Annotated in this window: 53 protein-coding genes and 7 tRNA genes (2 of these 60 only partly in view); 22 read left to right on the forward strand and 38 right to left on the reverse strand. The window is 71.4% G+C overall.

Annotation, left to right across the window (positions count from 1 at the left end; translation table 11 throughout):
- Both MKW14_RS16585 and MKW14_RS16590 read right to left on the reverse strand, forming a co-directional pair.
- Window positions 1–50, reverse strand: partial view of a hypothetical protein gene (locus tag MKW14_RS16585; RefSeq protein WP_240863317.1) — the beginning only. The gene continues 1,150 nt to the left of window position 1, outside the view; only the first 50 of its 1,200 coding nucleotides appear in the window; it begins with the start codon at window positions 48–50; the stop codon falls past the left edge of the window.
- Window positions 51–82: 32 nt separating this feature from the next.
- A complete protein-coding gene (locus tag MKW14_RS16590; protein WP_240863318.1) occupies window positions 83–649 on the reverse strand; it encodes a DUF4365 domain-containing protein in 567 nt (188 codons plus the stop codon).
- A gap of 169 nt (window positions 650–818) precedes the next feature.
- Between MKW14_RS16590 and MKW14_RS16595 the strand changes: the two genes are divergently transcribed.
- On the forward strand, window positions 819–1,547 hold the full coding sequence (locus MKW14_RS16595; RefSeq protein WP_240863319.1) for a 3'-5' exonuclease: 729 nt from the start codon (window positions 819–821) through the stop codon (window positions 1,545–1,547).
- A 155-nt stretch (window positions 1,548–1,702) separates the two neighbouring features.
- Here the strand turns inward: MKW14_RS16595 and MKW14_RS16600 are convergent.
- Window positions 1,703–1,774: transfer RNA gene (locus MKW14_RS16600), tRNA-Val, on the reverse strand.
- Window positions 1,775–1,813: 39 nt separating this feature from the next.
- Window positions 1,814–2,260, reverse strand: coding sequence for an SRPBCC family protein (locus MKW14_RS16605; protein WP_240863320.1), 447 nt, complete (start codon window positions 2,258–2,260; stop codon window positions 1,814–1,816).
- Window positions 2,261–2,337: 77 nt separating this feature from the next.
- Here MKW14_RS16605 and MKW14_RS16610 point away from each other — a divergent pair, with 77 nt between their 5' ends.
- On the forward strand, window positions 2,338–4,758 hold the full coding sequence (locus MKW14_RS16610; protein ID WP_240863321.1) for an SCO7613 C-terminal domain-containing membrane protein: 2,421 nt from the start codon (window positions 2,338–2,340) through the stop codon (window positions 4,756–4,758).
- A 98-nt stretch (window positions 4,759–4,856) separates the two neighbouring features.
- Here MKW14_RS16610 and MKW14_RS16615 read toward each other — a convergent pair whose 3' ends face one another.
- The 7 genes from MKW14_RS16615 to MKW14_RS16645 all read right to left on the reverse strand — a co-directional run bounded on the left by MKW14_RS16615 (window position 4,857) and on the right by MKW14_RS16645 (window position 12,565).
- Window positions 4,857–7,592, reverse strand: a complete 2,736-nt coding sequence (locus MKW14_RS16615; RefSeq protein WP_240863322.1) for an exo-rhamnogalacturonan lyase family protein — start codon at window positions 7,590–7,592, stop codon at window positions 4,857–4,859.
- A 147-nt stretch (window positions 7,593–7,739) separates the two neighbouring features.
- Window positions 7,740–8,330 carry a hypothetical protein gene (locus tag MKW14_RS16620; RefSeq protein ID WP_240863323.1) on the reverse strand — a complete coding sequence of 197 codons (591 nt, stop codon included), beginning with the start codon at window positions 8,328–8,330 and terminating at the stop codon, window positions 7,740–7,742.
- Between the two features lie 10 nt (window positions 8,331–8,340).
- Window positions 8,341–9,228, reverse strand: a complete 888-nt coding sequence (locus tag MKW14_RS16625) for a carbohydrate ABC transporter permease (protein WP_240863324.1) — start codon at window positions 9,226–9,228, stop codon at window positions 8,341–8,343.
- Window positions 9,225–10,181, reverse strand: a complete 957-nt coding sequence (locus MKW14_RS16630; RefSeq protein WP_240863325.1) for a carbohydrate ABC transporter permease — start codon at window positions 10,179–10,181, stop codon at window positions 9,225–9,227. Before MKW14_RS16630 ends, MKW14_RS16625 begins: the two co-directional genes overlap by 4 nt.
- Before the next feature lie 23 nt (window positions 10,182–10,204).
- Window positions 10,205–11,494: an ABC transporter substrate-binding protein gene (locus tag MKW14_RS16635; protein WP_240863326.1), complete on the reverse strand. Its 1,290-nt coding sequence runs from the start codon at window positions 11,492–11,494 to the stop codon at window positions 10,205–10,207.
- Window positions 11,495–11,846: 352 nt separating this feature from the next.
- Window positions 11,847–11,918 (reverse strand) — tRNA-Val (locus MKW14_RS16640).
- 188 nt (window positions 11,919–12,106) lie between these two features.
- Complete coding sequence (locus MKW14_RS16645; RefSeq protein ID WP_240863327.1) at window positions 12,107–12,565, reverse strand: TIGR02611 family protein; 459 nt, start codon at window positions 12,563–12,565, stop codon at window positions 12,107–12,109.
- Window positions 12,566–12,766: 201 nt separating this feature from the next.
- Here MKW14_RS16645 and MKW14_RS16650 point away from each other — a divergent pair, with 201 nt between their 5' ends.
- Together MKW14_RS16650 and MKW14_RS16655 are read left to right on the forward strand one after the other, a co-directional pair.
- Window positions 12,767–13,180, forward strand: a complete 414-nt coding sequence (locus MKW14_RS16650) for an SsgA family sporulation/cell division regulator (protein ID WP_004002642.1) — start codon at window positions 12,767–12,769, stop codon at window positions 13,178–13,180.
- A gap of 335 nt (window positions 13,181–13,515) precedes the next feature.
- Window positions 13,516–14,076 carry a CGNR zinc finger domain-containing protein gene (locus MKW14_RS16655; protein WP_240863328.1) on the forward strand — a complete coding sequence of 187 codons (561 nt, stop codon included), beginning with the start codon at window positions 13,516–13,518 and terminating at the stop codon, window positions 14,074–14,076.
- Between the two features lie 296 nt (window positions 14,077–14,372).
- Here the strand turns inward: MKW14_RS16655 and MKW14_RS16660 are convergent, their stop codons facing one another.
- Both MKW14_RS16660 and MKW14_RS16665 read right to left on the reverse strand, forming a co-directional pair.
- A complete protein-coding gene (locus MKW14_RS16660) occupies window positions 14,373–14,525 on the reverse strand; it encodes a hypothetical protein (RefSeq protein WP_208784159.1) in 153 nt (50 codons plus the stop codon).
- A gap of 154 nt (window positions 14,526–14,679) precedes the next feature.
- Window positions 14,680–15,123 (reverse strand): hypothetical protein, encoded by a 444-nt coding sequence (locus MKW14_RS16665; protein ID WP_240863329.1) that lies wholly within the window; start codon window positions 15,121–15,123, stop codon window positions 14,680–14,682.
- Between the two features lie 233 nt (window positions 15,124–15,356).
- On the opposite strand from MKW14_RS16665, the gene MKW14_RS16670 reads away from it, so the two are divergent.
- Window positions 15,357–15,872 carry a DsbA family protein gene (locus tag MKW14_RS16670; protein WP_240863330.1) on the forward strand — a complete coding sequence of 172 codons (516 nt, stop codon included), beginning with the start codon at window positions 15,357–15,359 and terminating at the stop codon, window positions 15,870–15,872.
- Window positions 15,873–15,899: 27 nt separating this feature from the next.
- Here MKW14_RS16670 and MKW14_RS16675 read toward each other — a convergent pair whose 3' ends face one another.
- The 3 genes from MKW14_RS16675 to MKW14_RS16685 are packed head-to-tail and all read right to left on the reverse strand — an operon-like array spanning window position 15,900 to window position 18,638.
- Entirely contained in the window at window positions 15,900–16,724 is an 825-nt protein-coding gene (locus MKW14_RS16675; protein WP_240863331.1) for a GNAT family N-acetyltransferase, read from the reverse strand.
- A gap of 52 nt (window positions 16,725–16,776) precedes the next feature.
- Window positions 16,777–17,598, reverse strand: coding sequence for an aminotransferase class IV (locus MKW14_RS16680; protein ID WP_240863332.1), 822 nt, complete (start codon window positions 17,596–17,598; stop codon window positions 16,777–16,779).
- A complete protein-coding gene (locus tag MKW14_RS16685; RefSeq protein WP_240863333.1) occupies window positions 17,595–18,638 on the reverse strand; it encodes a chorismate-binding protein in 1,044 nt (347 codons plus the stop codon). Before MKW14_RS16685 ends, MKW14_RS16680 begins: the two co-directional genes overlap by 4 nt.
- Window positions 18,639–18,816: 178 nt before the next feature.
- On the opposite strand from MKW14_RS16685, the gene MKW14_RS16690 reads away from it, so the two are divergent.
- The 5 genes from MKW14_RS16690 to MKW14_RS16710 all read left to right on the forward strand — a co-directional run bounded on the left by MKW14_RS16690 (window position 18,817) and on the right by MKW14_RS16710 (window position 19,305).
- A tRNA-Gly gene (locus tag MKW14_RS16690) sits at window positions 18,817–18,889 on the forward strand.
- Between the two features lie 39 nt (window positions 18,890–18,928).
- A tRNA-Cys gene (locus MKW14_RS16695) sits at window positions 18,929–19,002 on the forward strand.
- A gap of 1 nt (window position 19,003) precedes the next feature.
- Window positions 19,004–19,075: transfer RNA gene (locus MKW14_RS16700), tRNA-Val, on the forward strand.
- Window positions 19,076–19,098: 23 nt separating this feature from the next.
- Window positions 19,099–19,170 (forward strand) — tRNA-Val (locus MKW14_RS16705).
- A 63-nt stretch (window positions 19,171–19,233) separates the two neighbouring features.
- Window positions 19,234–19,305 (forward strand) — tRNA-Val (locus MKW14_RS16710).
- Window positions 19,306–19,361: 56 nt separating this feature from the next.
- Here MKW14_RS16710 and MKW14_RS16715 read toward each other — a convergent pair.
- The 4 genes from MKW14_RS16715 to MKW14_RS16730 form a co-directional block, all read right to left on the reverse strand.
- A complete protein-coding gene (locus tag MKW14_RS16715) occupies window positions 19,362–19,664 on the reverse strand; it encodes a TFIIB-type zinc ribbon-containing protein (protein WP_133044921.1) in 303 nt (100 codons plus the stop codon).
- A gap of 80 nt (window positions 19,665–19,744) precedes the next feature.
- On the reverse strand, window positions 19,745–20,707 hold the full coding sequence (locus MKW14_RS16720; protein ID WP_240863334.1) for an aminoglycoside phosphotransferase family protein: 963 nt from the start codon (window positions 20,705–20,707) through the stop codon (window positions 19,745–19,747).
- A 773-nt stretch (window positions 20,708–21,480) separates the two neighbouring features.
- Window positions 21,481–21,678: a hypothetical protein gene (locus tag MKW14_RS16725; protein WP_240863335.1), complete on the reverse strand. Its 198-nt coding sequence runs from the start codon at window positions 21,676–21,678 to the stop codon at window positions 21,481–21,483.
- 197 nt (window positions 21,679–21,875) lie between these two features.
- Window positions 21,876–22,151, reverse strand: a complete 276-nt coding sequence (locus MKW14_RS16730; protein WP_133044924.1) for a DUF8836 family protein — start codon at window positions 22,149–22,151, stop codon at window positions 21,876–21,878.
- Between the two features lie 196 nt (window positions 22,152–22,347).
- On the opposite strand from MKW14_RS16730, the gene MKW14_RS16735 reads away from it, so the two are divergent.
- On the forward strand, window positions 22,348–23,784 hold the full coding sequence (locus MKW14_RS16735) for a serine/threonine-protein kinase (protein ID WP_240863415.1): 1,437 nt from the start codon (window positions 22,348–22,350) through the stop codon (window positions 23,782–23,784).
- 40 nt (window positions 23,785–23,824) lie between these two features.
- Here the strand turns inward: MKW14_RS16735 and MKW14_RS16740 are convergent, their stop codons facing one another.
- The 9 genes from MKW14_RS16740 to MKW14_RS16780 all read right to left on the reverse strand — a co-directional run bounded on the left by MKW14_RS16740 (window position 23,825) and on the right by MKW14_RS16780 (window position 36,154).
- The gene (locus tag MKW14_RS16740) at window positions 23,825–24,217 is read right to left on the reverse strand and encodes an NUDIX domain-containing protein (RefSeq protein WP_240863336.1); all 393 of its coding nucleotides are present in this window, start codon (window positions 24,215–24,217) and stop codon (window positions 23,825–23,827) included.
- Window positions 24,217–25,035 (reverse strand): TrmH family RNA methyltransferase, encoded by an 819-nt coding sequence (locus tag MKW14_RS16745; RefSeq protein ID WP_240863337.1) that lies wholly within the window; start codon window positions 25,033–25,035, stop codon window positions 24,217–24,219. The genes MKW14_RS16740 and MKW14_RS16745 overlap by 1 nt, the downstream gene beginning before the upstream one ends.
- Before the next feature lie 64 nt (window positions 25,036–25,099).
- Window positions 25,100–26,332 (reverse strand): uroporphyrinogen-III C-methyltransferase, encoded by a 1,233-nt coding sequence (cobA, locus tag MKW14_RS16750; protein WP_240863338.1) that lies wholly within the window; start codon window positions 26,330–26,332, stop codon window positions 25,100–25,102.
- A 144-nt stretch (window positions 26,333–26,476) separates the two neighbouring features.
- The gene (gene cobT, locus MKW14_RS16755) at window positions 26,477–31,000 is read right to left on the reverse strand and encodes a nicotinate-nucleotide--dimethylbenzimidazole phosphoribosyltransferase (RefSeq protein WP_240863339.1); all 4,524 of its coding nucleotides are present in this window, start codon (window positions 30,998–31,000) and stop codon (window positions 26,477–26,479) included.
- A gap of 390 nt (window positions 31,001–31,390) precedes the next feature.
- Complete coding sequence (gene cbiE / locus MKW14_RS16760) at window positions 31,391–32,602, reverse strand: precorrin-6y C5,15-methyltransferase (decarboxylating) subunit CbiE (protein ID WP_240863340.1); 1,212 nt, start codon at window positions 32,600–32,602, stop codon at window positions 31,391–31,393.
- 68 nt (window positions 32,603–32,670) lie between these two features.
- The gene (locus MKW14_RS16765; protein WP_240863341.1) at window positions 32,671–33,309 is read right to left on the reverse strand and encodes a GNAT family N-acetyltransferase; all 639 of its coding nucleotides are present in this window, start codon (window positions 33,307–33,309) and stop codon (window positions 32,671–32,673) included.
- A 165-nt stretch (window positions 33,310–33,474) separates the two neighbouring features.
- A complete protein-coding gene (locus MKW14_RS16770) occupies window positions 33,475–34,311 on the reverse strand; it encodes a MetQ/NlpA family ABC transporter substrate-binding protein (protein ID WP_240863342.1) in 837 nt (278 codons plus the stop codon).
- 77 nt (window positions 34,312–34,388) lie between these two features.
- Window positions 34,389–35,126, reverse strand: coding sequence for a methionine ABC transporter permease (locus MKW14_RS16775; RefSeq protein ID WP_240863343.1), 738 nt, complete (start codon window positions 35,124–35,126; stop codon window positions 34,389–34,391).
- Window positions 35,123–36,154, reverse strand: a complete 1,032-nt coding sequence (locus MKW14_RS16780) for a methionine ABC transporter ATP-binding protein (protein ID WP_240863344.1) — start codon at window positions 36,152–36,154, stop codon at window positions 35,123–35,125. The genes MKW14_RS16775 and MKW14_RS16780 overlap by 4 nt, the downstream gene beginning before the upstream one ends.
- Before the next feature lie 362 nt (window positions 36,155–36,516).
- Between MKW14_RS16780 and MKW14_RS16785 the strand changes: the two genes are divergently transcribed.
- Together MKW14_RS16785 and MKW14_RS16790 are read left to right on the forward strand one after the other, a co-directional pair.
- On the forward strand, window positions 36,517–36,876 hold the full coding sequence (locus MKW14_RS16785; protein WP_133044934.1) for a hypothetical protein: 360 nt from the start codon (window positions 36,517–36,519) through the stop codon (window positions 36,874–36,876).
- Complete coding sequence (locus MKW14_RS16790) at window positions 36,857–37,300, forward strand: hypothetical protein (protein ID WP_240863345.1); 444 nt, start codon at window positions 36,857–36,859, stop codon at window positions 37,298–37,300. The genes MKW14_RS16785 and MKW14_RS16790 overlap by 20 nt, the downstream gene beginning before the upstream one ends.
- Here MKW14_RS16790 and MKW14_RS16795 read toward each other — a convergent pair.
- The 3 genes from MKW14_RS16795 to MKW14_RS16805 all read right to left on the reverse strand — a co-directional run bounded on the left by MKW14_RS16795 (window position 37,290) and on the right by MKW14_RS16805 (window position 39,579).
- Entirely contained in the window at window positions 37,290–37,787 is a 498-nt protein-coding gene (locus MKW14_RS16795) for a GNAT family N-acetyltransferase (protein ID WP_240863346.1), read from the reverse strand. The genes MKW14_RS16790 and MKW14_RS16795 overlap by 11 nt on opposite strands.
- A 58-nt stretch (window positions 37,788–37,845) precedes the next feature.
- Window positions 37,846–38,340, reverse strand: a complete 495-nt coding sequence (locus tag MKW14_RS16800; protein WP_240863347.1) for an RNA polymerase sigma factor — start codon at window positions 38,338–38,340, stop codon at window positions 37,846–37,848.
- A gap of 75 nt (window positions 38,341–38,415) precedes the next feature.
- A complete protein-coding gene (locus tag MKW14_RS16805) occupies window positions 38,416–39,579 on the reverse strand; it encodes a glycerophosphodiester phosphodiesterase (RefSeq protein ID WP_240863348.1) in 1,164 nt (387 codons plus the stop codon).
- A gap of 427 nt (window positions 39,580–40,006) precedes the next feature.
- Here MKW14_RS16805 and MKW14_RS16810 point away from each other — a divergent pair, with 427 nt between their 5' ends.
- A complete protein-coding gene (locus MKW14_RS16810) occupies window positions 40,007–40,678 on the forward strand; it encodes a lysophospholipid acyltransferase family protein (protein WP_133045042.1) in 672 nt (223 codons plus the stop codon).
- Between the two features lie 98 nt (window positions 40,679–40,776).
- Here MKW14_RS16810 and MKW14_RS16815 read toward each other — a convergent pair whose 3' ends face one another.
- From MKW14_RS16815 to argH, 4 genes are all read right to left on the reverse strand, one after another.
- Window positions 40,777–42,300, reverse strand: a complete 1,524-nt coding sequence (locus MKW14_RS16815; RefSeq protein ID WP_240863349.1) for an MFS transporter — start codon at window positions 42,298–42,300, stop codon at window positions 40,777–40,779.
- Complete coding sequence (locus tag MKW14_RS16820; protein WP_240863350.1) at window positions 42,297–42,848, reverse strand: TetR/AcrR family transcriptional regulator; 552 nt, start codon at window positions 42,846–42,848, stop codon at window positions 42,297–42,299. The genes MKW14_RS16815 and MKW14_RS16820 overlap by 4 nt, the downstream gene beginning before the upstream one ends.
- An 85-nt stretch (window positions 42,849–42,933) precedes the next feature.
- Complete coding sequence (locus MKW14_RS16825; RefSeq protein ID WP_240863351.1) at window positions 42,934–43,911, reverse strand: aldo/keto reductase; 978 nt, start codon at window positions 43,909–43,911, stop codon at window positions 42,934–42,936.
- 81 nt (window positions 43,912–43,992) lie between these two features.
- Complete coding sequence (argH, locus tag MKW14_RS16830; protein ID WP_240863352.1) at window positions 43,993–45,417, reverse strand: argininosuccinate lyase; 1,425 nt, start codon at window positions 45,415–45,417, stop codon at window positions 43,993–43,995.
- Window positions 45,418–45,653: 236 nt separating this feature from the next.
- On the opposite strand from argH, the gene MKW14_RS16835 reads away from it, so the two are divergent.
- From MKW14_RS16835 to MKW14_RS16845, 3 genes are all read left to right on the forward strand, one after another.
- Window positions 45,654–46,583: a hypothetical protein gene (locus tag MKW14_RS16835; RefSeq protein ID WP_240863353.1), complete on the forward strand. Its 930-nt coding sequence runs from the start codon at window positions 45,654–45,656 to the stop codon at window positions 46,581–46,583.
- 120 nt (window positions 46,584–46,703) lie between these two features.
- Window positions 46,704–47,291 (forward strand): pyridoxamine 5'-phosphate oxidase family protein, encoded by a 588-nt coding sequence (locus tag MKW14_RS16840; RefSeq protein ID WP_240863354.1) that lies wholly within the window; start codon window positions 46,704–46,706, stop codon window positions 47,289–47,291.
- Between the two features lie 3 nt (window positions 47,292–47,294).
- Window positions 47,295–47,999: a L,D-transpeptidase family protein gene (locus tag MKW14_RS16845; RefSeq protein ID WP_240863355.1), complete on the forward strand. Its 705-nt coding sequence runs from the start codon at window positions 47,295–47,297 to the stop codon at window positions 47,997–47,999.
- Here MKW14_RS16845 and MKW14_RS16850 read toward each other — a convergent pair.
- Window positions 47,986–49,443, reverse strand: a complete 1,458-nt coding sequence (locus tag MKW14_RS16850) for a sensor histidine kinase (protein ID WP_240863356.1) — start codon at window positions 49,441–49,443, stop codon at window positions 47,986–47,988. The genes MKW14_RS16845 and MKW14_RS16850 overlap by 14 nt on opposite strands.
- The gene (locus tag MKW14_RS16855) at window positions 49,440–50,180 is read right to left on the reverse strand and encodes a response regulator transcription factor (protein ID WP_240863357.1); all 741 of its coding nucleotides are present in this window, start codon (window positions 50,178–50,180) and stop codon (window positions 49,440–49,442) included. Before MKW14_RS16855 ends, MKW14_RS16850 begins: the two co-directional genes overlap by 4 nt.
- 150 nt (window positions 50,181–50,330) lie before the next feature.
- Here MKW14_RS16855 and MKW14_RS16860 point away from each other — a divergent pair, with 150 nt between their 5' ends.
- From MKW14_RS16860 to MKW14_RS16880, 5 genes are all read left to right on the forward strand, one after another.
- Window positions 50,331–51,683 (forward strand): ferredoxin reductase family protein, encoded by a 1,353-nt coding sequence (locus MKW14_RS16860; protein ID WP_240863358.1) that lies wholly within the window; start codon window positions 50,331–50,333, stop codon window positions 51,681–51,683.
- Window positions 51,684–51,702: 19 nt separating this feature from the next.
- Window positions 51,703–52,200, forward strand: coding sequence for an FMN-binding protein (locus MKW14_RS16865; RefSeq protein ID WP_240863359.1), 498 nt, complete (start codon window positions 51,703–51,705; stop codon window positions 52,198–52,200).
- Between the two features lie 75 nt (window positions 52,201–52,275).
- Window positions 52,276–53,658: a ferredoxin reductase family protein gene (locus MKW14_RS16870; RefSeq protein WP_240863360.1), complete on the forward strand. Its 1,383-nt coding sequence runs from the start codon at window positions 52,276–52,278 to the stop codon at window positions 53,656–53,658.
- 28 nt (window positions 53,659–53,686) lie between these two features.
- On the forward strand, window positions 53,687–54,502 hold the full coding sequence (locus MKW14_RS16875; protein ID WP_240863361.1) for an FMN-binding protein: 816 nt from the start codon (window positions 53,687–53,689) through the stop codon (window positions 54,500–54,502).
- 55 nt (window positions 54,503–54,557) lie between these two features.
- Window positions 54,558–55,212, forward strand: partial view of an FAD:protein FMN transferase gene (locus tag MKW14_RS16880; RefSeq protein ID WP_276620851.1) — the 5' portion only. It continues 83 nt past the right edge of the window; only the first 655 of its 738 coding nucleotides appear in the window; the start codon lies at window positions 54,558–54,560; the stop codon falls past the right edge of the window.

The following is a 55,212-nucleotide window of genomic DNA, read 5'->3' on the forward strand; positions in this document are numbered from 1 at the left end:
GGGGGCCGGTGCCAGGCCGCGGCGGCGATGTCGTCGGGGTGCGGCCTCACCGGCCGGACTGGCTCCTCCAAGGGGCGGTGCGTCATGGTCTGCCTCCCGTCCCGACCCGCGTCATGATCTCGCACAGCGCTCGGTCGTCGAAGATGCGTGAGGTCGGTATGCGGACGGTGGTCCGGGTGCGGCCGGTGACGGGATGCCCGGCGAGGTTGACCCAGTAGCAGCAGTGCCTGAGGTCGAGCCGGTCGTGGCTCGCTCTGAGCCAGTCGTCCTGGGCGCGCGGGACGAGCATCACGACCAGGATCTTGTGCACCGACACCGGCGTGCGCGCGAGCTTGCGCAGATGGTCGTTGTCGAGGGTGAAGGAGAAAAAGCGGCCCGGTGGGTTGGGTGGGACCTGGTAGGTGCACTTCAGCTGCACCTTGATGGTCACCTCGTCGTCCACGGTGTGCCCGGGCGAGCCGTGGCTGACGTGCCAGTCGATGCCGTTGTCCGGAAAGGGCTGCGACAGCGAGCAGCCGGCCGCCGCGGCGACGGCGTGCAGATAGCCCACCTGCAGTGTCTCCATGCAGGCGGTGGTGGCGAGTGTGCCGCGAAGGGGGCCCGCATGTTCGGGCAGCAGCCCGCCCCGTTCGGGCTGCGCTATCGCCATGACCAAACAGCCTTCCAAGCCAAGTGAATCCCCGCTGCGGGCCGCTGAACTGCAAAGACCCGTACTCCTGTTGTGTCCTTCCGGCGTAGTGCGCAAACAGCCCGGGTATCACCAAACAGGCAGAAGACGGGACGTCAGCTGCCGTGGGTGAACGAGGAGTTGTGTAGGCATGACGTGCTGGTACGAGGGGCCCCTGGCCGCTTTCGACACGGAGACCACGGGCGTTGACGTCGAGACCGACCGCATCGTGTCGGCCGCCGTCGTCGTCCAGGACGCCCCGGGCACCCGGCCCCGGGTGACCCGCTGGCTGGTCAACCCGGGTGTGCCGGTGCCGGAGGCGGCGACGGCGGTGCACGGGCTGACGGACGAACACCTCCAGCGCAACGGCCGCTGGCCGGCGCCGGTGATGTACGAGATGGCGGAGGCACTGGCCGAACAGGCGGCGATGGCCCGCCCGTTGGTCGTGATGAACGCGCCCTTCGATCTCACGCTCCTGGACCGCGAGCTGCGCCGCCACCGCGCCTCGTCGCTGGACAGCTGGTTCGAGTCCGCGGCGCTGCGGGTCCTGGATCCCCGGGTGCTGGACAAGCACCTGGACCGCTACCGCAAGGGCCGCCGCACTCTGACCGACCTGTGCGCGCACTACGGCGTCACCCTGGAGGGCGCGCACGACGCGGGCGCGGACGCACTGGCGGCCCTGGACCTCGTACGGGCGCTGGGCCGCCGTTTCGCCACCCGGCTGGAACGGCTCTCCCCCGCCGAGCTGCACACCCTGCAGACGGGGTGGCACGCGGCACAGGCGCGCGGGCTGCAGGCGTGGTTCGCGCGCAGCGGCACGGACGAAGTGGTGAGCACGGAGTGGCCCCTGCGCCCGGAGCTGCCAGCGGCGGCGGCCTGATGCTTCCCGGGCACGCAGAAGGCCGGTCCGCAGCTGCGGACCGGCCTTGGGGGTGTGGGCGGCGAAGCCCCCACTTCGCGTGGCGAAGCCACGCACAACACGAAGAGAGCGACGTGGTCCGCGTTTTCTGCGGACACACGTCGCTCTCGCGAGCGTGGGCGATACTGGGTTCGAACCAGTGACCTCTTCGGTGTGAACGAAGCGCTCTCCCACTGAGCTAATCGCCCGGGAACGCACTGAACCATACAGGTCTTCGCCGGTTTCCTTCAAACCGCTTCCAGGTACGCCAGCAGTCCCCGCCGCCCGGCGCGCATCATCAGCCGGTGGTTGGCGCGGAAGACGGGGCGCCCCGGCACGGCCAGCCACCTCAGCAGCGGCTTGCGGACGTCGACGACCTGGTCGTACCGGGCGAGCGTGCCGCCGGGGCCCGCCGAGACCGTCCAGCGGGCCCAGCCGTCGAGGTCGCCGCTCATCGAGACCTCCAGCACGCCGGCCACTGGGTCGCGGCGCGTCTCGCGCGCGGTGAACCGCAGGTCGTACGGCAGCACGGACCGGACGACGACGACTCCGCTGCTGTCGTCGAGCCGGGTCACCTCGCGCACCTGGGGCCACCAGCGGGGGTAGTCCTCGGCCCGCTCCAGGACGTCGTAGACGGTGGCGGGCGGGAGGGGCAGCGCCCAGAGGCTGCGGAAGCGGTAGTGCGTCCAGTCCATGCGGGGAGTGTGCCCGTACCCAGCGCTTTCTCCGCGCACCTGGTGGTGATCTGAGTACGTCCTGAGTACCCGCACTCATGTCCTACGACGTGACGCGGACCACACTCCGTGCCATGACGCATGTTCCGCCCCCGGCCGAGGAGTTGCGGCTCCTCGACGCCGAGCTGTGGCAACTCGACGCGCGCCGGGCGCAGTTGCTGGCCCGCCGCGCCTGGCTGCTGACGGCCCTCCGGTCACAGCCGCCCGCCGCCGTCCCACCGGTAACGCCTCACCGGGAGACCACCGCGCCCCGAGTCCAGAACGTCCTGCTCCTGCTCGGGGGCGTCCTACTGACCATCGCGGCGATGGTGTTCACCCTGGTCAGCTGGGGGCACCTGGGCATCACGGGCCGCGCGCTGGTCCTCGGCGCGCTCACCCTGGCCGTGCTCGCCGCGCCGGTCGCCCTGCTGCGGCGCGGACTGCGGTCGACGGCGGAGTCGATGGCCGGCCTCGGCCTGGCCCTGACGGCGCTGGACGCGTACGCCCTGCGCGAGACGGTGTTCCCCGGCGCGGGCGGCACGGCGTACGCGGCGTCCGCGACGGCGGCGCTGGCGGTCCTGTGGACGGCGTACGGCTCCCTGCCCACCGCCTCCGACCTGCGTCTGCCGCTCCCGGCGGCGATGACCGCGGCCCAACTCCCGTTGATCCTGGCGGCGATCGCGGCGTCCACGGATCCCTACACCATCACCGCGGCCCTCCTCGGGACGGCCGCGTTCGACACGATTGTGGCGCTCCGCAGCACAGCCAAGGCCGTACGTCTCGTCGCCGTCATCGGCGCGTACGGCATGGGCGCGTGGGGCGCACTGGCGGCCGGCTGGCTCTCCTGGGACGCAGCCGGCCCGAGCGCCGCCGCCCGTGCGGCGGCGCTCCTCACTCTGGCGGCGGCGATCGCGACGGGCTCGGGGTGGTGGCAGGCGAAGAGCGGCCGCGGGACGGTGGCCGCCGTGGGCCACACCCTCGCCGGCGGGCTCTTCCTGGTCGCCGCGGCCGGCGGTCTGCTGCCGATGGCGTTGCCGGCCGGCTGGACCGTCCCGGGCTACCTCGTCTGCGGTGTCGCACTGCTGGCCGCACTGCGCTCGGGTCTCCCCGAGCCGGTACGGCGGGGCCTGGTCCACGCCTCGGCCGCCGTGCAGGCGATCGCCCTCGCGTGCGCGCTGCCCCTGATCGCGGCCGCTGTGCTGGGTCCGCTGGGCTGGGCGGACCGGCCCTGGTCCGGGGTGCCGTCGGACGCGCGCGCCGCGGTCGCCGTGCACACGCCGTGGCCGCCGTACCCGCCCCAGCTCCTGCTGGCGCCGCTGCTCGTGGCCGTCGTACTGGCGCTGCTGGTCCGCACGGAGTCCTGGCGGCCGGCGGCCCTGGACACCGCCGCGGTCCTCGTCTGGGCGACGCTCATGACACTGCCCGCCGCCCTCCAACTCCCCTACGCCGTCGCGCTGTCGGCCCAGATCCTGATCACTGCGGCGACGCTGGCGGCGGCCGTCTTCCCCTCGCGCGCGAACTCGGCGTTCCTCCGCCCAGCCGTCCTGGCCCTCGCCCTCGCCGTCGGCACCTCCCTCTCGGCGGCCTTCCTCTCCCTCGCCTCCCAGCCCGCCACCCTCACGGTCCTCTCCCTCCTGACCGCCCTCTTCACCGCGGCCACCCTGCGCCCCCGCCTCGCTCCCCTCACCGCCCCGACCGCCCTCGGATACGCCGCCGCGCTGGCCTGCGCGATCGGCGCGGCGGCGGGATGGCAGCCGCAGCACACCGCGCTGCTGGTCCTGCTCGTCCCCGTGGCCGCCGCTCTGCCGGCCGCGCGCGTCACCGGGCGGGCCACCCTGCCCGTGGAGCTGACCGGCGCCGCGACCGCGCTGCTCGCGGTCGGCCTCGCGATCACCGACCCACCCATGCTCGCCCTGGTGCTGGCGCTGTGCGCGGTGATCGCGGCCGGCGTGGCCGTCCGCCCCGACCGCAGGCCGGTCGGCTATGCGGCGGCCGTCCTGTTCCTGCTGGCCACCTGGGTACGGCTCGCCTCCTGGGACGTCGGCACCGTCGAGGCGTACACGCTCCCGGTCACCGTTCCGGCCCTGTGCGTGGGCGCCTGGCGCAGGCGGCGGGACCCGCTCGCGTCGTCCTGGACGGCGTACGGCCCGGGCCTCGCCGCAACGCTCCTCCCCAGCCTCGCCGTCGCCTGGCACGACCCGAACTGGACCCGCCCCCTGCTCCTGGCCGCGGCGGCCCTCGTCACCACCCTGCTCGGCGCCCGCCACCGCCTCCAGGCCCCCCTGGTCCTGGGCGGCGCGGTCCTCACCCTGGACGCCCTGCACGAACTGGCCCCGTACCTGGCCCAGTTGACCGGCGCCCTCCCCCGCTGGGCACCCTTCGCCCTGGCCGGCGCCCTGCTCCTCACCCTGGGCTCCACCTACGAACGCCGAATCCGCGACGCCCGCCGAGTTCGGGATATCTTGACGAGGATGCACTGAAGCGCCCCGAAAGGGGCGCGGGGCAGTGTCGATTTGCGGCTCCGCCGCGTGGGCGCGACCAGCCACAACGACCCGCAACTTCCCCACGCCCCGTGCAGCTACGGCATCTTGTCTCCCAGCAACGCCAGGTTCTCAATGGCCGCCAGCCCGTACAGAGCCGTGTCATTGGACGACACCCAAGCGGCCTCACTCCCCGCCACCAACGCCACGGGCCCGCTCAACGGCTGTGTCTTCCACGGCGAAGTCTCCATGTACCCGTCGGAGTTGTAGAACTTCGCCCACGCCCGCTTGGCCAAAGTGGCGTCCCCCGTCTGGACGGCCGCGTACGCGTCCAGCCGCGAGTGCCCCTGGAAGAGCAGCAGCGAGCCGAAGTCGGAGCCGTACCGCGCCTTCTGTTCGGCCTTGGTGGCGTTGAAGTACCGGCAGTAGTCGAAGTACGCCTGGTTGAACTTCGGCATGTCGACCAGGTCGATCAGCTCCGCGCACAGCTCGTTGAGCCCGAAGACGGCCGAGAGGTGGGACACGGACACCACCGGCGAGCTCGCCACGGCGAACTTGCCGGTGTCGAGGTCGTACAGCCCGCTGCCCTGGACGAAGCCGTTGGGCTGGGCGGCGATGCCCTCCATCGTGGACAGGACCCGCGCCTTGGCCTTCTCCCACTTGGGTCCCTTGCGCTCCCACTCGGTCAGCCAGGCCGACACCAGCCCGCTCCAGTCCGTGCCGAAGCCGATCGACAGCGCGTGCCGGTCGGGCGTGTAGGGATCGGTCCGCACCTTGCGCTGCGGGTCGAGGACGAGGAACGTCTCGTCGGAGTCGACGTTGGCGTGCATGAGGTCGCCGACCCGCTCGTCCGCGGTGAGGAAGTAGTAGTAGCGCCGGTACGTCGTGTTGGCGATGCGCTGCTGCTTGGCGCTGTCGGCGTAGTGCTGCACACCGTGCCGGGTGCCCAGGCCCGCCCACTGGCCGATGTGGTAGACGTCGACCTCGCCGGTGTGCCGGGTCAGCGCCTCGGCGAAGCGGAAGATGTCGGCCCGGCCCGAGCGGATGTACGCGAACCAGAGCCAGAGGTCCGGCGACAGCTCGGAGTTGTCCCAGGCGTAGCCGCCGATGTCGTAGCGCCACTGGTGGCGCACGGTGTCGTAGCTGTGCATGAAGTCGCCGTAGTCCCAGAAGCCGTACCAACGGCGTTGCTCCACCTGGTCCTTGTAGTAGGTGAAGAGGAAGTCGAGGTGGTCCTCGATCTTCGCCTTGGCGGGAGTGGAGCGGTCGGGTTCGGAGTACAGCCCCGGTCCGAAGACCTTGGCCTTGATCAGCTGCTTGGGCGGGGCGGCGAGCTGCGGCAACACCCGTACGGCGGCGACCTGTTGGGCGAGCGTCTCCGCGCTGGGCGTGGAGTCGTTGGCCCAGAACAGCAGTTCCGAGGTGCGGGCGATGCCGTAGGGGGTGCCGAACTCGGGCTCGTAGTCCTCGTAGGTGATGTTGAGGCCTTCGAGCTGTTTGGCGTACGTGTCCTGGCCCATGCCGTCGTGGTAGAAGCGCAGGTCCATGGGCTGGGCCTCGGGCGACCAGAGCCAGAGGGTGACCTCGGCCGCGTCGGTGTGGGCGTCGCGGATGTCGAGCTGGGCCGGGTACTTCTCCCAGAAGTCCCTGAGGCCGAAGGAGAAACCGCCGCTCGCCCCGCCGACGTACCCGAATCCGGAGGCCCGCCTGCCGCCGCCGGCGCCGATCCAGCCGTGCCCCTTCTTGGTGCGCTTGCGCAGCGTGAAGCCGTCGGCGGAGAGCTGGGAGAGGCTGTAGTCGCCCCACTCGGGGATGTACTGCAGCCGGGTCGTCACCCGCTGGTCCCAGGTGGACGGGTCGGGCAGCTTCTGCCCGGCGTACTGCGCGGCCTGCACGGCGGCGCCCGGGTCGCGGCGCAGTCCGGTGATGCCCTTCACGGCCTCGCGCAGCAGGCCGGTGCCCTCGCCGCCGATGCGGATGTGGCGGTCGTAGGACGCGTCCCGCATCGGCACGCTGAAGCGCACGCCGAGCCCGCGGATGAAGTCGCCGCTCGCCTTGCCGGGCTCCTGGGTGCCGTCGTTGGTGATGGTGTGCACCATACGGAAGGAGTCGGCCCCGGCGTAGAAGTACAGCCGGATGGAGAAGGGCAGCCAACTCCGGCCGCCCTTGCGGTGCTTGCCGTCGATGCGTACGACGGCGCGGACCGGTCCGTCCTGCTCCACCGTCACGTCGCCGATCGCCCCGTCGAAGCGCTCGGTCCTGACCGTGCCCTGGTCCTCGTCCTCGATCTCGGGCTGCCGGATGAGGACGAGACGCCCGTTCCTGGCGATCTCGGTGGATCCGCGAGTGACGGACTTGATGATCGTCGACCCGTTCTTGCCGATCTTCACGGCGATGACGCCGGTCGACACGTCGATCGTGCCGCCGCTCTTGTCGACGGTGACCTTCTTGTCGGGGGCGGCCGCGTCACCGGCGGTGAGCGTCAGCTTGCCCGAGCCCGAACTGACGGCGTGCGCGGTCCACTTGAGCGATCCGTCCGGCCAGTACGCGATCGGCCACGACTGCACCGGGACGGCCTTGCCGTCGGCGTCGGTGAGCGCGAACGTCTGGCCCGGCTGATGGGTGCCCTTCGGCCAGGGGACGCCGACGGTGGAGCCCGGCGCGGCGCCGAGGCCTCCGTCCTCCAGCCAGTCCAGGGTCACGGGACCGTCGTCGGCGGCATCGGCTCTGGGTGCGGCCTCGGCGTCCCGGGCTCCTAGCGCCCAGCTGAACTGCGCGGCGGCTCCGGCGACGGCGGCCGCCCTGAGGAGGGACCTGCGGGGGATGGGGGACATGAGAGTTCAGCCTTTCGTTTCCGGAGGTTGTTTCCGGTCAACAGAGTGGTCAGGGGCATGACAGATGGCGGCTGCAGTGGTATGTCACATATCGCTGGCCTCGCGTCCAGCGGCGGCGGCCGCCGGACACCCCGGCGGCCCCACCCCTCATCGCCCCCGTTGCCGCTCCTCCACGGCGACGGCGGCCGCCGCCACGGCTCCCAGCACGGGAACGGCCAGCGGCGCGATGAACCAGGCGGACAGCGCGACGAGCGCCAATCCGCCGACGATCAGGAAGGACCCGGCAGGATCGAGGACGGTACGGCGCCCGGCGCCAGCGAGCAGCACCCGCCACCGCTCCCCCGGCGTCCACACGGCCGCCGCGCGCAGCCCGGCCACGGCGGCCCCGATGAGCGCGAACAGTCCGACGGCCCCGACGAGCGGCCCACCGGGCAGCCCGGCCCGCCCGGCCTGGACGTCCACCCACACCAGCGCCACGGCGACCCAGCCGCCGAGCCCGACGACCCACCCGCGCCGCACGGCCGTACGGAAGTCACCGGCGAACTCCCGCCAGCCGCCGCCCTGATGAGCCGTCCGCCGCCGCAGATGCCGCGCTCCCGCGGCGAAGGCCGCAGGGTAGGTCACCACGCCGGCCGACGCGACCGCGATCCACACCCCGGTCAGCAGACACTCGGCGAACACGGCGAACCGCTCGGCGAGCACGGATTCCCTGCGGGGCTTCACTCGTACCTGGGCCATCGTGACCGCCTCAGCCCTTCAGTCCGGAGGTCGCCATGCCGTCGATGAGATAGCGCTGGAAGGCGAGGAAGAAGAGGAGGACGGGGAGGAGGGCCACGAGGGACATGGCGATGAGCCCGCCGTAGTTGGCCGCCACGCCGTCGGAGTCACGGAACATCATCATGCCGAGCGAAACGGTGTACTTGCCGGGCTCGTTGAGGTAGATCAGCGGGCCCATGAAGTCGTTCCAGGCGTTGATGAAGGTGAAGATCGCGCTGGTGATGAGTGCGGGCCGACACAGTGGCAGCACGATCGACCAGTAGATCCGCAGGTGCCCGCAGCCGTCGATGCGCGCCGCCTCGTCCAGTTCCCTCGGCAGGTTCCGCATGAACTGGACCATCAGGAAGACGAAGAACGCCTCCGTGGCCAGGTACTTGCCCAGCAGCAGCGGCACATAGGTGTTGATCAGCTCCAGCTTCTGGAACATCACGTACTGCGGGATGAGCAGGACGTGGTATGGCAGCAGGAGGGTGCCGATCATCAGGGAGAACAGCAGGTTCCGGCCCGCGAACCTGATCTTCGCGAAGGCGTACGCCGTCAGCGAGCAGGAGATGAGGATGCCGACGACGGCACCGCCCGCGTAGAACAGGGAGTTCTCGAAGAAGGTCCAGATGGAGATGTCGGCTATGCCGTCGGCGAGGCCCTTGAAGTTCGCCAGGATCGGGTGGCCGGGGAACAGCTGCAGGCTGTTGATGATGTCCTTGCTCGGCTTGAACGAGGCTCCGACGACCCACAGTACGGGGTAGAGGATGACCGCGAGGATCAGCAGGGCGCCGATGTGCCAGGCGAGCGAGCCGGTGCGCCTGCGGTTCAGGGACAGGGGTTTCGTGGCGGTCGGCCTGGTCGTGGTCGCGCTCATCGGGCGTCCTCCTCGTAGTGCACCCACTTCTTCTGCGACCAGAACAGGACGGCGGTCACCAGCGCCACGGCGAGCAGCAGCATCCAGGCCATCGCGGAGGCGAAGCCCATCTGGGCGTTCTTGAAGCCCTGTTGGTACAGGTAGCAGGTGTAGACGAGCGTGGCGTCGGCCGGGCCGCAGTAGGTGTTGGAGACGACGTAGGCCGAGCCGAAGATCTGGAAGGAGTGGATGGTCTCCAGCAGGACGTTGAAGAACAGCACGGGGGAGATCATCGGAAGCGTGATGCTCCAGAACTTGCGGAAGGCTCCGGCGCCGTCGAGTTCCGCGGCCTCGTACAGCTCTCTCGGCACCTGCTTGAGACCGGCCAGGAAGATGACCATGGGCGCGCCGAACTGCCAGACGGTGAGCGCGACCAGGCTGTAGAGGATCCAGTCGGGGTTGCCGACCCAGCCGCCGGCGTGGATGCCGACGGCGGACATGGCGCGGTCCACGATGGCGTTGTCGGAGAAGATCGACCGCCAGACGAAGGCGACGGACACGCTCGCACCGATGAGCGAGGGGGCGTAGAAGGCGGCCCGGTAGAAGGCCTGTCCGCGTCTGCTCTGGGCGAGCAGCAGGGCGACCCCGAGGGCCAGCAGCAGCTTGAGCGGGGTGCCGATGACGACGTACTTGGCCGTCACCTCGACCGACTTCTGCCACCGGGGGTCGTCGAACATCTTGGTGAAGTTGTCGAGGCCGACCCACTTGGGAGTGTTGAAGAGGTTGTAGTCGGTGAAGGCGAAGTAGAGCGAGGCGACCATGGGGCCCGCGGTCAGGAGCAGGAAGCCCGCGATCCACGGGGACATGAAGAGATAGCCGGCGAGGTTCTCCCGGCGGCCCCGCCGCTTTTCGGCGGCGGGGGCTGCGGAGCGGGCCCGCCGGGTGGCGGGCGCTGAGTCCTTGACGAGCGTCACGGTGCTTTCCCCATCGGTTCCGGTCAGGCCTGGAAGGCGGCCTGGGCCTCGTCGAAGAACTGCTTCACCGCGTCGGAGGTCTTGACCTTGCCCAGGCCCAGGTCACCGCCGATGCGCAGGAAGGAGGCCTCGATGGTGTCGGCGCCGGAGGGGTGCGGGGTGATCGTGCCGAGGACGCCGGCCTTGGCGGTGTCGGCCTCGTACTGCGCGATCTCCTTGTTGACCGGGTCGGTCGGCTTGAAGGCGTCGTACTGCTCGGTGGCGGCCAGGATGCCCCGGTCGTAGCCCATGATCTTGCCGACCTCGGGGTCGTGGACCATGAAGTCGATGAACTGGGCGACCTCCTTGGGGTGCCGGGTGCGCGACGACGCGCTCAGCATCAGGGAGGCGAGGTACTGCCCGGTGTGCTTGCCGTCCGTGGTGGGGATCGGGGCGAGGCCGTAGTCGCTGTCGCCCTCGGCCGTGTAGCGGACGGTGAAGTTGTCCCAGGTGAATTCCGAGGCTCCGTGTCCTGCGGAGAGCGAGGACTTGGGACGGTCCTGCGCGACGATCTTCGGGTCGGTGATGATGCCGGCCTTGGTCCGATTGTAGCCGTCCTGCCACCACTCCGTCAGATCGGCCTTGTCGAAGCCGAGTCCGTCCTTGGTGTAGAACGCCTTGCCGTTCTGCCGCAGGTACAGGTCGTACAGGTACATGATGCTGAAGTAGCCCGTGTCGCCCGGCACCTTGGTCTTGTCGTGGATGGTCTTCAGGGCCTTGAAGTAGTCGTCCCAGGTCCAGCCGGGGTGCGGCTCCACGCCCGCCTTCTGGAAGACCTTCTTGTCGATGACCAGCGCCATGGTGTTGGAGCCGACCGGGATGCCGAGCTGCTTGCCGTCGACCTCGCCGACCTTCGTGACACCGGCCCGGAAGTTGTCCAGGCGCAGATTCCCGGCGTCGATCTGCGACTTGAGGTCGAGCAGGACGCCTCTCTTGTCGTACTTGCGAAGGAATGTGACGGCGTTTTGGAAAACGTCCGGGGGATTTCCGCCGGAGGCCTGCGTCTGGAACTTCTCCCAGAAAGACACATAGTCCTGGAAGTCCGTCTTGACCTTGATCTTCGGATACTTCTTCTCGAAGAGCCGGATGGTCTGGTTGATCTTCTTGGCCCGCTCGTCGGCCCCCCACCACGAGTAACGGATCGTCACCGATCCGTCGGCCGAGGTGCCGCTGTCGCCCCCGCACCCCGTCGTCGCCGCCAGCCCGAGCGCGGCCGCCCCCGCCCCGGCCGCCTTCAGGATCGTACGCCTCTCAACATTCCTGCTGGTTCCCACAGTCGGGCCTCCCCGGGCGTCGTCGCCTGTGCATGAATCGTTTCAAGTAAGCGCTTGCTGGCACAAGTTACGGAGGGCCTCGGAGTGCGTCAATGATTCGGACAGGAATTTCTTGTGGGCGCACCGAGCGTTCCGGAGGGACGGGAAGGCGGCATGCGTCGACGATCGCGACAACGTCGCAGGTGAGGGGTCCATGATCGACGCACCGAACGGCCGACAACCGGTGGCGCGCGAAGGCGGTACGGCCGAAACTCGTCCGGCGGATCGGGGGAGTTGACCTCCGGACGCGCCGGACGCGCCGGACACGACAACGGCCCACCTGCACTGAAGCAGATGGGCCGCGGCCTCCGGGTGGGCGATACTGGGTTCGAACCAGTGACCTCTTCGGTGTGAACGAAGCGCTCTCCCACTGAGCTAATCGCCCGGGCGCAGGGAGAACATTACCCCATGTCAGGGGGTTCACCCGCACCGCTCCTGGGGACCGAGCAGGAGTGGGCCCGACGCAGCCGGTGTCCCGCAGTACCCGGCGTTCCAGATCGCACGTCACGCCGACCCGGATGGCCCGACCGCGTGCGCACTCCTCGACGAACGGTTACCCACCCCTGGCACAGCTCACTGATCCTTGATCTTCCAGGGCATGACCATCCCGAACTTCCACAGGTACACACCGACCAGGACACCGACGATCACGAGGCCGATCACGGTGAGTGCGATGTTGCGGCGCCGCACCTTCGGGTCGAGGGCCTTCTGGGCCGCCTCCGTGACCTTCCGCTTCGTCCAGCGCAGCACCAGCTGGGCCCAGACGAACTCCGTCGCCCAGACCGCCATGCCCGCGAAGATCACGACCCAGCCGGGCCCGGGCAGCGGCAGCATCACGATGCCGGCCCCGACGATCGCCAGGCCGACGACGAAGACGCCGACCTGCCAGCTCAGATGCAGGGCGCGGCTCCGCTTGATGAAGCCCGGCGCCCTGGAGCCGAGTCTCTGCTCACCCTCCGGCGTCGCCTCGTCCGCGTGTGTCCTGTCCGATGCCACGGCGACCTCGCCCGACTGGTCACTCCCCGTATTCATGCAGCCAAACTTTACCTTACTTTACTGACCGGAAACCAGTCACCGGAATGGCCGTACCGTACGAAGGAGGCCTCGGCCGGAAGAGTTACGTGAAGGCACGCAAAACACTCAGAGGGGTTTACAACGGCACCGTAGGTGGCATGTCGATTTCGCCGACGTGCGAATCCCCGAGCGCACACTGAGCGAAAGGCCCTGGCGCTTATGAACACCACGGTCAGCTGCGAGCTGCACCTGCGCCTCGTTGTGTCGAGCGAGTCCTCCCTGCCTGTCCCCGCAGGCCTGCGGTACGACACGGCCGACCCCTACGCCGTGCACGCCACCTTCCACACCGGAGCCGAGGAGACCGTCGAGTGGGTGTTCGCCCGCGACCTCCTCGCCGAGGGTCTGCACCGGCCCACCGGCACCGGCGACGTCCGAGTCTGGCCGTCGCGCAGTCATGGCCAGGGGGTCGTCTGCATCGCCCTGAGCTCACCGGAGGGCGAGGCCCTGCTCGAAGCCCCGGCGCGGGCTCTGGAGTCCTTCCTGAAGCGGACGGACGCCGCCGTGCCACCCGGCACGGAACACCGGCATTTCGACCTCGACCAGGAGCTCTCCCACATCCTGGCAGAGAGCTAGGCCGAGGCTGCACCAAGCCGCCCGGCGCCGTCGACTCGGGGAGACGGCTCGGGCCAGGACAACCGCATACGGCACGTGTAGGCGCCGTCCCACCGCGGGACGGCGCCTACGTGCGCTCCGGGGCGGCCACGCGAGCAGGACCGCCGGGGGAGCCGCAGCAGGTGTGACGGGAGCCTCGACCTGAGGGGGAGCCTCGACGGCCCTCCCGTACCGGGCCTCGGCTACCCCCGGTGCCAGGCCCGCCGCTGCCGGGGCCGCTCTCCGTCTCCCGGAAGCCATTACCATCGGCCAGCATCGGCGGGCATGTGCCCGACCCCCAGGCCAGGGAGCGAAACGTGCTGATCACCCACGACACCCGGTGCGCCCTCGACACCGTGGTCGATCTGGTGAACACCGCGCCGGAGGACGACACGACGCCGGACGGACTGCCCGACGTGGCGGCACTCGAGGACTTCGTGCAGAACCATGAGGTCAGCGATGTCGGTGTGCTGTCGGAGTTCGATCTCTCGGCGGTGCGCAAGATCCGGGGGCGGTTCGCGTCGGTGTTCGCGGCTCCCGACGCCCGGGTCGCCGCAGGGCTGATCAACGAACTCGTCGCGGCCGCGGGCACCACGCCCCGCCTCACCGACCACGACGGCTACGACTGGCATGTGCACTACTTCGCGCCGGGCGCCTCCGTGGCCGATCACCTCGCGGCGGACTGCGGGATGGCGCTGGCCTTCTTCGTGGTGGCCGGCGAGCAGGAGCGGCTGCGGCGCTGCGAGGCCCCCGACTGCCGGCGCGCTTTCGTGGACCTCTCCCGCAACCGGTCACGGCGCTACTGCGACAGCCGCACCTGCGGGAACCGGCTGCACGTCGCCGCCTACCGGGCGCGCCGCAAGGAGGCGGCGGGCTGACGACGGGGTGACGAGGGGGCGGGCGGTCCGGACGGTGCGGCGTTCTCCCGGCGCGCGTGGTCCCTCCCGGCCCTCCGTGTCTTCGCGGCGCGCGGTCCCTCCCGGCCCTCTGCGGTCGGGGTTCCGGTTGAGGGGTCGAGCGTGGGGGCCGATCGGGTTCCGGCGAGCGGACGGTGGTCGTGGGGTTCGACGAACGAGCGCAGCGGAAAGAAGGCCCCCGTCTGCGGCGCGGAGAATCCCCGGTGATGCTGTCGACGTGATCCCCGGCGGGTGGCGCCGGGGATCACGGGTACGGCTCAGAGCAGCAGCAGGTCGTGCAGCGCAGCCATGAGCAGCAGACACCCGATCACCGCAAGGAAGATCATCAGCGGTGGCTGGGAAAGGGCGAAGAGGCATCCGCGCGGCTCGTCCTTCGGTGGCGCGGTCTCGCCTTGTGTCGTGTCCAGCATCTCGCGGCGATGATGACGCACACAGCGGCTTCCGCGCGATCAACACGCCCGGAATGACCAGGAGTTCGCCGGATTCCGTGATGTCCGGTTTCGGAACTGACCGGTTGCCTGCACGACCTTGATCCACTGTGTCGTTTCAGTCGTCATGCGAGGGTCATATGCCGTGCTTCTTCAGGATGGCCTCGATGTCGCTGAAGTCGTCCGTGGATCCGGAGCGGGGTGCGGTCGCGGGGCGGTTGGCCACGCGGGTCCCCGGTCCCAGGGAGGGCGCGGAGGCCGCCGGGGCGACGGCGTCGCTCCGCGCGGCGGCCTTGGCCTCCTTGCGCTCCTTACGGGTGCCGCCCCGACGCCGCTCCACAGCCCTGGTCGTGGAGAACAGCAGCCAGGAGACGCCGAGCACGCCGAAGCCCGCCCAGGCCGTCACACTGAAGGCGGTGTCCGCGAGCCACTGGACGACGCCGGTCATCACCAGGCCGATGGGCACGAGCGAGTAGGCCGCGATCCGGGCGGCTGAGAGGAAGCGCTTGCGGTACGCGGTGACCGCCGCGATGCCGAGGCCGGCCGCGGACACGGCGGAGCAGATTGTCTCGGCGATCATCCGGTCCTCCAGGCAGGGCTCGGTCGGGCAGGGTCACTTCGTCCCTTCCATCCTGCACCGCCCGGACCCCGCCGGGCCATGCCTCGGGCGGACATCAGGGACATCTCCGGGTCTCCTCCTCCCCAGGTGCCGGTCGGACGCCCACCCCCGGGTGTGGATCAGGGTCGGCGCGGTGGACGGGCACCGTCCGGCTCGATTGGGTCGGCCGCGCCCCGACCTGGGAGACTGGCCGCATGAGCGACTCCTCCCCCGTGTCCACGCCCGTCCTCGAGGTCTGGTGCGAACTCCAGTGCCCCGACTGCCGCAGCGCGCTGGACGATCTGCGCGCCCTGCGCGCCCGTTACGGCGACCGGCTGGAGCTGCGGCTGCGGCACTTCCCGCTGGAGAAGCACAAGCACGCCTTCGCCGCCGCGCAGGCCGCCGAGGAAGCCCTGGAGCAGGGCCGGGGCTGGGAGTACGTCGAGGCGGTGCTGGGCCGGGTGGAGGAGCTGGACCGTAGGGGAGAACCCTTCCTGGTCGAGGTCGCCGGTGAACTCGGTCTGGACGCCGAGGAGTTCGACACCGCGCTGATCGACGGCCGGCACATCCTGATCGTCGACGCCGACCAGGCCGAGGGCAAGGCGATCGGCGTGACCGGCACGCCGACGTACGTCATCGGCGGGGAGCGGCTGGACGGCGGCAAGAGCCAGGCGGGGCTGCGGGAGCGGATCGAGGAGATCGCGGACCGGCTGCTGGCCGAAGGGGCCTGAACAGCGGGGCAGACCTGGGTACGGGTGCTAGATCAGGTCCTTCTGCAGGTTGTGGGAGGTGGTCTCGTAGCCGAGCGACTCATAGAGCCGCTCGGCCGGGGCGTTGCCTGCGAACACGTGCAGGCCGATGCGGTCCTTCCCGGCGGCGATCGCCTGGATCTCGGCGAGCAGCATGAGCGCCCGTCCGTGGCCGCGCCCCCGATGGCGGGCGTCCGCCTCGACATCGAGCACGTACGCCATCTCCGACCACAGTCCCACCCACAGCGTCCCGACCCGCACGCCCTCGTGCTCCAGCACGCTGATCAGGGTGTTCTCGCTGGCCAGACCGTCGGGGAGCAGCTTGGCGTGGCCCTCGACGGCCTTCTTGCGGGCCTCCTCTGCGGAGACTCCCCGCTCGACCATGCTGCGCACGTACTGCTCGGCCTCGTACTCGATCCAGGGGCCGTACTCCGCCTCGGTCATGGGCCGGGCGGAGGTCCCCGTGGGCAGCTGCGGCGGGGTCGTCCCCAGCCGCTTGACCATGTTGCGGCTCCTGCGGACGTACCCGAGTGCCGTGGCGAGCCGCAGGGCCGCCTCCGCCTTGCCGGGGACGGGTGCCTCGACGCGCTTGCAGCCCCAGGCCCGGGCGATCTCCTCCGCGGCCAGCACCGCCACCGTGCCGCGCCCGCGTCTGCGGTCCGGCTCCTCGATGCGCAACTCGGTCAGCCGGGCCACCGTCGGGCCGAAGCCGGGGTCCGTGGACAGCCGTATCCCGCCCACGGGACGGCTGTTCACACAGACCTGGTAGCGGCGCGACTGTGTGCCGTCCGCATGGCGCTGAAGCGGCTCGGTCGGCCGCAGGGTCGTCGTCATCAGGGGTGTTCTACCCGCCCGGCAGGCCCGCGTCAGCCTGTTTTTCCGGAGCTCACGGGTCCAGGTCGGCGCCGGACCGCTCGCCGAAGATCCGCATGGCCTTGGCCGTCACCGGGCCCGCCGTGCCCGGCAGTTCGCGGTCGTCGACGCGGTGGACGGCCTGGACGTCGCGCAGACTGGAGGTGAGGAAGACCTCGTCGGCGCGCTCCAGGACGTGCAGCGGCAGGTCGCTCTCCCTGGCCCCGGTCCACTCGACCGTCAACGCGCGCGTGATGCCCGCGAGGCAGCCGGAGGCGAGGGGCGGGGTGTGGATCTCACCGTCGAGGACGACGAAGACGTTCGACCCGGTGCCCTCGCAGAGGTGGCCCACGGTGTTGGCGAACAGGGCCTCGGAGGCGCCGTGTTGGTGGGCGCGGGCGAGCGCGACGACGTTCTCGGCGTACGAGGTCGTCTTCAGGCCGGCCAGGGCGCCGCGTTCGTTCCGGGTCCAGGGGACGGTGATGACGGCCGTGGAATCCGGGCGGCGTGCGGTCTCGCCGAGGGCGACCACGAGGGTCGGGCCGTGCTCGCCGCGGTCGGAGCCGAGGGGACCGTGGCCGCCGGTGTAGGTGATGCGCAGCCGGCCGAGGGGCAGCGGGTTGGCCTCCAGTACGGCGGCGCAGGCGCGGCGGATCTCGTCGTGGTCGGGGTCGGGCAGACCGAGGCCGCGGGCCGAGCGGGTCAGCCGGTCGAGATGGCGGGTCAGCGCGAACGGCCTGCCGTCCGCCGTCTTCACCGTCTCGAAGATGCCGTCGCCCACCGTCAGCCCGTGGTCGAACACGGACACGCGGGCGGACGCGATGTCCCGCAACCCGCCGTCGAGCCAGATCTTCACGTCAGTCCCTCTCCGCTCACCACGTCTTCGCCCGACGCTACCTCCAGCAGTCGGGCCGCCTTCAGCTCGGTCTCCCGCCACTCCTGCTCGGGATCGGAACCCCAGGTGATCCCGGCGCCGGTCCCGAACCGCAGCACGCCTTCGGCCCGGTCGATCCAGAACGTACGGATGCCGACGGCCAGCTCCCCCCGCCCCCGGTCGGCGTCCACCCAGCCGATGCCTCCGCAGTACGGGCCGCGGGGAGCCGTCTCCAGGGCGTCGATGATCCGCAGGGCGCTGGACTTGGGGGCGCCGGTGACGGAGCCGGGCGGGAAGGCCGCCGTCAGCAGCTCGGGCCAGCCGGCGCCGGCGCGCAGTTCGCCGCGGACCGTGGAGACGAGGTGGACCAGGCCCGGATGCTTCTCCACCGCGCACAGGTCGGGGACGGTGACGCTGCCGGTGGCGCACACGCGCCCCATGTCGTTGCGGACCAGGTCCACGATCATCACGTTCTCGGCGTAGTCCTTCTCCAGCAGGTCCGCCTCGGTGCGCCCGGTGCCCTTGATCGGCCCGGACTCGACGATCCGCCCGTCGCGGCGCAGGAACAGCTCGGGCGAGGCGGTGGCGATCTCGACGCCGTGCCCGGGCAGCCGGATCGTTCCGGCGTACGGCGCCGGATTGCCGCGGGCCAGCAGCGCGGTGAGGGCGTCCACGTCGGCGTCCGGCGCGACGGGCGCGGTCAGCACCCGGCAGAGGTTCGCCTGGTAGACCTCGCCGGCCGCGATGTGCTCCCGGATCCGGCGCACCCCGGCCGTGTACGCGGCGCGGTCGAGGGAGGACGTCCAGTCACCGGGGCCGGGCCCCCGCCACTCCCCCGGCACCGGCGCGGGCACCGGCTCCTGTCGTACGTCCCGGAAGCGGGCGCAGGTCAGACGGCCCTCGAAGTCCGCGACGACGGCCCAGAAGCCGGTGGAGTCGAGGGCCGCGGGGTCGCTGGTGACGTCGAGGAGGCCGGTGGCGACGCGGGTGCCGAAGCGGGCGAGGGGAGGAAGGTCGAGCACGCCGTCGAGTCTAGGGTGGGTGTCCGAAAGGTGACCTCGGTGTGTCCCCGCGGACGCCCAGGCCACGCCCGTGAGCAGGCGCAGCGCAGCACGCTGCGCAAACGCGTTTTTGTACTGGCCCGGGAATCCGCTAGAGTTCAACACGTCGCCGGGCCGCGGGAGCGGAACGAAACGACAAGCGGACGTAGCTCAGTTGGTAGAGCGCAACCTTGCCAAGGTTGAGGTCGCGAGTTCGAGCCTCGTCGTCCGCTCGAAGGATCAAGGGGATCTTCCCGGACCCCCGCACTCCTGGTGGAGTGGCCGAGAGGCGAGGCAACGGCCTGCAAAGCCGTCTACACGGGTTCAAATCCCGTCTCCACCTCCAAGGACGATTAGCTCAGCGGGAGAGCGCTTCCCTGACACGGAAGAGGTCACTGGTTCAATCCCAGTATCGTCCACTGGAGCCTCACGGCTTCGACCCGCGCGATTAGCTCAGCGGGAGAGCGCTTCCCTGACACGGAAGAGGTCACTGGTTCAATCCCAGTATCGCGCACGCAGTACACGTGATGTTCTGGCTCGGTAGTCGTCTTCGGCTCCCTCGTCGATCACGTCCCGAGGACGATTAGCTCAGCGGGAGAGCGCTTCCCTGACACGGAAGAGGTCACTGGTTCAATCCCAGTATCGTCCACACACCGAAGCCCCCGGCCCTGCGGCCGGGGGCTTCTTCGTGTGCCGGCCCGGTTGTCAGCTGGAGAACAGCATGTGGCCGAAGCTCTTGTGGCGGTGGTGACCGCCGTGGTGGCCCCCGTAGTGACCGCCGCCGTGGCCGCCGTGCGGGGCGCCCCAGGCGGGCGCGGGCGGGGCCGGGTAGGCCTGCGGGGCCGGCGGGGGCGGCGGCGCGGGCTGGGACCACTGCGACTCCAGGCGGGTCAGCGCCTCCAGCTCGCCGTAGTCGAGAAAGATCCCCCGGCAGCCGCTGCACTGCTCGATCTGGACGCCGTTGCGGTTGTACGTGTGCATCGGCGCATGGCACTTCGGACACTGCATGGTCGGCTCAACTCCTCGCCCGTCGGTCCTGCTTCGCGTTTCGCCAGGACAGACTCCGTCCGGGCGAGCTCGGTTGCACCCTACTTCGCGGAATCGGGGGGCAGCTGCGGCGGGACGGAACCCATGCGGGCACATGCGTCGATCACCGACATCTCGATCTCGTCCAGGGGACGGTCCTCCGTGATCGCCTTGGTGACGGCCCGGGCGGCGGTCTGGACGGTGAGGGCGCGGGCCGGGATGTCCAGGGCGGGCCAGGGGTCGCCGGCGGAGGGGACGGCGGGGCCGCCTTCCGCACGGTAGGTGTCGAGGAAGCGGGTCCACTCGTCCGGTGGGAGGAGGCCGCAGGCGTACCAGGCCGCCGGGCGGGCGAGGTCCCAGGCGGGGACGCCGGTGCCGAGGTCGTCGACGTCGATGAGGCGCCAGGGGCCGTCGGGGGCGGGGTGGCGGACGAGCTGGCCGAGGTGGAGGTCGCCGTGGCAGAGGGTGGTGGTGTCGGGCATGGGGGCCTCGGCGCGGGCCCAGGCGGGGAGGGTGTGCCAGGCGCGGAGGATCGGGCAGGCGGCGGCAGTCACGGAGGCGGCTGGGGTCGCGGAGGCGGTGGCGGTAGCGGTGGTGAGGCGGGCTATGGCGTGGGCTGTCTTGATGGGGCCGCGCATGGGTGGGACGGGGGTGGGCGGTGAGGTGCGGTGGAGGCGGGCGAGGAGGGTGGCGGCGGCTTCCCAAGGGGCGGCGTCGGGGTCGTCCGGGTCCACGGGGGTGCCGTAGGGCCAGAAGGTGACGAGGCGGTTGTGGAGGGTGGTGGGGGTGCGGGTGAGTGGGGGGAGGAAGAGGTCCGGAAGGTGAGCGGCGGTTTGGAGGCGGGGGGTGAGGGTGGCGTGGGGGGTGTCGGGGGCGTGGGCCTTGGCGACGGTGTGCGCGTGGCGGACGACCGTGGTGTCGGGGCGGTCGGCGAGGGTGGTGGTGGGGCAGGGGCAGGTGGGGGTGCTGGGGTGTGCCCTGGCTTTGAGTCGGGCGGTGATCTCGGGGAGCAGGGGGGTGGTCACGGGGTGTGTGGCTCCCTGGGGCGGGGTGGGGTGCTGGCGGAAGCGTACGGCGGCTTTGGGTGGGGTGCGCTGGGGCTTGGGTTCGGTTTCCTCGCCCCCGCCGCCCCTACCCGTCCCAGCCTCCAGGGGCTGCCGCCCCTGCGACCCCGCTCTCCGGGGGCTCCGCCCCCTGGATCCCCGCCGAGGCCCAGCCCAGGACCCCATCGGGGCCGCGCCCCCTGGATCCCCGCCGAGGCCCAGCCCAGGACCTGATCGGGGCCCCGGCCCCCGGACCCGTCGGGCTGCACCCCCTGACCCCCGCCGAGGCTCCGCGCCGGACCCCGTCGGGACTCCGCCCCCTGGCCCCCACCGAGGCCCAGCCCAGGACCCGATCGGGGCTCCGCCCCCTGGGACCTATCTGGCTGCGTCCCCTGGATCCCCGCCGGGGACCCGCCCGGGACCCGTCGGGGCTGCGCCCCCCTGGCCCCCACCGAGGCCCAGCCCAGGACCTGACCGGGACCCCGCCGCCCGGACCCCATCGGGGCTGCGCCCCCTGGATTTCCGCCGAGGCTGCGCCCCGGCCGCCATCGCCCCTTCGGGCCTCGTCCTCAGACGCCGGACGGGCTGGAGATACGGATCGGCTCGCAGATATGTACCGGGCTTCGGGCAAAGCAATGCCGGCGCAGCTCCCCAGCTGCGCCGGCATTTTTGCCGTCCGCCGCACCCCCGTCCCCACGGGGTTTCATGGGTGGATGTCCCCGCCCGGACCGCTCTTCCGGGCCTGGGGTCGCCGCTCAGCGCCCCAGCATCACGCCCACGGACGACGCCTGTGTGGCCACTGTCTGCCAGCCGTCGAAGACGAAGAAGAGCAGGGCCGCCAGGGGGAGGACCATGAGCGTCGCCACCAAGGGGTGGCGCCGGCCCGTGCGGCGCGGGCGGTGCGCGGTGCGCTCCAGCCTGCGGAACTGTGTCCGCGGTGCCGTCAGAGCCATGGTCCCTCTCCTGACCGTCTCAGTTGTCGTTGGCAGCGGCGGGTGTCTGACCTCGGGGGACGAGTGCTGCACCCGCCGCTTGACCTCAAATCTAGGCTTCGGGCGCTCTTCGCACGTCATGCCCTCGTACCGATTGCCGGGCCTCCCGGAGGATGAGCCGTGCGGTGGGGAGTACTCCCCTGGGTGGAGACGGGGACCTAGGTCTCAGGGTCTTCCCCGAGGGGACGCCCGCTGTGTACCGGCTTTTCCGAGCTGTCCTCCCTGGGCACCGGCTGCTCCACCAGGGCAAGGACCCGGTTGGCCATGAAGCGGGCCGTCCGGACCACGGAGCCGTTGCGGGTGACTTCGCTCACTTCCACGACACCGCGCCGTACAGCCGTCTCGACCCTGCGGCCCGCTCTGCTCGCCACCACCTCGTAGGTGCGGGTCGTGTCCCCCGCGTCCACCACTATCTCCACGCGATCACCCTTCACGGGTTCAATCCCCCTTCTGTGATGGGTGGTTGGGAGACCGGCTGGTGTGAAGTGCCGTTGTTTCCCGGCCCCCTGACCACCCTTCAAGTCTCCCACCCGGCACTGACAATCGATCGGGACGAGAGGGCGCGGCCTCTGCGCGCGGGCGGCCGTGGAAACGTAAGCTGTGCCACGTCACACGGACCGGGCAGCGGGGATGAACATGGCGATGATGCGCCTGAGGCGCGAGGACCCGCGCGTCGTCGGCTCGTTCAAGCTTCACAGACGGCTCGGCGCGGGCGGGATGGGCGTGGTGTACCTGGGCTCCGACAAGAAGGGGCAGCGGGTCGCGTTGAAGGTCATCCGGCCGGACCTGGCGGAGGACCAGGAGTTCCGCTCGCGGTTCGCGCGCGAGGTCTCGGCCGCGCGGAGGATCCGGGGCGGGTGCACGGCCCGGCTGGTCGCCGCCGATCTGGAGGCCGACCGGCCCTGGTTCGCCACTCAGTACGTGCCCGGCCCCTCGCTGCACGACAAGGTCGCCGACGAGGGCTCGCTGAGCGCGGCCGAGGTCGCCGCCATCGGGGCCGCCCTGTCGGAGGGGCTGGTCGCGGTGCACGAGGCCGGCGTGGTGCACCGGGATCTCAAGCCGTCCAACATCCTGCTGTCCCCCAAGGGGCCGCGGATCATCGACTTCGGCATCGCCTGGGCGACCGGCGCGTCCACGCTCACCCATGTCGGCACGGCCGTCGGCTCCCCGGGCTTCCTCGCGCCCGAGCAGGTGCGCGGGGCGACGGTCACGCCGGCCACGGACGTCTTCTCCCTCGGCGCGACCCTGGCGTACGCCTCCATGGCCGACTCGCCCTTCGGACACGGCAGTTCCGAGGTGATGCTGTACCGGGTGGTGCACGAGGAGCCGCAGCTGCACGGCGTACCGGACGCCCTGGCTCCGCTGGTGCGGGCCTGTCTGGCGAAGGACCCGGAGGAACGGCCCAGCACGCTGCAGTTGTCGCTGCGCCTGAAGGAGATCGCCACGCGCGAGGCGCAGGGGCTCGGTGAGGTACGGCCGCCCTCGCCGCGTGCCGCGGAGGCGGACCGGCCGACCGGGCGGCTCGCCGACACCTATCCCGACCAGCAGCGACGCCCGCAGGGGACGCCACCGCCGAGGGGTACCTCGTCCTCGCCCCGGGGTTCGGCTCCGGTGCGCGGCGGGGTTCCCTCGCGGGGTTCCGGTCCCTCGGGTCCGGGTGGTGGGGTGCCGTCGCGGGGTTCCGGTTCCGCCGGTCCGGGCGCCGTGTCTCGGGACTCCGGTGTCTCCGGTCCGGGCGGTGCGGCGCGGGGTGGCCCTCCGCGCTCCGGCGCGCGGCCCACGCCGACCTCGCGGGGTGGCACCCGCTCCGGCAGCGGGAGCAGGCCCGCGCCGCGCAGTGGTACGGGGCGGCCGGCGCCCAGGACCACGGGGACGGGCCGGCGCCCGGCCAATCCGCGGTTGCTGAGGCAGCGGCTGTTCGTCTTCGTCGTCGTGACGCTGCTGGTCGCGCTCGGCATCGCCGCGGCACAGGGCTGCCAGGGGCCGGCGCACGGACTGGGCGACGGCGGCCGGGGGGTCGTACAGGAGCAGCCGCAGGGTCGGGCCGGGGAGCCGGGGCGCGAATAGGCGCGCGGCGCGGGCACGTTGGTGACGGCACCGGCAGGCGTCACAGGCCGGGCAGGACGCGCTCGAAGAACTCCAGGTCGCCTTCGAAGACGGGGGTCAGGGTCAGGAACTCCGCCGGGGTGACCCAGCGGAAGTCGGCGACCTCGGCCGGGTCGGGGATCACCTCGCCGGTGGGTGCGTCCGCCGTCCACCAGTGGAGGCGGAACACGCCGTCGTCGGTGTCCGACTCCCAGACCTTGGCGAGGGGTACCGCGATGAGGCCGACCTCTTCCCGGATCTCCCGGACGACGGCCTCCCGCTGGGTCTCCCCCGGTTCGACCTTGCCGCTCAGCGGCTGCCAGTAGCCGGGGCGGGCGACCGAAGCGGCGCGGCGGATCGCCAGAACGCGGTCGCCGCGGCGCAGGACCGCGACGATCGCCTCGCGCTGCGCCATCAGCCCTGGGGGCGGCCGGTGGCCACCGCGTAGAAGGCGACCGCGGCCGCCGCGCCCACGTTCAGGGAGTCGACGCCGTGCGACATCGGGATGCGGACCCATTCGTCGGCGGCGACCAGGGCCTGGGTGGACAGGCCGTCCCCCTCGGCGCCGAGCATCAGGGCGACGCGGTCCATCTTGTGCGGGGCGGCCTCGTCGAGGGACCTCGCCTTCTCGTCCGGGGTGAGGGCGAGGAGGGTGAAGCCGGCCTCGCGGACCGACTCCAGACCCTTGGGCCAGGTGTCGAGGCGGGCGTAGGGCACGGAGAAGACCGCGCCCATGGAGACCTTGACGCTGCGGCGGTAGAGGGGGTCGGCGCAGTCCGGGGAGAGCAGGACCGCGTCCATGCCGAGGGCCGCGGCCGAGCGGAAGATCGCGCCGATGTTGGTGTGGTCGTTGACCGACTCCATGACGACGACCCGGCGGGTGGTCTGCAGGAGTTCGGCGGCCGTGGGCAGGGGTTTGCGCTGCATGGAGGCGAGCGCGCCGCGGTGCACGTGGTAGCCGGTGACCTGCTCGGCGAGCTCGGGGCTGACCGCGTACACCGGAGCCGGGAGTTCGTCGATGACGTCCCGCATGACGTCGACCCACTTGGCGGACAGCAGCATCGAACGCATCTCGTACCCGGCGTCCTTGGCCCGTCTGATGACCTTCTCGCCCTCGGCGATGAACAGGCCCTCGGCCGGTTCTCGTTTGCGGCGCAGTTCCACGTCGGTCAGGCCCGTGTAGTCGCGCAGGCGGGGGTCGTCGGGATCCTCGACGGTGATGAGATCGGCCACAGGGTGATACTGCCTTGTCCTGGGTGTGGTGCCAACGGCTCGGAACAGGTTGTGTTACCCCGGGTTACTCGACCGCTCGCGGACCCACTCCCACGACCTCGCCGATGACGATGACCGACGGCGCCTTCACCTCGTGCCTACGGACCGCCTCCGCGACCGTCACCAGCGTCGCGTCCACCCGGCGCTGGCCCGCCGTGGTGCCCTCCTGGACCAGGGCGACCGGGGTCTCGGGGTCCTTGCCGTGCGCGACCAGGGTCTCGGCGATCTTCCCGATCTTGTCGACGCCCATGAGGACCACCAGCGTGCCGGACACCTTCGCCAGCGCCTGCCAGTCGATCAGCGAGCGCTCGTCGTCGGGGGCGACATGCCCGCTGACCACGGTGAACGCCTGCGCGAGCCCGCGGTGGGTGACCGAGATTCCGGCCGCGCCCGGCACCGAGATCGAGCTGGAGATGCCGGGAACCACCGTGCAGGGGATGCCGGCCTCGGCGAGTGCCTGGACCTCCTCCATGCCCCGGCCGAAGACGAAGGGGTCGCCGCCCTTGAGCCGTACGACCGACTTGCCCTGCTTGGCGTGCTCGATCAGCGCGTTGTTGATGGCCTCCTGAGCCATGAAACGGCCGTACGGCAGCTTCGCCGCGTCGATCACCTCGACGTGCGGCGGCAGTTCGGCGAGCAGGTCGCGCGGGCCGAGGTGGTCGGCGATGACGACGTCGGCCTCGGCGAGCAGCCGCCGGCCGCGGACGGTGATGAGGTCCGGGTCGCCGGGTCCGCCGCCGACGAGGGCGACGCCGGGCGTGCGGCCGCGGTGGTGCGGGGCGACGAGGGTGCCGTCGCGCAGCCCCTCCACGACGGCGTCGCGGATCGCGGCGGTGCGGCGCGGGTCGGGGCTGTGCGTGTCCGTGGTCAGCACGGCGACGGTGACGCCCTCGCTGTGGCCGGTGGCCGGCGTCCAGGCCGTCGCGGCCTCGGCGTCGTCGGAGCGCACGCACCACACGCGGTGGCGTTCGGCCTCGGCGGAGGCCCGGGTGTTCGCCTCGCGGTCGCCGGTGGCGATGAGGGCGTACCAGGCGTCGGCGAGGTCGCCCTCCTCGTAGGGGCGCCTGGCCCAGGTGATCTCGCCCGCGTCCGCCATCGCCTCGACGGACGGGGTCGCCTCCGGGGAGACGAGCAGGACGTCCGCGCCGGCCGCGATCAGGGCCGGAAGGCGGCGCTGGGCGACCTGGCCGCCGCCGAGAACGACCACTTTGCGGCCCAAGAGGCGGAGACCTACGGGGTAGGCGGGGTGTTCGGCCATGAGGTGCGGCTCCTCGTCCTGCTGGCAATGCGATGGGCGCTACGGCACTGGAGCAACCCTGACGTGCGGATTTCGGTGATGGGGTTCAGCGTACGGCCGGGGTGGGAGGCGCGCAGGAGCGCGTACCCCACCCCGGCGGGCGAGCTACTTCTCGGTGACGCCCGCGGAGTCGAAGGTCGCCACCTCGTGCATCGCGCGGGCCGTGCTCTGCACCAGCGGCAGGGCCAGCAGGGCGCCCGTGCCCTCGCCGAGCCGGAGGTCGAGGTCGACCAGGGGGCGCAGGCCCAGCTTGTTGAGCGCGGCCACGTGCCCCGGCTCGGCGCTGCGGTGGCCCGCGATGCAGGCGGCCAGGACCTCGGGGGCGATCGCGCGGGCCACCAGGGCGGCGGCGCCGGCGCTGACGCCGTCCAGGATGACCGGCGTGCGCAGGGAGGCGCCGCCCAGCAACAGGCCCACCATCGCCGCGTGTTCGAAGCCCCCGATCGCGGCGAGCACGCCGATGGGGTCGGCCGGATCCGGCTGGTGGAACTCGATGGCGCGCCGCACGACCTCGGTCTTGCGGGCGAGCGTCTCGTCGTTGATGCCGGTACCGCGGCCGGTGACCTCGGCGGGGTCGGTGTCCGTGAACACCGAGATGAGCGCGGCGGACGCGGTGGTGTTCGCGATGCCCATCTCGCCGGTCAGCAGCGCCTTGTTGCCGGCCGCCACCAGGTCACGGGCCGTCTCGATGCCGACCTCGATGGCCTGCTTGGCCTCCTCGCGGGTCATCGCGGGACCGGTCGTCATGTCGGACGTGCCGGCACGGACCTTGCGGGGCAGCAGCCCCGGGGTCGCGGGAAGGTCGGCGGCGACACCGACGTCCACGACGCACACCTCGGCGCCGACCTGACCCGCGAAGGCGTTGCAGACCGCTCCGCCGCCGAGGAAGTTGGCCACCATCTGGGCGGTGACCTCCTGCGGCCAGGGGGTGACGCCCTGGGCGTGCACCCCGTGGTCGCCGGCGAAGATCGCGACGGCCGCGGGCTCCGGGATCGGCGGCGGGCACTGGCGGGACAGCCCGGACAGCTGCGCGGAGATGATCTCCAGCATGCCGAGCGCGCCGGCCGGCTTGGTCATCCGCTTCTGCCGCTCCCAGGCCTCGCCGAGCGCCTTGGCGTCCAGCGGGCGGATCTGGGCGACGGTCTCGGAGAGCAGGTCGTGCGGCTCCTCACCGGGCAGGGCCCGGCGGCCGTACGTCTCCTCGTGCACGACCCAGGACAGCGGACGGCGCTTGGACCAGCCGGCCTGCATCAGCTCGGGCTCGTCGGGGAATTCGTCGACGTAGCCCACGCACAGGTAGGCGATGACCTCCAGATGCTCGGGCAGCCCCAGCGCGCGGACCATCTCCCGCTCGTCGAAGAAGCTGACCCAGCCGACGCCGAGGCCTTCGGCACGGGCGGCGAGCCAGAGGTTCTCGACGGCGAGGGCGGCGGAGTACGGCGCCATCTGCGGCTGGGTGTGCCGGCCGAGGGTGTGCCGGCCGCCGCGGGTCGGGTCGGCGGTGACGACGATGTTCACCGGGGTGTCGAGGATGGCCTCGATCTTCAGTTCCTTGAACTGCTTCGCCCGCCCCTTGGGCAGCGACTTCGCGTAGGCGTCCCGCTGGCGCATGGCCAGTTCGTGCATGCTGCGCCGGGTGTCGGCGGAGCGGATGACGACGAAGTCCCAGGGCTGCGAGTGGCCGACGGACGGGGCCGTGTGCGCGGCCTCCAGGACGCGGAGCAGCACCTCGTGCGGGATGGGGTCGGCGCGGAAGCCGTTGCGGATGTCGCGGCGCTCGCGCATCACCTTCAGCACGGCCTCGCGCTCGGCGTCGTCGTAGGCGGGTGCGGCCGGGCCGGTGGACTGTCGAACTTCTTCCACTGGCGCCGTGCTCTCTTCCTGGTCGGCGGCCCGGGTGTCCAGGTCGTCCGCGTGTTGTACGAGTTCGGGATCGGCCTCGCGCGGGGCGGGGACCGGCGCGACCGCCTCCGGCGCGTCCTCCGGGGGGAGGGTAAGCGCGTGGGGCGGGGTCGGCGCGAGGTGGGGCGTGGTCGGGACGGAGCCCTCCACGGGCACGAACTGCCCGAGGGACTGGCCGGCTTGGGGCCCGGCCGTGGGTCCGGGCTGCTCCTCGGCGGCCGATGCCGCGGTGTCCGGGGCGTTGGTGACGGCTACGGGCTGGGGTGCGTTCGCCGGGTCCGCCGAGGTGGGGGCGTGGTGTTCCGGGGTGTTCAGTACGGGGCCCTGAAGGGGGGCCGCCGGGTCCTGGACCGGGCTCACCGCCTCTACGAGCTGGGGGGCTACCGGCGTGGTCGGCTCACCGCTCGGGGCGGACTGTCTGTCCGCGTCCTCGACCGGCGCCGGAGAACCGTCCGCCGGGTGAGACGTGTGCGGAGCCGCCGGGAACGGGGTGTTGTCCGGAGCTTCGGGGGTTACGGCGGTGTCGGGGCCCTGCGCCGGTACGGCCGTGTCGGTCGGCTGGGCGGGGGCGAGATCGGCGGAGTCCGCGGCCTGACCGGCGTCCGGCGCCATGACCTCCGGCGCCTGGATGGCCTCGACCGCGTCGGACACATCGCCGGCCTCGGGTCCACCGACGCCGCCTACCTGCTCACTTTCAGGCGCCGGGAACTGGGCGTCCTCCGACGGCTCGGTCACCGGAACCGGTACGGCCGTGTCGGTCGGCTGGGCGGGGGCGAGATCGGCGGAGTCCGCGGCCTGACCGGCGTCCGGCGCCATGACCTCCGGCGCCTGGATGGCCTCGACCGCGTCGGACACGTCACCGGCCTCGGGTCCACCGACGCCGCCCACCTGCTCACTTTCAGGCGCCGGGAACTGGGCGTTCTCGGCCGACTCGGTCACCGGAACCGGTACGGCCTCCGGGAGCTGACCGGCGTCGTCGCCGACCTCGACTCCTGTGGCCGCCACGGTCTGCGCGGCGGGCGCGGTTTGGTCGGCCGGCCCGCCGTGCTGGTCGCCTTCGGCGAGGGGCGCCGCCTCCGCCTCCGGAACTGCAGCGGTCGTACCGGCGTGCTCGGCGACGACTTCCGAGGCGGGCACAGTGCCCGCGCCGTCTCCACCGGCAGCGACGGCGTCGCCCGCGACCGGAAGCCCGGCTTCCACGACACCGGCCGTCACGGGCCCGCCGTCTGCGGAACCGGAGGCTGCGGCGAGCTGACCACTTTCCGCGCCGGGCGCGGCACCGTCGGCGTCCACGGACGCCACGGCGGACCCGCCGAACACGACCTCGCCGTCCTGCCCGGAGTGCACGCCATGGGCGGGCGCGGCGCTCAGAGCAGACTGCGCGGCATCACCGGGCACGGCACCGTGCGCGGACTCGGCGCCATGGCCGGGGTCAGCGACCTGGCCGGATTCGGCGCCATGGCCAGGCCCTGCGACCTGGCCGGCCTCCGCGCCATGGCCCGGCTCACCCTCGTTTCCGGGGGCAGCGTGCTCGAGGACACCGCCCTGCCCGGGCTCCTCAGCTTGGTCAAGCACACTGCCCTGCTCGAGCTGCGCGCCATGGCCGACCAGATCGCCCTGGCCGGACTGGACGCCTTGACCAGACACACCGCCGTGCCCGGGCCCTTCACCGTGACCGAGCACGCCGCCCTGCTCGGACTGGACGCCATGACCAGGCACACCGCCCTGCCCAGGCTCCGCACCATGACCGAGCACACTGCCCTGCTCGGGCTGCGCGCCATGGCCGACCAGATCGCCCTGCTCGGACTGGATGCCATGGCCGGGCACACCGCCCTGCTCCGGCTGCGCGCCATGGGCGAGTTCGCCGGCCTGCTGGCTCGGTTCGTTCTGGCCGCTCTCGGCATCGTGGTCGGCGGCGGCGCCCTGCGTGGCCTGGCTCAGCGGCTCACCTTGCTGGATCGCAGCACCATGAGCGTTCCCCGCGCCAGGCACCGGCCGGCCGAGTTCCCCGCTGTGCCCCGTCGCCGCGGTCTCGGGTCCGGCCATGGCCTGGGCGGACTCGCCCAGCGCATCGTACGCGGTCTCCTGTCCCTGGACGGCGGTCGCCTCGGTCGTGATGCGGGCCATCACCGCCTGTGCGGCGCCCAGCGGCTCCGTGGGGCGGCTCGGGGACGGAACAACCGTTTCCGCAGCCGGTGCCCCGGGGGCCGCCGAGGGCTGGGGCGGGGCGCCCCAGGGGACCGCGCCCTGCGGGGGTGCGTCGAGGTATTCGGGGCCGACCGTCGGCGGGCCGGGGTGGCGGACCGGGGCGCCCGCGGGGCCGCGGTCGGCGAGGGAGCGGACCGGGCTGGCGGAGGCGTCGGGGGTGGGCGGGCCGAGGTGCAGCGGGCGGCGCGGGGTGATCGGCGGGATCGGCACGGACGGGGCCGAGCGCGTCGGGGCCGGGTCGGGCAGGCGGACGCCGCCGAGGTCGACCGAGCCGCTGTCGCGGCCCGCCGTCTCGTGCGGGCCCGGCTCGTGCACGGTCTCGACGACCGGCTCGGGCGCGGGCGGGGCGACCTCGTTGCCCCAGGGGCTCTGCGCGCCCGGCAACAGCAACAGGTCTTCGTCCTCGGCGGTGGTCTCGGAGAGGTAGGTGTACGCACCGTGCGCGGGAACGCCCGGCTGTTCCACCATGCCTGCGTTCTCCGGCAGCCCCTCGCCCGGGACCTGGCCGGTGTCGGTCATGCGTACCCCTCGCCCATCGGTTAGTGCTTCTCGGTCCAGCCACCGGGAACGGCGCACCGACCGCCCCCGCAGTGAAGAACGAGCGTGCGTGCCCAGCGGCACGAACGACCCGCCCGTAAAAGGCGACAAAGCCATTCGGTGGCATTGTCCCGGTCGTTCCGCCGTCGCGACAGCTTGATCCGCGACGGTCCGCTGTGGACTGCGCCACGTTGCGCGTCCTCCGGTTTCGACGTACCACACCCACCCCAAAAGGGGCGCGTTTTCCGGACATTGGCGAACGAAACGCCGGGCCACCCGGTGCGGTACAACGGTCGGCCAGCCTACCGCGAGCGGTACGACGAGCGGATCACCGGGAGGGAAGAAAACAGGATCACTGGGACGGCGGCGGAATCACGGGGTGCGCTCCGGGAGCGCGCCGCTGAGCAGGAACGCGACGCTCCGCTCCGTCTCCGTCCAGGCCCTGGTGTCGAGTTCGACGGACTGCAGCAGGGCGCACTCGACCCGGTAGCCGTGCTCGGTGAGGTCCCGGCCGACGAGTTCGGCCTCGTCGCGGGTGGCCGCGTGGGTGACGACGCGCTGCGGCCGTCGGTCGGCGACCGCGGAGACCACGGCCGCTCCCCCGCCGCCGACGCGCACGACGTCGGGCTCGGGGAGGTTCTCCAGTACGTGCGGGGCGGTGCCCTGCACGACCTGGAGCTGGAGTCCGAAGGCGCGCGCGTTGGCCTCGGTCCGTTCGCAGGCTCGCGGGTCGTGGTCGACGGCGATGACGGCGGCCCCGGCGCGGGCGGCCTCGGTGGCGAACGCGCCGCTGCCGCAGCCGATGTCCCAGACGAGGTCGCCGACGCGCGGGCCGAGCCGGGCGAGTTGGGCGGCGCGCAGCGGTTCCAGTTCGCCCTCGCCCATGAGACCGCCGTAGGCCTCGGCGGGCAGCGTCCAGCCGCGCGGGGCGGCGGCGGGGTCGCGGCCGGCGATCCAGCCGCCGCCGTCCGCGGCGCCGGCGGTGCCGCCGACGACGATGACGACGTTCGGGTCGCGCCAGGTGTGGTCGGCGGCCTTGTCGGAGGTGACGACGGTGACCTGTTCGCGTTCGGTACCGAGTTCCTCGCAGATGACGAAGGTGCGGTGCACGCCCTCCATCAGCAGGCCGAGTTCGGCGGGGCCGGCGCCGGGTGAGGTGAGGACGGCGACCTTGGTGTGGGCGCGGCACACGTTCACCGCGCGTCGCAGGGTGCGGCGGTGGGCGACGACCACGTGTGCGTCGTCCCAGGGCATGCCGGCGCGGGCGAAGGCGGCGGCGACGGAGGAGACGGCGGGGACGACCTCGACCTCGAGGCCGAACTCGGGTGCGCGCAGGGTGCGTACGACGCCGAAGAAGCCGGGGTCGCCGTCCGCGATGACGACCGCGGTGCCGCGGTGGCGGGCGATGCGGCGGGCGGCGAGGGCGACACTGCCGAGCCGGATGCGCTCGGCGCGGGGCGGTACCTCGGGCAGCGCCAGATGGTGGGCGGCACCGGCCACCAGGGTCGCGGCGCCCAGGGCGGAGCGTGCCGCGGCGGTCAGCGGCGATCCGTCCCAGCCGATCACCGTGACGCGGTCGGCCATAGTCGTCGGTCTCCAGGGGGTTTGCGCAGGTCGGGCTCCGTGAGGGTACCTCTCGGTGCCCCGAGGGTTCAGTTCCAGTCGGTGAAGGAGGTGAAACCACCGGTGTCGGCCAGTTGTTCGCTGACTCCGGCGAGGTCCTCCGGCAGCAGGCTCCAGACGATGACGTCGGTGCGTACGTCGGCCCAGTCGCCGTCGCCGGTCCTGGCACGGGCTATCCAGGCGTTGCGCAGGATGCCCTCGCTGATGCAGCCGATCTTCTGGGCCACCTGCTGGGAGGCGGTGTTGTCGGCGGCGGTGCGCAGTTCGAGGCGCTCGAACTTCTGGTCCTGGAAGAGCCACTGGGCGGTGACGAGCGCCGCTTCCGAGGCGTAGCCCTCGCCGCGGGCCCAGGGCGCGATGACGTAGGCGATCTCGCTGGAGCGGACGCGCCAGTCCGTGTTCTGCAGGTGCACGATGCCGACGAGGCGCTGGGTGAGGAACTCCGTCACCGCGAAGACGATGCCACGGCCCTCGGTCCGTTCGGCCGGGGCGAGTCGGGTGGCCCAGCGGCGGGCGTCGGCCTCGGTGTAGGGGTGCGGGGCGGAGGTCCAGGCGACGACCTGCTCGTCGTTCATCATCTCGACCAGCGCGGACGTGTCGTCCTCGTCGAAGGGACGCAGCACCAACCGCTCCGTGCTGATGGAGATGTTGGGGAAGGTGCTCGCCATGCGCCGCTCCGTAACCTCTGGAAAATGTTCAGGGCCTGCTGAACTGCCCAGCATGCAGCATGAGCCCCCGGAACCGCACCACGGGGTCCACTGCACGTAAGCGAGTGGACCCCGTGCGTGCCGATACGCCGTATACGTGCCGTCGGCGGCGGAGAACGCCCCGGCTCAGAAGGAGGGGATGACCGAGCCCTGGTACTTGTCCTCGATGAACTTCTTCACCTCGGGCGAGGTGAGCAGCTTCGCGAGCTTCTTCACGCGCGGGTCCTTCTCGTTGCCCTTCTTCACCGCGAGGAAGTTGCCGTACGGGCTGTTCTTCGCGGACTCCAGGACGAGCGCGTCCTTGGCGGGCTTGATGCCCGCGGAGATGGCGTAGTTGCCGTTGACGACGGCGGCGTCCACGTCGTCCAGGGAGCGCGCGGTCTGGGCCGCCTCGACCTCCTTGAACTCGAGGTTCCTGGGGTTCTTGGAGATGTCCTGCGGGGTCGCCTCGTTGCCGGCGCCGTCCTTGAGCGTGATGAGGCCGTTCGCGGCGAGCAGCTTGAGGGCGCGCGCCTCGTTGACCGCGTCGTTCGGGACGGCGATCGTCGCGCCGCTCTTGAGGGCGTCGGCCTTCTTGACCTTGTGGGAGTAGAGGCCGAGCGGCTCCAGGTGCACCGTGACGACGGGCACGATGTGGGTGCCGCGCTTGGCGTTGAAGTCGTCGAGGTAGGGCTGGTTCTGGAAGTAGTTGGCGTCGACCGAGCCGTCCTCGGTGGCGGTGTTCGGGACGATGTAGTCCTGGAACTCCTTGACCTCCAGGTCGAGTCCGGCCTTCTTCGCCAGGTTGTCCTTCACGTAGTTCAGGATCTCGGCGTGCGGGGTGGGGCTCGCGGCGACGACCAGCGGTCCGCTGTAGTCGGAGGAGCTCGATGCCGAGTCCGAGCCCGAGCCGCAGGCGGTGAGCCCGAAGGTGAGGGCTCCGGCGGCGAGGACGGCGGTGCTGAACTTTGCGGTGTTACGCACGAAAAGTGCCTTTCCTTTTGGGTGCAGCGACCCCGCGGTCGGTGGTGCGGGGAGTCTGAGAGGGGCGCCGTGAGCGCTTACGCGACCTTGCCGACGTCGGCCGCGGCCTGCTCCTCGGCCTTCAGCAGCCGCAGCTTCGGCGCGGGTCCGGAGCGTCCGCCCCGGGAGTGCAGCGAGCGGGCCGCGAAGTCGCCGGCGAACTGGATGAGCGAGATGACCACGGCGAGGATGGCCACGGTGATCCACATCAGCTGGGTCTCGAAGCGCTGGTAGCCGTAGCGGATGGCGATGTCGCCGAGTCCGCCGGCGCCGACGGTGCCGGCCATGGCGGAGTAGCCGACGAGGGCGACGATCGTGGTGGTGGTGCCGGCGATCAGCGAGGGCAGGGCCTCCGGTACGAGGACCGTGCGCACGATCGTCCAGGTGTTGCCGCCCATCGACTGCACGGCCTCGACGAGCCCGCCGTCCACTTCGCGGACAGCCGTCTCGACCAGGCGGGCGAAGAAGGGGATGGCGCCGATGGCGAGCGGCACGATGGCGGCCTCGCGGCCGATGGTCGTGCCGGTGATCCAGCGGGTGAAGGTCATCAGCGCGACCATGAGGATGATGAACGGCATCGAGCGGGCGATGTTCACGACCTGCCCGATGACCTTGTTGGCAAGGACGTTCTGCAGCAGTCCGCCCCGGTCGGTGAGGACGAGCAGGATGCCGAGCGGAAGCCCGCCGACGACGGCGATCAGGGTGGACCAGCCGACCATGTAGAGGGTGTCCCAACACGCCTGGGACAGCAGGGGCTGCATCTCGGTCCAGGTCACCTGGCACCTTCCTTCACCAGCTGGGGTCCGCTCACGACGTCGATCTGCAGGCCCTGTTCGCGCAGGAAGCCGATCGGCACGACGTTGTCCTCGTAGCGGCCGGGCAGTTCGATGCGCATCCGGCCGACCTGGAGGCCGCCGACGGTGTCGATGGCGGCGCCGAGGATCGATATGTCGATGTTGTAGGTGCGCGAGAGCTGGGAGATGACGGGCTGTGTGGCGGCCTCGCCCTGGAAGGTGACGTCGACGACCGTGCGGTCCTCGCCGGTGGCGTCGCCGCCGACCGGGAAGAGCGCGGAGGCCAGCTCGGAGCCGGGGGTGGCGAGGAGTTCGCCGACCGTGCCGGACTCGACGATGCGGCCGTTCTCCATCAGCGCGGCCGAGTCGCAGACCGACTTCACGACGTCCATCTCGTGGGTGATGAGCAGGACGGTGAGGCCCAGCTGCCGGTTGAGGTCGCGCAGCAGCTGGAGGATGGAGCGGGTGGTCTCCGGGTCGAGAGCGCTGGTGGCCTCGTCGGACAGCAGCACCTTGGGGTCGCCGGCCAGGGCGCGGGCGATGCCGACGCGCTGCTTCTGGCCGCCGGAGAGCTGGGCGGGGTAGGCGCTCGCCTTGTCGGCGAGGCCGACGAGGTCCAGCAGTTCCAGCGCCTTGCGCGAGCGCTCCCGGCCGGAGGTGCCGAGGATCTCCAGCGGCAGTTCGACGTTGTCCTGGACGGTGCGCGAGGACAGCAGGTTGAAGTGCTGGAAGACCATGCCGATACGGCTGCGCGCCCGCCGCAGCTCCTTGCCGGCCCGGGGCCCGCGTCCCGCGAGGGCGGTGAGGTCCTGGCCGGCGACGGTGACCGTCCCGGAGGTGGGGCGTTCCAGCAGGTTGACGCAGCGGATGAGCGAGGACTTGCCGGCGCCGGACTGGCCGATGACGCCGTACACCTCGCCTTCGCGGACGTGCAGGTCGACGCCGTCCAGGGCGGTGACCTCACGGCCGCGTGAGCGGTAGACCTTGGTCAGGCCTGAAGTCGTGATCACTGGGGTTTTCCGTCACTGTCGAGTACGCGGGCGTGGGTGTGCCCGGGTACGGGAGGAAAGTCGTGCGCGGGGCGGGTCGGTCACATGCGTGGCTCACGACGCACGGACATGCCGCGGCGGCTCGCTTCGGGGCGCGAGACTCGGGGTGGTGCGGGGGCCCTCTAGAAGGCGCACATTCGACACAGACAACGAGCACCGGGCGTCAGGGTCGCCTCGGTCGCAAGGATGCGGCAGCTCGTCGTGGTCATGCGATCAGTAAAGCAGACGTATGGGAGCGACCAAGAACGTGCTGTCCACATGACGGACAGTGCTGGACAGGGGTCGGCGGCGACGGACCATTTCCGCCGTAATAAGGTCACGACATGCTCACCGTCCTGACCCTGGTGACCGGGGTCGCCGCGCTGCTGCTCGCCGCCTGGTGCGGCTGGGCCGCCTACCGGGACCAGCCGACCAAGGACTGGCACTTCATCGGCATGGCCGTGGTGTCGCTGCTGGCCGTGGTGCAGCTGGTGGTAGGGATCGTGCTGCTGGCGCGCGGCGAGAAGCCGGAGCAGGGAACGACGATCTTCGTGGCGTATCTGCTGGGCGCCTTCGCGTGCGTTCCGGCGGCGGGCTTCATGTCGCTCGCGGAGCGCACCCGCTGGGGCTCGGTGACGGTGGCCGCCGGCGGTGTGGTGCTGGCCGTGCTCGAGGTGCGGCTCTATGACATCTGGGGAGGCTGAGGTGGCCGTGACGGAGGAGAAGCCGACCAGGACACGGCTGATCAGCGGGCCGGGCATGCTGCTCGTCTGGTTCTACGGCGTGATGGTCGTCGGCGCGGTCTCGCGCTCCGCCTACCAGATCGCCACCGAGTTCGACCGGGCCCCGCTCGCCTACTCGTTGTCCGCCGTCGCCGGTGTCGTCTACGGCTTCATCACGTACACGCTGGTGCGCGGCGGGGAGACGGCCCGCAAGGCGGCGCAGTTCTGCTGCGCCGCCGAACTCGCGGGCGTACTGATCGTCGGCACCTGGACGCTGGTCGACAAGTCGGCCTTCCCGGACGCGACGGTGTGGTCGGACTACGGCATGGGGTACGTCTTCATCCCGGTGCTGCTGCCGGTCTCCGCGCTGTACTGGCTGCGCAGGAACCGCGCCGTCACGCCGTAGTGACGTAGGCCTCGGCCGGCTTCTCCAGGACGATCATCGGTACGCCGTCGGCGCCCTGGGAGGTGCCGACCGTCTCGTAGCCGACGCGGCGGTACAGGCGGAGGTTGCCCTCACTGCGGTGGCCGGTGTGCAGGCGGAACCGCTTGGCGCCGCGCTCCGCCACCAGGGCCGTCTCGGCGGCGCGCAGCAGCCGCGCGCCGATGCCGTGGCCCTGCAGACGGGGGTGGACGCAGAGCTTGCCGATGGAGGCGGCTCCGTCCTCGGTGACGTGGCCGCGCACCGAGCCGACCACCTCCTCACCGAGGCGTGCGACGAAGACGCAGTCGGAGGCCACCTCCTGGCGGACCGAGTCCAGACTCTGGACGAGCGGGTCGATGCGGTAGTTGCCGTACAGCGCCGCCTCGCTCTGGAAGCACAGGTACTGCAGCCTGAAGATCTGCTCCACGTCCTGCTCGGTCGCCACCGAGATGGTCACGCTCATGCCCATGTGCGCACGCCTCCCGCTCACCTGATCGCCACGTTGTCCCTCACTCCTATCCCCGCGCTCAGCGGGCCGCAACCTCCGATGTGAGCAAACGGCGAAGACATCCCAGACATCTGGAGCGTTCCGGACCGAGACTTCCTTGTGAGATACCCAACTCCCCCGCGATTTCCCGGTATGTCAGGTCTTTCGGCGAGAGCAGCGCCTCCACCAGTCCGGGGCAGCGCCCGGGAAGCCGGCGGACCGCCTCCCGCAGGGCCCGCCCGCGGGCGGCGGCGAGGGCGAGCTGCTCGGGGTCACGGCCCGTGTCGTCCGCGGGCTCGTCGGCGTACGGCCGTTCGAGACGGTTCGTACGACGGCTGCGGCGCACCTCGGAGCGGACGGCCCGGCGCAGCCAGCCGTGCGGGTCGCGGGGCGGGCCGACGGAGTCGAGACGCTCCAGCAGGCGGAGCCAGACCGCCTGTTCCAGGTCGGCGGGTTCGGTACCGCAGGCATGTGCCTCGGCCGAGGCCTCGGCGGTGAGCAGGGGGCGCAGGGTGGCGAGCAGATCGTGCGTCACATGCGGCACGACGCGGCCGCCCGGGCGGTGGGTTGCCCGGGCGGCCGGCTGTTCACCCCAACCGGGGCCGGACGCTCATGCGTTGACGAAGTCGGCGCGGGCCAGCACACCCGTGTCGGCGTTGTCGGTGAAGACGCCGTCGATACCGGTGGCGAAGTACGCCTTGAAGGCGCCGAAGGGGTCGCCGTAGCCGTCGGCGGCCGTGCCCTTGCGGAACTCGGCGGGCAGGAAGGGGTTCTCGTTGCGCATCGTGTAGGGGTGCAGGATCAGGCCGACCTTGTGCGCGTCGGAGACCAGGGTGGTCGGCTTGTCGAGGCTGCCGTCCGCCTTCTTGGTGATGATCAGGTCGAGGGTCGGGCCGAGGCCCTGCGCGTAGCCCGCGATCTCCCTGAGGCCCTTGGGCGTGATCAGGTCGTCGACGGTGCGCGGGTCACCGGCCTCGACGAAGTCCCAGGGACGGGTGCCCGCCCCGGAGAGCAGGACGACCAGCGGGTTGTCGACGAGCGTGTTCAGCCGCTGGATGCTGCTCGGCTCGAAGGACTGCAGGATGACCGGCGAGTTCCGCTTGTCCTTGCCGTACTTGTGCAGCAGCTTGGCGACCCGCTCCTCCAGGCCCAGGCCCAGCTTGCGGAAGTACGTGGGGTGCTTGGTCTCGGGGTAGATCCAGACCTGCTTGCCGCGCTTGCGGGTCTGCTCGTCCTGCCACTTCAGGACTTCCTCGAAGGTGGGGATCTCCCAGCGGCCGTTGTAGAGGGTGTTGTGCTGGCGGTTGGCCGGGATGCGCTCGATCGCGCGCAGCGTCTTCAGCTCGGCCAGCGTGAAGTCCTCGGTGAACCAGCCGGTGGTGGAGACACCGTCGAGGACCTTGGTGGTCCTGCGGCCGGCGAACTCGGGGTGGTCGGCGACGTTCGTCGTCCCGCCGATCTCCGGCTCGTGCCGGCACACGAGATGACCGTCCCTGGTGGGCACCAGGTCGCCGGCCTCGACGATGTCGGCTCCCAGGTCGAGGGCGAGGTCGTAGGAGCCGAAGGTGTGCTCGGGCCGGTAGCCGCTGGCGCCGCGGTGACCGATGATCGTCGGCTTGGGCAGGCTCTTCAGCCCGCCGCCGGTGTGGCCCGCGCCCGCCGCTCTCGCCGTGCCGGACAGGCCCAGTACGGCTCCGCCCGCGCCCAGCACCGCCGCGCCGAGGAGCGCGCGCCGCCCGGTGCCACCTGTCTGCTCGTTCTCCTGCGTTCCCATGAGCGCCTCCCCTGGCGTCGGCCCGACGTCTGTGTCCGGCGCGATGGTAGGTGGGTCGACATGACGCGAGGGAGGCCTGAACCGGAACAGGTGGGTGACTCGGAATGTCGTAAGCCATAAAGGTCGTGAGTCATCAGGGTCGTGAGTCATCAGGGTCGTGAGTCATCAGGGTCGTGAGCCATAGGGGTCGTGAGCCATAGGGGTCGTGAGCCATAGGGAGAGGACACGTCCGACCGGGGCGACTTCCGTCACACGGTTCCGGGCCGGTTACGGGCGGGAAACGCGGTGTCACCGCAGGTGAACCTACGTCAACAGTGCGTAAGACCTCGGTGAACGCCGTGTCCCCGATGTGCACGACGCCGTGGACCGCGAGTATCGTCCTCACCTGCACAGACTCATAAGGAACCGCTTGACACCGGAGGGCCCGTTGTCCCGCTTCGCGCTCATCAAGGCAGTGCTCGGACCGATCATGCGCCTGATGTTCCGCCCACAGGTGGAGGGCGTGGAGCACATCCCGGGCGACGGCCCGGTGATCCTGGCCGGCAACCACCTCACGTTCATCGACTCGATGATCCTTCCGCTCGTCTGCGACCGGCAGGTGTTCTTCATCGGCAAGGACGAGTACGTCACCGGCAAGACGCTCAAGGGACGGCTGATGGCCTGGTTCTTCACCGGGGTCGGCATGATCCCGGTGGACCGGGACGGCGGTCGCGGCGGCGTGGCCGCGCTGATGACCGGGCGGCGTGTGCTGGAGGAGGGCAAGGTCTTCGGGATCTACCCGGAGGGCACGCGCTCCCCCGACGGACGGCTGTACCGCGGCCGTACCGGTATCGCGCGCCTCACCCTGATGACCGGTGCGCCCGTCGTTCCGTTCGCGATGATCGGCACGGACAAGTTGCAGCCGGGGGGAGCGGGGATGCCGCGGCCGGGGAAGGTGACCGTTCGTTTCGGTGAGGCGATGGAGTTCTCGCGGTACGACGGGATGGACCGGGACCGGTATGTGCTGCGGGCCGTGACGGATTCCGTGATGGCTGAGGTCATGCGGTTGTCGGGGCAGGAGTACGTGGACATGTATGCCACTAAGGCGAAAGCCGCCTGATCGCCATTGAGGGTTCTGCCAGATCGCGGGTGCTCGTGCGTTGTGGCTGGTCGCGCCCACGCGGCGGTAGCCGCACATCCGACACAGCCCCGCGCCCCTTACGGGGCGCTGTCCAGCCGTTGGCCGCGGAGCATGAACCATGCTGCTGTCGCCGTGGCCAGCAGCACCAACGCGCCTGCGCCCGCTGCCAGTGACAGGCCGTCCACGAAGGCTTCTCGGGCCGACGAGAGCAGGTGCTGGGCGCTTGTGCTTGACATGCCCTGCGCCGCTTCCACCGCTCCCCCGAGTGACTCGTGGGCCCCTGAAGGTGTGCCCGGTGGGGACGGGAAGCCTCGGTAGACGCCTGTCACGATCGTGCCCAGGGTGGCGATTCCCAGGGCCGCGCCCAGTTCGTAGGCCGTTTCCGACACCGCGGAGGCGGCGCCTGCCTGGTCCTTCGGTACGGCGGAGAGGATGACGTCGGCCGTGACCGTGAAGGAGAAGCCGGCGCCGACGCCCACGACGAGCAAGGCCGTGCCAAGCAGGGGGTAGCCGGTCGACTCGGTGATCAGGGTCAGGGCGGCCAGGGCCAAGCCCACTGCCGCGAGGCCGCCGGAGACCACCGCGCGGACCGAGAAGCGGCGAGCCGCCCGGCCCGCGACCAGGCCCGCCGCCACCGCGCCCACCGCGGCGGGGAGTTCGGCCAGGCCCGCCTCGAACGGGCGCCTGCCCTGCACCAGTTGCAGGTACTGGGAGAGGAAGAAGACCAGACCCGACATGCCGAGGATGGTCAGCAGATCGGCCAGGACCGCGGCGCTGAAGCCGCGGTTGCGGAACAGGCGCATGTCCAGCAGCGGGGTGGCGAGGGTGAGCTGGCGGCGGACGAACCAGATCAGGGCCGCCGCGCCGAGGGCGCCCGCGGCGAGGGTCGGCCACGTGAGGCCGTGGGTCGCCGCCTCCTTCACCGCGTAGACGACGCCGATCACGCCGATGAGCGACAGGGCGACACTGGTCAGGTCCCAGGGGCCCGGGCGGGGGTTCTTCGACTCCGGCAGGGTGCGGAGGCCGACCAGGACCAGGACGGCCATCACGGGCAGGTTGATCAGGAAGACCGAGCCCCACCAGAAGTGTTCGAGCAGGAAGCCGCCGGCGATCGGGCCGACCGCCGTGCCCGCGGAGGCCGTCGCGCCCCAGATGCCGATGGCGAGGCTGCGCTCGCGCGGGTCGTGGAAGAGGTTGCGGATCAGGGCGAGGGTCGCCGGCATGAGCGTCGCGCCCGCGACGCCGAGCAGGGCGCGGGCCAGGATCATCAACTCGGGTGTCGTGGCATAGGCGTTGAGGACGGATATCGCGCCGAACGCGGTGGCGCCGCAGAGCAGGATCCGCTTGCGCCCGACGCGGTCGCCGAGGCTGCCCATCGAGACGAGCAGACCCGCGATGACGAACGAGTAGACGTCGCCGATCCAGAGGAGCTGGGTGCCCGTGGGCCTCAGGTCCTCACTGATGTACGGGGTCGCGAGACCGAGGACGGTCGCGTCGACGGCCACCAGCAGCACGGCGAGCACGAGGACGGACAGCGCGAGCCAGCGGCCCGGGCGCTTCACCGCCTCGGTCGTGGTCGCCGGCTGCAGGGTGCTGGTCATGGTTCCTCTCTCCGTAGTGCGCCACCGAGCAACAGCTCGGTGATCATGAAGGTGAAGTCCTTGCGGGCCACCCGGCCCTCCATCACGGCCCAGGCGCCGGAGGCCAGCAGGCCGTACAGCGCCTCGGTGAGCCAGGCGGGGGTGAGGTCGATGCGGAAGGCGCCGCTCTCCTGACCGCGCCGGAACAGCGCGGAGATGCGGTCGTCGATCCGGGTCCAGCCGGCGTTCTGTTCCTCGCCCTCGAACAGCTGGTTCTCGGTGTAGAGGAAGGCGAGCAGGGCGGCCGCCGGTTCGATCGACACGACCAGCCGCCGGACGGCGTCGGCCGCCGGGCCCTCGTCCACGCGGGCCTCGTCCAGCGCCGCCTCGCACTCGGCGATCCCGAGCGACTCCAGCGCTCGTACGAGCGCGTCGCGCCCCGCGAAGTGACGGTGCAGGGTGGCGCGGCTGATCCCCGCCGCCCTCGCGACCTCGTCCATCGTCGCGGTGGACTTGCGGGTCAGCAGGGCCGCGGCGGAGCGCAGTACGTGGTCACGGTCGACAGGCATGAGACAAGACTAGCCCATGTGAGACATTCTTGTCTCATGCGCTGCGCGTGTGACTCACGGGTGTGAGTCAGGAGTGGTTGTTGCGTCAGTGCCAGGGGAGGCTGCCGCGCTTCGCCCAGTAGGCCTGCGGCTCCTCGACCAGGGTGGCGAGGCGGGTCAGCTGGTCCTCGTCGAGGTCGACGACGGCCGCGTGGAGGTTGGAGGCGAGCTGGCCGAGGGTCGCGGCGCCGGAGAGGACGACGCCGGCCCAGGGCTGGCGCAGGATCAGGGCGAGGGCGACGGCGTCGCAGCCGAGGGACGTCTCGGCGGCCACCGCCCTGAGGGCGTCCGGTGCGTGCGGTTCCGCCAGGCGGCCGTTGGCCATGCCCTCCTTGACGATCACCGTGAGCCCGGCGTCGTGCGCCTCGGCGAGGGCGGGGGCGGCCGAGGTCTCGAGGGCGTTGTACGTCGACTGGACGGTGCGGAAGAGGGGTTCGCCGTCGACCGTCACGGCGAGGGCGGCGCGGATCGCGTCCGCCTGGGCCGGGCCGCTGGTGGAGAAGCCGACGGTGAGACCCTGGGCGGCGGCCTCCGCGAGCTTGGCGTGGAGTTCCTTGTCGGTGAGGGCCGGGCTGTCCGGGGTCACCGAGTGGATCTGGTAGAGGTCAAGGTGGTCGCCGAGGAGGTCCGCGGTCTCGCCGCGCTGGCGCTCGTAGGTCGCGAGGCTGTGGTCCTTGACCTCGTGCTTCTCTGCGTCGGTGGTCCAGTCGGCGGTGTAGGTGTAGCCCCATTTGCTGCCGATGACCACGTCGTTCCGGCCGGGGTTGTCCTCGAGCCAGTCCGCGAGGAACTCCTCGCTGCGGCCGTAGGAGCGGGCCACGTCGAAGTAGCGGACGCCCTGGGCGTAGGCGGCGTCGAGGAGTTCGTGGGTGCGGGCGCGGAGCGTCTCGACGCTGCGGTTCTCTGCGAGGCCGAGGTCGTGGTCCCGGTTGAGGTTGATGTAGCCGGGGCGGCCGACCGCGGCTAGGCCGAGGCCGATGTGGCAGGTGGGGGTGGTGGCTGTGGCGAGGCGGGCGAAGGGCATACCGACAACGTAACGCGGGATGCCCTTTCGCCTCAGGGAGTGGGGTGCACCGTTTCGTTGGCGGGTGCGGGCGCTCTGTGGTCAGGAGCGTTCTGCCCACCGGTGTTGAGCCGCCACGTTCTCCTTGACTTCCGCCAGCTGGACGGCGACCGCGCTCGGGGCCGTGCCGCCCCTGCTGTTACGGGAGGCCAGGGCGCCCGGGACGTTGAGGACGGTGCGGACCTCCGGGGTCAGATGGGCGGAGATCTTGGCGAACTGGTCGTCCGTCAGATCGTTCAGTTCCTTGCCCTCGGCCTCGGCGGCCTTGACGCACTCGCCCGCCACCTCGTGCGCCACGCGGAACGGGACGCCCTGCTTGACCAGCCACTCGGCGATGTCGGTGGCGAGGGAGAAGCCGGCCGGGGCCAGTTCCTCCATGCGGTCGCGGTGCACGGTGAGCGTGGCCATCATGCCGGTGAAGGCGGGGAGCAGGACCTCCAGCTGGTCGATGGAGTCGAAGACCGGCTCCTTGTCCTCCTGGAGGTCGCGGTTGTACGCCAGCGGGAGCGCCTTGAGCGTGGCCATCAGGCCCGTCAGGTTGCCGATCAGGCGGCCGCTCTTGCCGCGGGCCAGCTCGGCGATGTCGGGGTTCTTCTTCTGCGGCATGATCGACGAGCCCGTGGAGAACGCGTCGTGCAGGGTCACGAAGGAGAACTCCTTCGTGTTCCAGATGATGATCTCCTCGGCGATCCGGGAGATGTTCACGCCGATCATCGCGGTGATGAAGGCGAACTCGGCGACGAAGTCGCGGGAGGCCGTGCCGTCGATGGAGTTGCCGACGCTGCCGTGTTCGAAGCCGAGGTCCTTCGCCACCGCCTCGGGGTCGAGGCCGAGGCTGCTGCCCGCGAGGGCGCCCGAGCCGTACGGGGAGACGGCGGTGCGCTCGTCCCACTGGCGCAGCCGCTCGGCGTCCCGGGACAGGGACTGGGCGTGGGCCAGGACGTGATGGGCGAACAGCACCGGCTGGGCGTGCTGCAGATGGGTGCGGCCGGGCATCGCCACGTCCGGGTGGGCCTCCGCGAGGCCGATCAGCGCGTCCTGGAGGTCGGCGATCAGCCCGCCGATCGTGCGGGCGTGGTCCCGCAGGTACATGCGGAAGAGGGTCGCGACCTGGTCGTTGCGGGAGCGGCCGGCGCGCAGCTTGCCGCCGAGTTCGGGGCCGACGCGCTCCAGCAGGCCCCGCTCCAGCGCGGTGTGGCAGTCCTCGTCGGCCATCGTACCGACGAAGGAGCCGTCGGCCACATCGGCCTCCAGCTGGTCGAGGCCGGCGATCATCCGGGTCAGCTCGTCGTCCGTGAGCAGCCCCGCCTTGTGCAGCACGCGCGCGTGGGCACGGGAACCGGCGATGTCGTACGGCGCCAGCCGCCAGTCGAAGTGGACGGACGCGGACAGCTTCGCCAGGGCCTCGGAGGGACCGTCGGCGAAACGGCCGCCCCAGAGCCGGACGTCACCGCTGTTGCTGCTCACTTGCGTTGCTCCTCGGGGTCGGTCGGGGTCAGTCCAAGCGCTCACTGACATGCATGATTATGCAGAGCTCTGCATGATTCGTCAATTCAAGGAGCGATCGCGGGCCAATCTCGAGTCGACTTGAACATGCGTAACCGCTTTCCCGTACCTCTCGCCGAACGCAGGCGCCGCGTTTGTAAACACCCGTCACACACCAGTGACAGAACTGTCACTCCAGACCCGAGTGAGGCATCCGCATGTCCAGGGCTCTTCCGAAGTACAACAAGCGTCGCGTCGCGATCATCGGCGGCGCCGCCGCGGTGGCGCTGTCCGGAGCGGTCATCGCCGGTACCGCCCTCGCCGGGACGCCGTCCAAGAGCAGCGGCGGGAACAACGCCCGGACCCTGGCCGCGTCCCCGGGCACCATCACCTGCCCGGACGTCGCCTCGCAACTCCCGGCGATCCCGGCCTCCGCCCAGGCCGAGGTCACCCGGAACCTCACCCTGCTGCAGACCCAGATCGACGAGGCCAACAAGCGTCTGGTCGACACGGTGGGCCAGGGCGGACCGAACTTCGTGAACAACGCCATCCTGGGCCCGCTCAAGGACAAGCGCGTCGCCACGGTCAACCGCATCGCCACGGCCATCGGCCGTACGGCGGCCAAGCCGACGGGTCTGGACTCGCTGGCGCCGTGCGCCCTCAACGGGGCCGGCGGGGGCAACGCCAACGCCGGCAACGCGAACACGGGCAACGCCAACGCCGGCAACGCGAACGCCGGAGGCGCCGCCAACGCCGGTGGTGCCGCCAACGCCGGAGGCGCCGCGAACACCGCCGCCCCGAGCGCGAGCGCCTCCGCCGCGGCGGGCGGACAGACCGGCACCGACGCCGCCGGCGTGGGCACCATCACCTGCCCGGACGTCGCCTCGCAGCTCCCCGCGATCCCGGCCTCCGCCCAGGCCGAGGTCACCCGGAACCTCACCCTGCTGCAGACCCAGATCGACGAGGCCAACAAGCGTCTGCAGACCTCCGTCGGCCAGGGCGGACCGAACTTCGTGAACAACGCGATCCTCGGCCCGCTGGCGGACAAGCGGAAGTCGACGATCGACCGCATCGCCATCGCGATCGGCCGCACCTCGACCAAGCCGACCGGCCTGGACTCGCTGGCCGCCTGCACGCTCACCAAGTGACGTGACAGGCGCTGTGGCCGCCCCGATGGAGCGCCGGCCGGGGCGGCCGCGGCGGGATCCGGCATCCGGACCCGGCAATTCCTTAGACAGGCGAAAGGATCGCGTTCATAATCGTCAGGCGTGGGAAAGACTTATGAGCGCATAGACGGCAGGCTGCGTACGTTCATCGAGGCGCAGCCTCTTTTCTTCACCGCGACCGCCCCGCTCTCCGGCGACGGCACGGTCAACCTCTCCCCCAAGGGCCTGAAGGGCTCGTTCGCCGTGCTGGACGAACTCACCGTGGCCTACCTGGACTTCGCCGGGTCGAACGCCGAGACCATCGCGCATCTGCGGGAGAACGGGCGGATCACACTGATGTGGTGCGCGTTCCAGGGACCGCCGAACATCGTGCGGGTGCACGGCCGCGGCGAGCCGGTCTTCCGTGACGACCCGCGGTTCGGTGAACTCCTCAGCCACTTCCCGGACATCGACGAGACCCGGCACGGACTGCGCGCGATCATCGTGGTGCGCGCCGAACTCGTCCGCGACACCTGCGGTTACGCCGTGCCCTTCATGACGTACGACGAGGACCGCGACCTGCACGGCAAGCGGTTCGCGCGCGAGGACGACGCCTCGCTGAACGCCTACTTCACCAAGAAGGAGCACATCGCCAGCAGCCTGGATGGACTACCCGGGCTGCCGTTGCCGCTGCCGCCCTCTACGGTCTGAGCCATGCGAACCTCTGCCGTCGCCGGCGCTCTGGCGTCCGTGTCCCTGCTGGTCCTCGGTGCCGCCGCGCCGGACGCCGTGGCACCGCTTCCCGCGCGTATGGCCGACACCGGGGGCGGGAGCCAGCTCATCACCGCCGTGGCCCCGGCGAAGGGTTCGACCACCGGCACCCTCACCTGGTGGGACCGCAGGAACGGGCGGTGGGTGAAGGCCGGCTCCGCCTCCGCCCGGTTCGGGGCGAAGGGGCTGGTCGAGGGGGCCTCACGGAAGCAGAACACGAACACGACCCCCACCGGGCTGTACGACCTTCCCTTCGCCTTCGGGATCAAGGCCGCGCCGAGCGGCACCACCTACAAGTACCGCCCGGTGCACACGAGTTCATGGTGGTGCGAGGACAACGCGTCGCGCTCCTACAACCGTTGGACCGAGCCGCGTCCCTCCGACTGCCGGGCGTCGGAGTCGGAACGGCTCGGCGCCTACCCGACGCAGTACGCGTACGCCCTCGTCATCGGGTTCAACTACCACCAGCCGGTGCGGGGACGCGGTGCCGGCATCTTCCTGCACGTCAACGGGCGCGGGGCGACAGCCGGTTGTGTGTCCGTGCCGAGTGACGCGATGCGGGCGATCCTCCGCTGGGCCGCCCCCGGGAAGAAGCCGCACATCGCCATCGGCACCACGAGCGGGAGCACGGCGATCACTCGGTACTGATCCGCACGGTGAACGTCGTCGACCCCGGTCTGCTCTCCAGCTCCACGCTTCCGCCGTGCGCCTCGGTCACCGCCGCCACGATCGACAGGCCCAGGCCCGCTCCACCGCCCGAGGCGTCCGCGCGGCGGCGGTGTTCGGCCCGGGTGAAGCGTTCGAAGACGCCGGGCTGGATGTCCTCGGGGACCCCCGGGCCGTCGTCGTGGACGTGCAGGACGGCGGCGGAGTCCTCGGTCTCCAGGGTCACCGTGACCTTCGTGCCGGCGGGGGTGTGCAGACGCGCGTTGGCCAGGAGGTTGGCCACCACCTGGTGGAGGCGGTGCTGGTCGCCGACGACGGTGACCGGTTCCTCGGGCAGGTCCAGCTCCCAGCGGTGCTCGGGGCCCGCGGCCCGGGCGTCGGTGACGGCGTCCAGGACCAGCATGGTGAGGTCGACGGGCTGCCGTTCCAGCGGGCGGCCCGCGTCCAGCCGGGCCAGCAGCAGCATCTCGTCGACCATCTCGCCCATCCGGGACGACTCCGCGGCGATGCGTTCCAGAGCGCGGCCGATCTCCGGCGGTACCGGGCCGGGGTGCAGCAGGGCCAGTTCCGCGTGGCCCCGGACCGAGGCGACCGGGGTGCGCAGTTCGTGGCTGGCGTCGGCGGCGAAGCTGCGCAGCCGCTCCTCGCTGGCGTGCCGTTTGGTGAGCGCGTCCTCGACATGGCCCAGCATCCGGTTGAAGGCCCCGGCCACCTGGCCCACCTCGCTGCGCGGGTCGGACTCCGGGGCCCGGGGCGGCAGGGCCACCTCGCCGCTGGCGAGCGGGAGTTCGCTGACCCGGGTGGCGGTGGCCGCGACCCGGCTGAGCGGGCGCAGCGACCAGCGCACCCAGCAGGCGCCGACCACGCCGGTGACGGTGAGCGCGGCGCCGAAGACGATCCCCGCGACCAGTTCCAGCCGGTGGACCGCGGCCTCCACCGGCTCCAGCGGCAGACCGGTGACGAGTACGTCCCCGTCGGCGCCCCGGGAGTAGACGACCCGGTAGGCGTGCAGCGCGGAGAGGCGGACGGTGTGTCCCCGGCCGTCGGCGGGAATCCCGGCGAGCGTCTTCTTGTCCCCGGCGCTCAGCGGGACGTGCTGGATGCCGTCGGAGCGGACGACCGCCGCCTCGGTGACCTTCCCGTCGACCAGCCGGGCGCCCAGGGTGCCCGTGGACTGCCGGCGGGTGTCGCCGTTCTCGTCGCCGTCGTGGTCGTCGGGCAGCCCCTTGTGCTCCAGGCTCACGGCGAACCGGTTCCCGGCCTCGGTCAGCTGCTGGTCCAGCCGGCTAAGGAGGAACCCGTTCAGCTCGAACACCGCGGCCACCCCCACTGCGGCGCAGCTGACCGCGAGCAGCACGACCAGGCCGACGGTGAGCCTAGCCCGCAGGGTGCGCGGCCGGGGCAGGCGCCGCCACGGCACCCTCATGACGCCACCGGCTTGAGCACGTACCCGGCGCCGCGCACCGTGTGGATCATCGGCTCGCGGCCCGCGTCCACCTTCTTGCGCAGGTAGGAGATGTACAGCTCGACGACATGGGCGCGGCCGCCGAAGTCGTAGGACCAGACCCGGTCGAGGATCTGCGCCTTGCTGAGGACCCGGCGCGGGTTGCGCATGAGGAAGCGGAGCAGCTCGAACTCGGTGGGCGACAGCTCGATGAGTTCGCCGGCCCGGGTGACCTCGTGGGAGTCCTCGTCCATGACCAGGTCGCCGACGGTGAGACGGGGGCCCTCCTCCAGTTGGCGGGCCATGCCGGCACGGCGCAGCAGGCCCCGGACCCGGGCGACGACCTCCTCCAGGCTGAAGGGTTTGGTGACGTAGTCGTCGCCGCCCGCGGTGATGCCGGCGATACGGTCCTCGACCGCGTCCCGGGCGGTCAGGAACAGCACGCAGACGTCCGGTTTCACGGCGTGCAGGGAGCGCAGCACGGCGAAGCCGTCGGTGTCCGGGAGCATCACGTCGAGGACGACCGCGTCCGGCAGCAGCTCGCGGGCCTCGGCGAGCGCGGAGGCGCCGTCGCCGGCCGCGCGGACCTGCCAGCCCTCGTAGCGCAGCGCGCCTGAGAGCACCTCGGCGAGATCGGGGTCGTCGTCGACGACGAGCACGCGCAGGGGGGTGCCGTCGGGGCGGGTGAGGGCGGGACGGCCGGATCTGGTGGTGTTCATCTCCTCCCCAGGATCTCCCCTCGCGCCCGCGTCACGCAGCGAAGGGGGCTCTGAGTTTCCTCTGAGTGGGCTCGGTGAAGGTCCCGTTCAGAGGGTGCTCAGAGGTTGCGGAGGCACAGTTGCGTCCCGGACAGGTGAAAGGACGCGTATATGACCACCGTGTACGAGCGGAGGGCGGCACCGCGGGTCGCGCCGCCCGTGCGGCGCTCCCCCGCGGGTGCCGTGCTCGCGCTGCTGTGGGCCGGTGCGGCCGCCGTGGTCGCGATGTGGTGGGCGGACACCGGTTCGGTGGTCGGCGCCGCGGGCTGGCTGACCGGGGCCGGGCGGATCGCCGGACTGCTGTGCGGGTACGCCTGTGCGGTGCTGGTCGGGCTGATGGCGCGGGTGCCGCTGCTGGAGCGCCGGGTCGGCTCGGACCGGGTGGCCCGCTGGCACGCGATGGCCGGCCGCTACACGGTCTGTCTGCTGGTGGCACACGTCGTGCTGATCCTGCTCGGGTACGCCGCGCAGGACCGCGCCTCGGTGTGGCACGAGACGGTGACGGTGGTGCTGGACTACCCGGACATGCTGAAGGCCACGGCCGGCGCGGTGATCCTCCTCGCCGCCGGCATCACCTCGGCCCGCGCGGTGCGCCGCCGTACCAGCTACGAGTTCTGGTACTACGTGCACCTGCTGACCTACGCGGCGGTCTTCCTCGCCTTCTTCCACCAGCTGACCCTGGGCAACGAGTTCAACGGCCACCAGGTCGCCACAGCCGCCTGGTACGCGCTGTACCTCGGGGTCGCCGCCCTGGTGCTGTGGTTCCGGATCCTGGCACCGGTGCGGCTGAACCTGCGCCACCGGCTGCGGGTGCAGTCCGTGCACCGGGAGGCGCCCGGCGTGTACTCGGTCGTCGTGCACGGGCGGCGGCTGGACGAACTGGGCGCACGGCCGGGGCAGTTCTTCCGCTGGCGGTTCCTCGGCGAGGGCATGGGCTGGACGTCGACGCCGTACTCGCTGTCGGCGCCGCCCCGCCCGGATCTGATGCGGATAACTGTCAAGGCGCTCGGCGACCACAGCGCGGCCGTCTCGCTGCTGCGGCCCGGCACCCGCGTATGGGCGGAGGGGCCGTACGGCTCGATGACCGAGGACCGGCAGACCTCGCCCAGATCCCTCCTGATCGCGGCCGGCGTCGGCATCACCCCGCTGCGGGCCCTGTTCGAGACGCTCCCGGGTGAGGTGACGCTGCTGTACCGGGCCCGGACGGCCGAGGACCTGGCCCTGGGCGCGGAGCTGGAGGCCATCGCCCGGTGGCGTGGCGCGAAGGTGCTGTACGCGCTCAACGGACCGGGCGGACAGCGCCCGAACCTGACCGCGCAGTCGCTGCGGGCGACCTTCCCCGATCTGGCCGGCCACGACGTCTACCTCTGCGGTCCGCACGGGTTCGCCCGGGACCTGTACGAGGAGCTGCGTGCCGCCGGGGTCCCGGACCGCCGCATCCACCACGAGTCGTTCGAACTCTGAGACCTGTGAGGCCGTAGAAGTGCACGCGCTGAAGAAGAACCGCCCGCTGCGCCGGATCGTGCTGGCGAGCGCCGCCACCGTCTCCGGGATGGTGCTGCTGCTGTCCCTGAAGCCGCACACCACGCCGACGGCCGCCCTCGCCGTGCCGGCGCCCTCCAGCAGTGCGAGCGCCCCCAGCGGATCCGGCGGGTCAGGCGGCTCGGGCAGCTCGGGCAGCTCGGGAGGATCGACCACCACCGGCACGAAGACCGTCACCGGGAGCACGGTCCAGACCCGCTGGGGTCCCGTCCAGGTGAAGATCACCGTCAAGAGCGGCAAGCTCACCGACGTGACCGCGGTGCAGTACCCCACGGACAACCCGCGGGACCAGGAGATCAACAGCTACGCCCTGCCCCAGTTGCGCAGCGAGGCCCTGCAGGCCCAGAGCGCGAACATCGACACCGTCTCCGGGGCCACTTACACGAGTGACGGTTACCGCCAGTCACTCCAGTCCGCCCTGGACTCGGCACGCGGCTGAACGCACCGGCGTCACGGCACGTATCTCTGGGCCAAGGGACCACGCCACCCCCCTTGCCCCCGCCCCGGAGGAACAGTGACCACCACGCTCGCAGGCGGCCGCGCCGCCCGCCGCCAGACGATGCGCCGCATCCGCCCGCGCCGCTCCCCGGCGACCGTCCTGCTGCTCGCCGTCTGGGCGGGCGCGGTCGGTGTGCTGTGGCTGTGGTGGATGAACACGCCGTCCATCGCCGACCAGAACGGCAAGATCCTCAACGCGGGCCGGATCACCGGTCTGCTGGCCGGCTATCTGATGGCACTGGTCGTGCTGCAGATGGCCCGGGTGCCCGCGCTGGAGCGGCGGGTCGGCTCGGACCGGGTGGCCCGCTGGCACGCGATGAGCGGCCGCTACACGCTCTGCCTGGTCTTCGCGCACGTCTTCCTCATCATGTGGGGCTACGCGCTGCAGGCCGGCAAGTCGCTCGGCGACATCGTCCAGCAGACGATCGACTCCATCAACCAGCTGCCGGACATGGGCAAGGCCGCCATCGGCACCGGCCTGTTCGTGCTGATCGGCCTCACCTCGATCGGCCCGGTCCGCCGCCGACTGCCGTACGACACCTGGTACCACGTGCACCTGCTGACGTACGGGGCCGTGTTCCTGACGTTCTGGCACCAGATCACCACCGGCAACGACTTCGCCGTCGCGCCGGCCGCCAAGACCTTCTGGTACGCGCTGTACGGCTCGGTCACCGCGCTGGTGATCTGGTACCGCATCCTCGTCCCGATCCGGCTCAACATGCGCCACCGCATGCGCGTCGAGGCGGTCATCGAGGAGACGCCGGGCATCGTGTCGGTGCTGATCGGCGGGCGCAAGCTGCACCGGATGGGCGCGGAGGCGGGGCAGTTCTTCCGCTGGCGGTTCCTCGCGCCGGGCATGCGGTTCAGCTCCCACCCGTACTCGCTCTCCGCGGCGCCGCGGCCGGACATGCTGCGGATCACGGTCAAGGCGATCGGCGACCACAGCGCCCGGCTGCGCGAGCTGACGCCCGGCACCCGGGTGTGGGCCGAGGGGCCGTACGGCGCCATGACCGCCCAGCGTCGCAGCCGCGGCAAGGTGCTGCTGGTGGCGGGCGGTGTGGGCATCACGCCGATGCGGGCGCTGTTCGAGACGCTGCCGGGCGCGGCCGGCGACATCACCCTCCTCTACCGGGCCAACACCACCCAGGACCTGGCCCTGTGGGACGAGCTCGCCGCCATCGCCGACGACCGCGGCGCCCGCCTGATGTACGCCGTCAACAGCCCGGACGGGGAGCGTCCCGACATCTCGGCGGAGCGGCTGCGGCAGAAGCTGCCGGACATCGACAAGCACGACGTGTTCATGTGCGGACCGGCCGGGTTCGCGCAGTCCGTGTACGAAGCACTGCGCGGCGCGGGAGTGCCCGCCCGCCGCATCCATCACGAGTCGTTCGAGATGTGAGCGACGGGATTCAGGAGCCCAGGTACCGATGAAGAAGAGTCACCCCATCCGGCGTGTCGTGCTGGCCGGCGCCGCCACCGTCTCGGGTGTCGTGCTGCTGCTGTCGCTGAAGCCGGCGTCCGACCCGAACGCCCAGGCGGCGGGAGCGGCACCGCAGCAGACCGCGGGCGCCCAGGCCTCGCCCCAGGGCGGCACCGGATCGAGCGCGACGGCGTCCGGCACGATCGACGGCAACGTGGCGCAGACGCAGTACGGCAACGTGCAGGTACGACTGACCGTCGCCAACGGGAAGATCACCAAGGCCGAGGCGATCCAGGCGCCCAAGGGCGGCACCAGCGACCAGAAGACGGCCCTGTCCATCCCCAGGCTCACCCAGGAGACGGTCACCGCGCAGAGCGCGCAGATCGACGCGGTGTCCGGGGCGACGTACACGAGCAACGGCTACAAGCAGTCGCTGCAGTCGGCGCTCGACAAGATGAAGGCGAGCGCCGGTTCCGCACAGAGCGGCGCCGGGTCGTCCCAGAGCGGCGGCTCGGGCTCGTCCTCCGGTGCCGCTTCCGGTGCCGCGCAGGCCAAGACGGTGACCGGCGCCGTCGCGCAGACCCAGTACGGCCCGGTCCAGGTCCGTATCACCGTCGCGAACGGCAAGATCACCAAGGCGGACGCGGTGCAGGCGCCCAAGGGCGGCATCAGCGACCAGAAGACGGCCCTCGCGATCCCCAAACTCAACCAGGAGGCGGTGGCCGCGGGCACCGCGCAGATCGACTCCGTGTCCGGGGCCACGTACACCAGCGGCGGCTACAAGCAGTCGCTGCAGTCCGCGCTGGACCAGGCCGGTGGCTGAGTCGGTGGCGGAGTCTGCGGAAGCTCCCGCCGCGGTGCGTCATGCGGAGGAGGTCATGGGGACCGTCTTCTCCTTCGACGTCCGCGGCGGGAAACCCGACGCGGTACGGGCGGCACTCGGGGAGGCGATCTCCGGGCTGCACCGGGTCAACGAGGTGTTCAGCACCTACCGCGAGGACAGCCAGGTCTCCCGGCTCGCCCGCGGTGAGCTGACCCTGCCGGAGTGCGACCCCGAGGTCGCGGAGGTGCTCGACCTGGGCGCCGAGGCCGAACGGCTCAGCGACGGCTGGTTCAGCCTGCGCTACGAAGGCCGCCTCGACCCCACCGGCATCGTCAAGGGCTGGGCGGCCGAGCGCGCGGCCCGTCGGCTGCGGGCGGCCGGCGCGACCGGGGTGAGCGTCAACGGCGGTGGCGACGTGCAGATGTTCGGTATGCCGGAGCCCCACCGCCCCTGGCGCGTGGGCATCGCCGACCCGCTGCGCCCGGGCGGACTGGCGGCGGTGGTCTCGGCGGCCGGCGCGGACCAACTGGCGGTCGCCACCTCGGGCACCGCCGAACGCGGCGCCCACATCGTCGACCCCCGCACCGGCCGCTCCGCGGTGACGGACCTGGTGGCGGTGACGGTGGTGGCCCCCACCCTCACCTGGGCGGACTGCTGGGCGACAGCGGCCTTCGCCATGGGCTCCAGGGACGGCCTGCGCTGGCTGGAGT

It is taken from the genome of Streptomyces gilvus, assembly GCF_022513565.1.
Classification (GTDB): Bacteria; Actinomycetota; Actinomycetes; order Streptomycetales; family Streptomycetaceae; genus Streptomyces; species Streptomyces gilvus.

Coding starts and splice junctions, on each gene's coding strand:
- MKW14_RS16590 (WP_240863318.1), bottom strand. CDS start 649: ATGGCGATAGCGCAGCCCGAACGGGGCGGGCTGCTGCCCGAACATGCG.
- MKW14_RS16595 (WP_240863319.1), top strand. CDS start 819: ATGACGTGCTGGTACGAGGGGCCCCTGGCCGCTTTCGACACGGAGACC.
- MKW14_RS16605 (WP_240863320.1), bottom strand. CDS start 2,260: ATGGACTGGACGCACTACCGCTTCCGCAGCCTCTGGGCGCTGCCCCTC.
- MKW14_RS16610 (WP_240863321.1), top strand. CDS start 2,338: ATGTCCTACGACGTGACGCGGACCACACTCCGTGCCATGACGCATGTT.
- MKW14_RS16615 (WP_240863322.1), bottom strand. CDS start 7,592: ATGTCCCCCATCCCCCGCAGGTCCCTCCTCAGGGCGGCCGCCGTCGCC.
- MKW14_RS16620 (WP_240863323.1), bottom strand. CDS start 8,330: ATGGCCCAGGTACGAGTGAAGCCCCGCAGGGAATCCGTGCTCGCCGAG.
- MKW14_RS16625 (WP_240863324.1), bottom strand. CDS start 9,228: ATGAGCGCGACCACGACCAGGCCGACCGCCACGAAACCCCTGTCCCTG.
- MKW14_RS16645 (WP_240863327.1), bottom strand. CDS start 12,565: ATGAATACGGGGAGTGACCAGTCGGGCGAGGTCGCCGTGGCATCGGAC.
- MKW14_RS16650 (WP_004002642.1), top strand. CDS start 12,767: ATGAACACCACGGTCAGCTGCGAGCTGCACCTGCGCCTCGTTGTGTCG.
- MKW14_RS16660 (WP_208784159.1), bottom strand. CDS start 14,525: ATGCTGGACACGACACAAGGCGAGACCGCGCCACCGAAGGACGAGCCG.
- MKW14_RS16665 (WP_240863329.1), bottom strand. CDS start 15,123: ATGATCGCCGAGACAATCTGCTCCGCCGTGTCCGCGGCCGGCCTCGGC.
- MKW14_RS16670 (WP_240863330.1), top strand. CDS start 15,357: ATGAGCGACTCCTCCCCCGTGTCCACGCCCGTCCTCGAGGTCTGGTGC.
- MKW14_RS16675 (WP_240863331.1), bottom strand. CDS start 16,724: ATGACGACGACCCTGCGGCCGACCGAGCCGCTTCAGCGCCATGCGGAC.
- MKW14_RS16715 (WP_133044921.1), bottom strand. CDS start 19,664: ATGCAGTGTCCGAAGTGCCATGCGCCGATGCACACGTACAACCGCAAC.
- MKW14_RS16725 (WP_240863335.1), bottom strand. CDS start 21,678: ATGGCTCTGACGGCACCGCGGACACAGTTCCGCAGGCTGGAGCGCACC.
- MKW14_RS16735 (WP_240863415.1), top strand. CDS start 22,348: ATGAACATGGCGATGATGCGCCTGAGGCGCGAGGACCCGCGCGTCGTC.
- MKW14_RS16740 (WP_240863336.1), bottom strand. CDS start 24,217: ATGGCGCAGCGCGAGGCGATCGTCGCGGTCCTGCGCCGCGGCGACCGC.
- cobA (WP_240863338.1), bottom strand. CDS start 26,332: ATGGCCGAACACCCCGCCTACCCCGTAGGTCTCCGCCTCTTGGGCCGC.
- cobT (WP_240863339.1), bottom strand. CDS start 31,000: ATGACCGACACCGGCCAGGTCCCGGGCGAGGGGCTGCCGGAGAACGCA.
- cbiE (WP_240863340.1), bottom strand. CDS start 32,602: ATGGCCGACCGCGTCACGGTGATCGGCTGGGACGGATCGCCGCTGACC.
- MKW14_RS16765 (WP_240863341.1), bottom strand. CDS start 33,309: ATGGCGAGCACCTTCCCCAACATCTCCATCAGCACGGAGCGGTTGGTG.
- MKW14_RS16785 (WP_133044934.1), top strand. CDS start 36,517: ATGCTCACCGTCCTGACCCTGGTGACCGGGGTCGCCGCGCTGCTGCTC.
- MKW14_RS16790 (WP_240863345.1), top strand. CDS start 36,857: ATGACATCTGGGGAGGCTGAGGTGGCCGTGACGGAGGAGAAGCCGACC.
- MKW14_RS16795 (WP_240863346.1), bottom strand. CDS start 37,787: ATGGGCATGAGCGTGACCATCTCGGTGGCGACCGAGCAGGACGTGGAG.
- MKW14_RS16805 (WP_240863348.1), bottom strand. CDS start 39,579: ATGGGAACGCAGGAGAACGAGCAGACAGGTGGCACCGGGCGGCGCGCG.
- MKW14_RS16815 (WP_240863349.1), bottom strand. CDS start 42,300: ATGACCAGCACCCTGCAGCCGGCGACCACGACCGAGGCGGTGAAGCGC.
- MKW14_RS16820 (WP_240863350.1), bottom strand. CDS start 42,848: ATGCCTGTCGACCGTGACCACGTACTGCGCTCCGCCGCGGCCCTGCTG.
- MKW14_RS16825 (WP_240863351.1), bottom strand. CDS start 43,911: ATGCCCTTCGCCCGCCTCGCCACAGCCACCACCCCCACCTGCCACATC.
- MKW14_RS16835 (WP_240863353.1), top strand. CDS start 45,654: ATGTCCAGGGCTCTTCCGAAGTACAACAAGCGTCGCGTCGCGATCATC.
- MKW14_RS16845 (WP_240863355.1), top strand. CDS start 47,295: ATGCGAACCTCTGCCGTCGCCGGCGCTCTGGCGTCCGTGTCCCTGCTG.
- MKW14_RS16850 (WP_240863356.1), bottom strand. CDS start 49,443: ATGAGGGTGCCGTGGCGGCGCCTGCCCCGGCCGCGCACCCTGCGGGCT.
- MKW14_RS16855 (WP_240863357.1), bottom strand. CDS start 50,180: ATGAACACCACCAGATCCGGCCGTCCCGCCCTCACCCGCCCCGACGGC.
- MKW14_RS16860 (WP_240863358.1), top strand. CDS start 50,331: ATGACCACCGTGTACGAGCGGAGGGCGGCACCGCGGGTCGCGCCGCCC.
- MKW14_RS16875 (WP_240863361.1), top strand. CDS start 53,687: ATGAAGAAGAGTCACCCCATCCGGCGTGTCGTGCTGGCCGGCGCCGCC.